Annotated in this window: 39 protein-coding genes and 3 pseudogenes (1 of these 42 running past the window's edge); 17 read left to right on the forward strand and 25 right to left on the reverse strand. The window is 59.3% G+C overall.

Features of this window, described 5'->3' with window-relative positions:
- A protein-coding gene (locus AB4Y36_RS19220) for an acyltransferase family protein (RefSeq protein ID WP_368603883.1) crosses the window boundary here: on the reverse strand, window positions 1-553 show its 5' end (the start). The gene continues 665 nt to the left of window position 1, outside the view; 553 of the gene's 1,218 nt are visible here — the first part of the coding sequence; its start codon is at window positions 551-553; its stop codon lies off the left edge, out of view.
- Window positions 554-960: 407 nt separating this feature from the next.
- Here AB4Y36_RS19220 and AB4Y36_RS19225 point away from each other — a divergent pair, with 407 nt between their 5' ends.
- Window positions 961-2,274 (forward strand): hypothetical protein, encoded by a 1,314-nt coding sequence (locus AB4Y36_RS19225; protein ID WP_368683833.1) that lies wholly within the window; start codon window positions 961-963, stop codon window positions 2,272-2,274.
- A 130-nt stretch (window positions 2,275-2,404) separates the two neighbouring features.
- Here the strand turns inward: AB4Y36_RS19225 and AB4Y36_RS19230 are convergent, their stop codons facing one another.
- The 9 genes from AB4Y36_RS19230 to AB4Y36_RS19270 all read right to left on the reverse strand — a co-directional run bounded on the left by AB4Y36_RS19230 (window position 2,405) and on the right by AB4Y36_RS19270 (window position 12,339).
- A complete protein-coding gene (locus AB4Y36_RS19230; protein ID WP_368683834.1) occupies window positions 2,405-2,830 on the reverse strand; it encodes a GtrA family protein in 426 nt (141 codons plus the stop codon).
- On the reverse strand, window positions 2,827-4,110 hold the full coding sequence (locus AB4Y36_RS19235; protein WP_368683835.1) for an NAD(P)/FAD-dependent oxidoreductase: 1,284 nt from the start codon (window positions 4,108-4,110) through the stop codon (window positions 2,827-2,829). The genes AB4Y36_RS19230 and AB4Y36_RS19235 overlap by 4 nt, the downstream gene beginning before the upstream one ends.
- Window positions 4,111-4,116: 6 nt before the next feature.
- Window positions 4,117-5,055 (reverse strand): NAD-dependent epimerase/dehydratase family protein, encoded by a 939-nt coding sequence (locus AB4Y36_RS19240; protein WP_368603879.1) that lies wholly within the window; start codon window positions 5,053-5,055, stop codon window positions 4,117-4,119.
- Window positions 5,056-5,171: 116 nt separating this feature from the next.
- Window positions 5,172-6,845 (reverse strand): hypothetical protein, encoded by a 1,674-nt coding sequence (locus tag AB4Y36_RS19245; protein WP_368603878.1) that lies wholly within the window; start codon window positions 6,843-6,845, stop codon window positions 5,172-5,174.
- A gap of 10 nt (window positions 6,846-6,855) precedes the next feature.
- Complete coding sequence (locus AB4Y36_RS19250) at window positions 6,856-7,596, reverse strand: SDR family oxidoreductase (protein WP_368683836.1); 741 nt, start codon at window positions 7,594-7,596, stop codon at window positions 6,856-6,858.
- Window positions 7,593-8,909 (reverse strand): FAD-dependent oxidoreductase, encoded by a 1,317-nt coding sequence (locus AB4Y36_RS19255; RefSeq protein ID WP_368683837.1) that lies wholly within the window; start codon window positions 8,907-8,909, stop codon window positions 7,593-7,595. Before AB4Y36_RS19255 ends, AB4Y36_RS19250 begins: the two co-directional genes overlap by 4 nt.
- Window positions 8,910-8,912: 3 nt before the next feature.
- The gene (locus AB4Y36_RS19260; protein ID WP_368603876.1) at window positions 8,913-10,337 is read right to left on the reverse strand and encodes a UbiA family prenyltransferase; all 1,425 of its coding nucleotides are present in this window, start codon (window positions 10,335-10,337) and stop codon (window positions 8,913-8,915) included.
- Between the two features lie 222 nt (window positions 10,338-10,559).
- Window positions 10,560-10,928: a hypothetical protein gene (locus AB4Y36_RS19265; protein WP_368603875.1), complete on the reverse strand. Its 369-nt coding sequence runs from the start codon at window positions 10,926-10,928 to the stop codon at window positions 10,560-10,562.
- Between the two features lie 112 nt (window positions 10,929-11,040).
- Window positions 11,041-12,339, reverse strand: coding sequence for a hypothetical protein (locus AB4Y36_RS19270; RefSeq protein WP_368683838.1), 1,299 nt, complete (start codon window positions 12,337-12,339; stop codon window positions 11,041-11,043).
- A gap of 253 nt (window positions 12,340-12,592) precedes the next feature.
- Between AB4Y36_RS19270 and AB4Y36_RS19275 the strand changes: the two genes are divergently transcribed.
- From AB4Y36_RS19275 to AB4Y36_RS19290, 4 genes are read left to right on the forward strand one after another with little or no spacing between them, the layout of a single operon-like run.
- On the forward strand, window positions 12,593-13,441 hold the full coding sequence (locus AB4Y36_RS19275; protein ID WP_368603873.1) for a glycosyltransferase: 849 nt from the start codon (window positions 12,593-12,595) through the stop codon (window positions 13,439-13,441).
- On the forward strand, window positions 13,438-14,394 hold the full coding sequence (locus AB4Y36_RS19280; protein WP_368603972.1) for a UDP-glucose 4-epimerase family protein: 957 nt from the start codon (window positions 13,438-13,440) through the stop codon (window positions 14,392-14,394). The genes AB4Y36_RS19275 and AB4Y36_RS19280 overlap by 4 nt, the downstream gene beginning before the upstream one ends.
- 26 nt (window positions 14,395-14,420) lie before the next feature.
- Complete coding sequence (locus AB4Y36_RS19285; RefSeq protein ID WP_368603971.1) at window positions 14,421-15,452, forward strand: glycosyltransferase family 4 protein; 1,032 nt, start codon at window positions 14,421-14,423, stop codon at window positions 15,450-15,452.
- Complete coding sequence (locus tag AB4Y36_RS19290; protein WP_368683855.1) at window positions 15,439-17,322, forward strand: polysaccharide biosynthesis protein; 1,884 nt, start codon at window positions 15,439-15,441, stop codon at window positions 17,320-17,322. Before AB4Y36_RS19285 ends, AB4Y36_RS19290 begins: the two co-directional genes overlap by 14 nt.
- A gap of 65 nt (window positions 17,323-17,387) precedes the next feature.
- Here AB4Y36_RS19290 and cysC read toward each other — a convergent pair whose 3' ends face one another.
- From cysC to AB4Y36_RS19310, 4 genes are all read right to left on the reverse strand, one after another.
- Entirely contained in the window at window positions 17,388-17,990 is a 603-nt protein-coding gene (gene cysC, locus AB4Y36_RS19295) for an adenylyl-sulfate kinase (RefSeq protein ID WP_368603872.1), read from the reverse strand.
- A 125-nt stretch (window positions 17,991-18,115) separates the two neighbouring features.
- The gene (galE, locus tag AB4Y36_RS19300; protein ID WP_368683856.1) at window positions 18,116-19,138 is read right to left on the reverse strand and encodes a UDP-glucose 4-epimerase GalE; all 1,023 of its coding nucleotides are present in this window, start codon (window positions 19,136-19,138) and stop codon (window positions 18,116-18,118) included.
- Window positions 19,139-19,179: 41 nt separating this feature from the next.
- The gene (locus AB4Y36_RS19305) at window positions 19,180-20,340 is read right to left on the reverse strand and encodes a glycosyltransferase family 4 protein (RefSeq protein ID WP_368683839.1); all 1,161 of its coding nucleotides are present in this window, start codon (window positions 20,338-20,340) and stop codon (window positions 19,180-19,182) included.
- Window positions 20,341-20,419: 79 nt separating this feature from the next.
- The gene (locus AB4Y36_RS19310) at window positions 20,420-21,847 is read right to left on the reverse strand and encodes a mannose-1-phosphate guanylyltransferase/mannose-6-phosphate isomerase (RefSeq protein ID WP_368603870.1); all 1,428 of its coding nucleotides are present in this window, start codon (window positions 21,845-21,847) and stop codon (window positions 20,420-20,422) included.
- A gap of 297 nt (window positions 21,848-22,144) precedes the next feature.
- Here AB4Y36_RS19310 and AB4Y36_RS19315 point away from each other — a divergent pair, with 297 nt between their 5' ends.
- Window positions 22,145-22,459 (forward strand): hypothetical protein, encoded by a 315-nt coding sequence (locus AB4Y36_RS19315; RefSeq protein WP_368603869.1) that lies wholly within the window; start codon window positions 22,145-22,147, stop codon window positions 22,457-22,459.
- Window positions 22,460-22,558: 99 nt separating this feature from the next.
- On the opposite strand, the gene AB4Y36_RS19320 is transcribed toward AB4Y36_RS19315, so the two are convergent.
- The 10 genes and pseudogenes from AB4Y36_RS19320 to AB4Y36_RS19365 all read right to left on the reverse strand — a co-directional run bounded on the left by AB4Y36_RS19320 (window position 22,559) and on the right by AB4Y36_RS19365 (window position 31,455).
- A complete protein-coding gene (locus tag AB4Y36_RS19320) occupies window positions 22,559-23,626 on the reverse strand; it encodes an FkbM family methyltransferase (protein ID WP_368603868.1) in 1,068 nt (355 codons plus the stop codon).
- A 553-nt stretch (window positions 23,627-24,179) separates the two neighbouring features.
- Window positions 24,180-24,311: pseudogene (locus AB4Y36_RS19325) on the reverse strand (IS110 family transposase); the annotation flags it as partial.
- Window positions 24,275-25,402, reverse strand: a complete 1,128-nt coding sequence (locus tag AB4Y36_RS19330; protein WP_368683840.1) for an IS110 family transposase — start codon at window positions 25,400-25,402, stop codon at window positions 24,275-24,277. The gene AB4Y36_RS19330 and the pseudogene AB4Y36_RS19325, both read right to left, overlap by 37 nt.
- 129 nt (window positions 25,403-25,531) lie before the next feature.
- Window positions 25,532-25,906 (reverse strand): annotated as a pseudogene (locus AB4Y36_RS19335) (transposase); the annotation flags it as partial.
- A gap of 30 nt (window positions 25,907-25,936) precedes the next feature.
- Window positions 25,937-27,147, reverse strand: a protein-coding gene (locus tag AB4Y36_RS19340) for an IS3 family transposase (RefSeq protein ID WP_368605357.1) whose coding sequence is annotated in 2 segments (ribosomal slippage) — window positions 25,937-26,832 and window positions 26,832-27,147 — 1,212 coding nt in all. Because the reading frame shifts where the segments join, the coding sequence is not laid out codon by codon here.
- A 95-nt stretch (window positions 27,148-27,242) separates the two neighbouring features.
- Window positions 27,243-27,524 (reverse strand): annotated as a pseudogene (locus tag AB4Y36_RS19345) (transposase); the annotation flags it as partial.
- Between the two features lie 122 nt (window positions 27,525-27,646).
- The gene (gene istB, locus AB4Y36_RS19350) at window positions 27,647-28,435 is read right to left on the reverse strand and encodes an IS21-like element helper ATPase IstB (protein ID WP_368683841.1); all 789 of its coding nucleotides are present in this window, start codon (window positions 28,433-28,435) and stop codon (window positions 27,647-27,649) included.
- Window positions 28,432-29,448 (reverse strand): IS21 family transposase, encoded by a 1,017-nt coding sequence (istA, locus tag AB4Y36_RS19355; RefSeq protein ID WP_368683857.1) that lies wholly within the window; start codon window positions 29,446-29,448, stop codon window positions 28,432-28,434. The genes istB and istA overlap by 4 nt, the downstream gene beginning before the upstream one ends.
- A gap of 519 nt (window positions 29,449-29,967) precedes the next feature.
- The gene (locus AB4Y36_RS19360; protein ID WP_368683842.1) at window positions 29,968-30,132 is read right to left on the reverse strand and encodes a hypothetical protein; all 165 of its coding nucleotides are present in this window, start codon (window positions 30,130-30,132) and stop codon (window positions 29,968-29,970) included.
- A 405-nt stretch (window positions 30,133-30,537) separates the two neighbouring features.
- Window positions 30,538-31,455, reverse strand: coding sequence for an O-antigen ligase family protein (locus AB4Y36_RS19365; protein ID WP_368603865.1), 918 nt, complete (start codon window positions 31,453-31,455; stop codon window positions 30,538-30,540).
- Window positions 31,456-32,164: 709 nt separating this feature from the next.
- Between AB4Y36_RS19365 and AB4Y36_RS19370 the strand changes: the two genes are divergently transcribed.
- The 11 genes from AB4Y36_RS19370 to AB4Y36_RS19420 all read left to right on the forward strand — a co-directional run bounded on the left by AB4Y36_RS19370 (window position 32,165) and on the right by AB4Y36_RS19420 (window position 40,079).
- Window positions 32,165-32,536 carry a CidA/LrgA family protein gene (locus tag AB4Y36_RS19370; RefSeq protein WP_254320353.1) on the forward strand — a complete coding sequence of 124 codons (372 nt, stop codon included), beginning with the start codon at window positions 32,165-32,167 and terminating at the stop codon, window positions 32,534-32,536.
- Window positions 32,533-33,276, forward strand: coding sequence for an LrgB family protein (locus AB4Y36_RS19375; RefSeq protein WP_368683843.1), 744 nt, complete (start codon window positions 32,533-32,535; stop codon window positions 33,274-33,276). Before AB4Y36_RS19370 ends, AB4Y36_RS19375 begins: the two co-directional genes overlap by 4 nt.
- Window positions 33,277-33,656: 380 nt before the next feature.
- Window positions 33,657-34,322: a hypothetical protein gene (locus AB4Y36_RS19380; protein ID WP_368683844.1), complete on the forward strand. Its 666-nt coding sequence runs from the start codon at window positions 33,657-33,659 to the stop codon at window positions 34,320-34,322.
- A 304-nt stretch (window positions 34,323-34,626) separates the two neighbouring features.
- The gene (locus AB4Y36_RS19385) at window positions 34,627-34,776 is read left to right on the forward strand and encodes a hypothetical protein (protein ID WP_342947815.1); all 150 of its coding nucleotides are present in this window, start codon (window positions 34,627-34,629) and stop codon (window positions 34,774-34,776) included.
- 662 nt (window positions 34,777-35,438) lie between these two features.
- The gene (locus AB4Y36_RS19390; RefSeq protein WP_368683845.1) at window positions 35,439-36,449 is read left to right on the forward strand and encodes a PRTRC system protein D; all 1,011 of its coding nucleotides are present in this window, start codon (window positions 35,439-35,441) and stop codon (window positions 36,447-36,449) included.
- Complete coding sequence (locus AB4Y36_RS19395) at window positions 36,446-36,781, forward strand: hypothetical protein (RefSeq protein ID WP_342947817.1); 336 nt, start codon at window positions 36,446-36,448, stop codon at window positions 36,779-36,781. The genes AB4Y36_RS19390 and AB4Y36_RS19395 overlap by 4 nt, the downstream gene beginning before the upstream one ends.
- A 107-nt stretch (window positions 36,782-36,888) precedes the next feature.
- On the forward strand, window positions 36,889-37,044 hold the full coding sequence (locus AB4Y36_RS19400) for a hypothetical protein (protein WP_342947818.1): 156 nt from the start codon (window positions 36,889-36,891) through the stop codon (window positions 37,042-37,044).
- Between the two features lie 32 nt (window positions 37,045-37,076).
- On the forward strand, window positions 37,077-37,292 hold the full coding sequence (locus AB4Y36_RS19405; RefSeq protein ID WP_368683846.1) for a hypothetical protein: 216 nt from the start codon (window positions 37,077-37,079) through the stop codon (window positions 37,290-37,292).
- Between the two features lie 122 nt (window positions 37,293-37,414).
- On the forward strand, window positions 37,415-37,543 hold the full coding sequence (locus AB4Y36_RS19410; RefSeq protein WP_342947820.1) for a hypothetical protein: 129 nt from the start codon (window positions 37,415-37,417) through the stop codon (window positions 37,541-37,543).
- Between the two features lie 1,058 nt (window positions 37,544-38,601).
- On the forward strand, window positions 38,602-38,730 hold the full coding sequence (locus tag AB4Y36_RS19415) for a hypothetical protein (RefSeq protein WP_342947821.1): 129 nt from the start codon (window positions 38,602-38,604) through the stop codon (window positions 38,728-38,730).
- A 923-nt stretch (window positions 38,731-39,653) separates the two neighbouring features.
- Window positions 39,654-40,079 (forward strand): hypothetical protein, encoded by a 426-nt coding sequence (locus tag AB4Y36_RS19420; RefSeq protein ID WP_368683847.1) that lies wholly within the window; start codon window positions 39,654-39,656, stop codon window positions 40,077-40,079.
- A 136-nt stretch (window positions 40,080-40,215) separates the two neighbouring features.
- Here the strand turns inward: AB4Y36_RS19420 and AB4Y36_RS19425 are convergent, their stop codons facing one another.
- Window positions 40,216-40,773, reverse strand: coding sequence for a hypothetical protein (locus AB4Y36_RS19425; protein WP_368683848.1), 558 nt, complete (start codon window positions 40,771-40,773; stop codon window positions 40,216-40,218).
- Between the last annotated feature and the right edge of the window lie 165 nt (window positions 40,774-40,938).

The following is a 40,938-nucleotide window of genomic DNA, read 5'->3' on the forward strand; positions in this document are numbered from 1 at the left end:
TCAGCGCGGTTTGGGGGAATCCATTGATCGGCGGTACGCCGGGGAAAGTGAAAAGTAGCCATGAGCCGATTTGCGTCGCGAGGTCATCAAGGGGCACATTGAGCCGGAAATGGGTCAAGGCCATCGCCGTCACGACTACAAGGGCGGCACTGACGAGATACATTGGGACAAGGCGGAGCACGCGGTTCTGAAAGAAGCGGATTGCCTCGAATCGCCCCTTACTCTCCATCACCCGGCCCCAAAAAAGGAACGCCGTGATCATGAAGAACATGGCAACTGAGCCACGGCCGAAAAGCGTCGAAAGCCGGGAAGGCGTCAGTTCCCATCCGCCAGTCAGGTAGAAATGGTGATTGATGTGGATGTGGTGGAGCACGACGCCGATCGCCAGAAAGCCGCGCAGGCCATCGATCGCGTGGTATCGCGATGACTTGACTTCCCGGTCGATTGCTTTCCTGTAGAAGCCAAAGGAGTGGTAGACGATCTGCGCGATGGTGAGCGCGAGGACAATGGCAAAGAGCGAGCCGAGTGCGATTTCAGGTGAAGTCAGAGGCATCTAGGCGAGGCTGTGTAGGTGATCTTTTAGAAACGTTGAAAGCGCGCGGTATCGCTGGGCGTGGCGTTGGCCTATGCAGTAGGCGCCTGCGGCTTCCGGGGTTAACGTGCGTTCTCCCGGCCGATAGCGCAATGCCTCTTCGCGCTGGGGGCGCTGGAGGCATTCTATCGTTAGCGCGCAGCCTTGGGGCGGCAGATCTAGCCGCAGCAGGTTGGAGGCTCGCCTTTCTGGCTAGCGCGGGGGTCTTGCCGATTGCGGTAAGTTCTTACTGAATATTTACGTAATGTTTAAAATGGCGGCAGAATGAGAGGTTTTCTCGCACGCCCGGTGGCTATCCGCAACACGCGCGCCGAATTATTTTTGTAAGGTTCATTGCGTCGGCAACTTGGTTGACGCGGATTCCAAAGATGCAAAATCGCCACGAAGAGATTCTCGATCCCGACTTTTATCGGGCCTTTTACCCGGACCTCGCGAACATGTCGGTCGAAGAAGCAAAGAATCACTATCGCGACCACGGATTCCGCGAGGGACGATATCCAAATGAAACGGCTTACCTAGGCAAGTCGGACGACGCTGCATCCGCTGATCTTGTTTCGCCCATTTCCGACGCATCGGAGCACCCGTCGGACGCCAGTCATGAACCCAGTCATGAACCCAGTCATGAACCCAGTGATCGTCCTGTGAGGCATCACTTGCTGCTGGGCGGAACGGGCAGGGCAGGTACGACGTTTATGGTGCAGTATTTGACGGCATGCGGGCTGGACACGCACAGCTCGCGGCATCCCAATGCGCAACCAGAGGAGCATGCGAATGCCGGGCTCGAAGACCTGCCAATCGGCGATGACGCGAATCTTCCCTATTTGATCAAGACGCCTTGGCTCTTTGAATTTGTCGATCGACTGACCGACCAAGAAGACGTCGTCATCGACGCCGTGATTATCCCGATGCGTGACATCGTCGAAGCCGCTACGAGCCGCGTGATGCTGGAGATGAGGGCTCGTCTAAGCAACGACACACTGGCCGAGGAACACACGCGTTGGGAGACGTGGGGAACGACGCCAGGTGGGCTTGTCTATTCGCTGAATCCCGTCGATCAGGCTCGCATTCTTGCGTTGGGCTTTCATCAGGTCGTTCATACGCTCGTGAAGCACGGCATTCCCATCGTATTCCTCGATTTCCCGCGTTTCATCGAGGACGGGGACTATCTGTACGAGCAATTGAAAGCGGTGCTGGGCGATGGCGTTTCTCGGGAGACCTCCTTGGCTGCGCATCGCGCACTCGCACGTGTCGATCTCGTGCGCGTCGGCGCGGAACTGGACGGGGCTGCAGAAGGCCAGAATCAGGTCGCGGTGCCGATCGGTTTTCCTAGCCATGCGACGATTGATCGGACCACGCTGTTTCGCGAACTTAAGCGTGCGAAAAGCGCGGTCGAGTCGCTAAGAAGCCATAGTCGGGCGCTGGCGGAGGCTCTGCGCCGGGATCGCGATGCGAATATTGCACTGAAGAACGAAATTCTGAATCTCCATGCGATGCTAGACGCAGAACGCAAGGCCGTGGAAACCGTGCAGCATGACCGCGCAAAGGATGCAGAAATTCAGCGCCGCATTGTCAACGATCTGAGTGACCGGCTGGACGCGTCCAACGAGCAACTGGTCATGGTCGAACGATCGTTTGCCTGGCGCGCGGCGGCGGCCGTTCGGCGTCTATTGTGTTGGAAGTGACCGCTGTGAGTAAGACTGAGGGGTGAGAATCTGATCAATCTGATCCACGATCGCGTGCCAAGGGCGGTCGTGGTCCTCAAACTGTCAACGCACAAAAGCGCGCCATTCTCAGTCGATCAGGCTGGAGCTATCAACGTCGAAACGTCCAGTGCTTGTGTCCCAGATAGCTCGTGAATACAGGTACGGCGACGCCGAAAGCATGTGCAACTTCGCGCGCATGCCATTCCAACCGCACGGCCGGGAAAGCGAAGTCAGTCAGCACGATACTGATGCCCCACGTCTGTAGGATGGCGATCAGATTCACGACGAGGAAGAACAAGATCGAACGATGCGTCGACTGTGCGCTGTCCTTGAAAACAAAGATCTTCGCTAGGACGTACGCCACGATCATGCCCGTTATATAGGCGATGACGATCGCGGCGGAGAACGGCATCCAAATGTTATAGAGGATGCGACTACTCCAGTTGACCGCCGCGGCAAATCCTCCCGTCAGCAGAAAGAGCAAAAAGCTGCGAGAGAAAAAGGCAGAGCGCACCGTTTGCGTAACTTCGGTCATACCATCCTCGCCATCTTGCGCGACAATCCGATACTCTCGGAAATGCCGCGATCCTCAGGATAATAGTACGACGTGTCAGCAACGAGCAGGCCTTCCACCGGCAACTGGATCGGCGGCAGCCGATCAAGATAGCCCGGCTCGCAAATTGGCTGCGCGAAACGGTATCGGCTCGCACGCACGTCGATGAAGTCGTCCGGCGTCAGCGCGGGATTGATCTTCATGAGGTAGCGCTTGACCTTGTCGATGAACGCGGAGTCCGGCTCCTGATACTTCGGATGCTCGCCGGGCACGTAGAACGGGACATACACGACATGGTCGTTGAGCGGCCGCAGGTTCGTGTACTCGACGATGCCGGGAATATCCATTTCCGGATCGTTCGTGTTGAGCCAGAAATTCTCGGTTACGCGCTTCTTGAGCTTGGCGATCACACAGACCACCGCAACGTTCTTCTTGCTGCGGAACGCCTCGAGAATGTCCGTTGGCAGGTCGGGCATCACGCGGGGCACGTAAGGCAGCGGGATCGTGCTAATCACCTTGTCGAACGGCTGGAACTCACCCCCTGCTTCGATGCCTTTGACCTTGCCACCTTCGATCACCACTTTCTGCACGGGTACGCCGAGCCGGAACTCACCGCCGTGCGCCTCGATGTAGCTGCGCATTTCGTTCAGGAGCGTGTCCGAACCACCTTCGATATAACCGAGCTTTTCTCGGAACAGGTCGTAGCGCGAACGGCCGATACGCCGAATGCGGCTCCAGATCCACGCAGCCGAAAGGTTGTACGCATAATCATAGAACTTGTAGTCGAACAGGCGCCGCCACAGCACTTCCCACGCCTCTTCGCCGATCCAGCGGCGAATCCAGCTCGTGGCCTCGACATGATCGAGGGGCTTCCAGTCGTTGCGCTTCGTCGAGAGGAAGGCATGGAGTCCATAGCGAAACTTCGCGCTCAGGCTCAGGCCTTTGAACTTGAGCAGCGCCATGGGATTTCCCCAAGGCTGTACGCGGCCCTGGTAGAAGTAACCCATTTTCGTTTCGCACCACTTCATCTTGTCTTCGATGCCAAGTTCGCGCAGCACCTCGAAGAACGCGTGGTCCGAGATCGCGTGGAAATGGTAGTAACGCTCGATCGACAGCCCGCCGAAGTCGAAGCAGGCCGCCATACCGCCCACGCGGTCATCCGCCTCGAAGATGATCGGTTTGCGTCCGTCCTTGACCAGTTGGTAGGCGGCGCCAAGACCCATCGGTCCCGCGCCGAGCACGGCGATGCGTTCTGTACTCATGTGTCTTCAGAATTCCAAGGCGATGTGGCTATAGGTAGGATCGTTGAACGTCTCGTCCATGGCTTTGGCGAACGGCGTGGCGCGAATGCCAAAGATGCCTTCCCAATCGATCACCTCGAACTCGTCGCCAGCGGTTAGGGCCTTGAGCTGATCGGCCGTAAACGGCGGGTTCTTGTCGAACACGGCGTAGATCTTCAGCAGCACATAAAAGAGGCCGTAGGGAATGCGAACGATCGCGCAGCGTGCGCGAGTTGCGCGCTTGATCTGCCGGATGATGTCGATGTAGTCGACGCGTTCCAGTCCGCTAATGTTGAACGCTTGCCCCTTGAGGCGCGAATCGATGCTGCTAATGATGACGTTACAGAAGTCGCCAACGTAGAGCGGCTGCCGCATGTACTTGCCGCTACCCGGGATCGGAAACACAGGTACGCGGTGCATGAAACGAGAGAGCCAGCCGAGATGCTTGCGGTCAAACCAGCCGAACATAAGCGTCGGGCGCAGCACGACGCAGTTGATGCCGGACGCCAATACGATCTCTTCCTGCTCGCGCTTGGTTTGCGTGTACCAGTCGTCGGCGGCCGAGTTCACCACCGAGGAGCTGATGTGTACGGTGTGGGGGATGCGGTATTTCTTGATGACATCGAGCACGTGACGCGTTGCCACGATGTTGTTGCGCACGAACGGGTCGCGGGTCGGTGCGCCGATCTGTGCCTGCAGCATCACCACAACGTCTGCACCTTCGAAATGCCGTGCCCAGTCACCTGGTTCAGCGAGATCGGCGTAGATCGCCGTGACGTCTGGATGCACACTTCGCAGGATCTCGAGGTTCGCCTCGAACTTGTCGAGTACGACGATGTCGGTACAGCCACGTGCCTTGAGCCGGGCGACTAAGTTCTGTCCTACGAGTCCGGCGCCGCCGGGAAGAAGAATGCGGGAGTTTTTCATACGGTTTCACTTGAAGAGCAGCGTGGCACTGAAAGTCGTGTCGGCTACCGAATTCATCTCTGGGCCCGCTGGATATGCGGATTGGCATTGAACACGTCCACTCGCAAGCAGCCGCCTTAGTGGGGGGCGATGGGGTGCGAGCCGCGCAGCGCGCAATAGGTACCACTCATAGTGGCAGCGGTGATGTTGATCAGGCCTTCTGGAGGTCGGTGAATGAAAGCGATCCAGCCGCTGAAACGCGCATTGTCACCAAGTTGGGCCACGACGTCATCACGTTCACCGCCGGTGAGGCCGATCCCAATAGATCGGCCGTCGGGTGCCGTGACGACTATATTGTGAGGCACGCGACGTGTAGATGTGTCATAGATCCAGCCACGAACAATGTACATGTCAGAGGTCTCCGAGTGCGATATCCCATCGACATAGCCCTCACATGTCGAGCCTATGGTAATACGCGGCGGCGGGGAGGCATAGTCATGCTGGTCGTCAGCGAAAATGGAAATGCGCGCCGCTCTGACTATCGGAACGATCTTCGCGAGTCTGTCTGGAAATGGGTAGACGGGGCGCGTGACCGCGAGGTCGTATACCTGCTCGCGAGTGGCAAGGCCGCCAACCATGCGCTGCCAACTAAGGTCGAAGTCACTGTGTAGTGCGAGTCTTTGCGCGACAGCGACAATTAGCATCGCACACACCGCGGCAGCGAGGATTGGTCGCTGCGCTGTCGAGATTTTTGTGTTGAGCGCCGAAAATATGAGCATCGCCAGCCATCCAGTCAGCGATGCAGTAGTGTAGCGTGAAGCGAGTGCAGTATCGAGGCCCATCCAGAGGCGCCCGGATGTCGTCGCTGCGGCATTGAGGACGATGAAGATTGCAAATGCCAGAAATGCAATAGCTATAGGAGGCGTTGCGCGACTTCGCAGGGCGCGCAGTGACCACATCAAGACAGCTGCCAGCATGACGATTCCGCATACGTACGCGCCAATGGTTCCCAGCAGCGTGCCGTTCGCAGGCGAGCCGAGATAGAGTAGAACGTAACGTGCGGCGTCAAGTGGGTGAAGCAAGAGTGACTTGACGCCACCATTGTTCGACACTGGGTTCCATCCGTTGAAGTAAGCGCACCAGACTGCTATCCCCCCGAGTGCGATCGCGAACAATTTCCGGGCGTTCAGGCGCAGATAGACCGCTTGAATGAACAAAACTGGAAAGACTAGCAAGCCAGCGGACATGCTATATGCTGCGATCGTGGCGCTGAGAATCGATATAACAAGCCAATTGATGGCGTTTGTGCGCAATTGCTCTACACGTTCGAGAGAGTGGAATGCGAGCAACGCGAACAAGTAAACGGCGTACCACTGACTCTGGAAACCCCACGTAAAATTTTCTTGCTGGAGCCACGAGAATGTCAGCGCCATCGTGACGCCCGCGAGACCGACCTTGCTCCACGTAGGCATCTTGGGCTGACTATGGAGAGCAACCTTGCAAAAGGTCAGACACAGCAATCCGGCGAGAACAAGGTTGGCTATCAGTGAAAAAACATTTCTGCCGCCGAAATATCGTACGTCGGCGAAGAAAATCAGGCGCGAGAACGTGAGGCGATGTTCATTATGCTGCTCAAAGAATGCGTGCCACGGATCCGTGATCGCGCGCACATAGAAACCGACCGTTCCGTCCCATGAATCGCCAAGCGGCACAGGTGTAAAGTGTCGCCACACGCCGAATAACGTCGTCGCAACGGTCAGGAGCCCGATTGCGAGAGCTAGCCCCGCCGCTTGCTTTTTGTATTTCACCATGCTTTTGTATTCACAACGATGCGCGTTTGAAGAAGAATCGCGGTACGGACCGGATGATCAACATGATCAGCGACCAGAACCAGGGCGTGTAGATAACGTCCCTGTTCTTTTCGATTGCGCGCGTGATGTCGGCGGCCACCTTGTCCGGGGTCGCAACGAGCGGGCCGGGCAGCGGCAGGCCCGCAGTCATGGGCGTAGCGACGAAGCCAGGCTTGATCGTGACAACATGTGCACCCGCCTTGAAAAGACGGGCGTTCAGACCCTCGCAGAATGCCGAGAGTGCGGCCTTCGCGCTACCGTAGAGATAGTTCGACGGCCGGCCGCGATCGCCCGCAACGGACGAAATGACGGCGATCGTACCATGGCGCTGGGCCTCGACCAGATTCGCGATCGGCGTAAGCAATCCGATGATCGACGTGACGTTGGTGTTGAATTCGCGCATCGCCACGGCTGGGTCAGCCTGGCACTGTGCCTGATCGGGCAGGGTCCCGGGCGCGACGAGGACGATATCAATAGTGCCGAATTCGGCCTCGCAGCGCGCAAGCATGGCCGCGTGCTGATCGACGTCGTTAATGTCGAGTTCATGGCACACCGCCCCTTTGGCACCGCGCGCGCGGAGGTCGTCGGCGACCTGCTGCAGCCGCTCTGCGCTGCGTGCGACGAGAAAAAAGCTCGCGCCTTGCGCAGCCCAGCGACGGGCGCATGCCGTCGCGATGGCCGAGGTCGCACCTACGATCAGGATATTTTTCATGTTCGTGTCGTTCGTTCCCAAAACCGTGAAAGCATCGCTGGATCTCGAAGGGCTTCCAGTTGCTGCCATTGCGGATAGGCGGCCCGGAAATCCGCGCCGGTCATGTGAGCGTCTTTCGCCGGGTAGAGCCGGCCACGCGCCTCGCGCACGATCGCGTCGAGACGCGCGAAAAGCCGCGCGTTCTGTGCATCGCGCTGTGGAAAGTCGAGTGCGAGCGAAGTGCCCTCCCGCGGAAACGACAGAAGCCCCGGCGAGGCGATATCGCCACAGCGCTTGAGCACGGCGAGAAAAGAGCCCGTGCCGCTTATCGCGATGGCCTCGAGGATTTCTCGGATGGCGTCTCGCGCTGCCTCGGGCGGCACGACGCACTGGTACTGCTGAAAGCCTTTTCGACCGTAAATCCGGTTCCACTCGAGCAGGCTGTCCAGCGGGTAAAAGTAAGCGTCGTAGCTCACTTTCGCGCGCCTCTCGCCGCTGCGCTGGCGGTGGTAGTACGCGCCGTTGAAGGCGCGTAAGGTCAGCGAGTTGAAAATCGGAACGGGCAGTGTCATCGGCACCGTTCGCTTCTTGCGGCGGTCGACTTCGAGCGGTCCGCCTCTCGCGTGGTCGCCGACCATGAAAATGCCGCGCCCAAGCGTCGAGCCGCTGCTCTGGCAGTCCACCCATGCCACGCTGTACTCATGCAGCGGGTCGAGGCGTTCGGAAAGCGCGAAGAATTCGTCGAGGTTCGAAAAGCGGATGTTCGTCACGTCGATCAGGCTGGATCGGATCGGCATGAGCTGGACTTCCGCCCAAAGGATCAGCCCGGTGAGACCGAGTCCCCCGATTGTGGCTGCGTAAAGATCGGAATGCGCGTCCGGTGCGCATTCGAGTAGCGCGCCGTCGCTGCGCGCCAGTCCAAAGCGGCGCACATGGCGCCCAAACGTCCCTCGCACGTGGTGATTCTTGCCGTGGACGTCATTGGCGATCGCGCCGCCCAGCGTCGCGTATTTGGTGCCGGGCGTGACTGGCAGCATCCAGCCACGCGGTATGGCGACCTCGAGGATCTGTTCGAGCGTGACGCCCGGCTCTGCACGCAATACGCCGGTCGCCCAGTCGGCAGCGATCAGGCGGTCGAGTGGCAGGGTCTGCAGCACGTGGTCCGAGGCGGCGAGGCAACTGTCGCCGTAGCTGCGTCCGTTGCCGAATGCGAGCGCGTTGCCGTTTGCTTCGATCACCTCGCGCCAGGTCGCGGCCGCGCGGTCACGCCACGCGATTGCATGCGCCTGTTGCGGGAGGGCGGGATAGCGGCCCCAGGACTGCACCGTATCCATCGATCAGGTCGCCGCCCAGAAGACGAGGCAGCAGAGCGCCACCACTGCAAGGCTCACACGGTCGCGCGCGGCGAATACTATCGGGTCGTCGTGCATCAGGCCACGGTGCGCGATGATCCACGTACGGCTCACCCAGTAAAGGAGCAGCGGGCACGCGAGCCAGATGATCTGTGGATGCCGGTAGAGATGCGCTGTGTTGCCATCCTGGATATACATGGCGAGAACGAGCACGGAGAGATATCCGGACGCCGTGCCCAGCGACGAGATGAGCGAAAGGTCGCTCGCGACGTAGCCGCGCCCGCGCGTTTTGGCGAGCCCGCGCGCCTGCATCGAATAGAGTTCGGCGTAGCGCTTCACGAGCGCGAGGCTCAGGAAGATGAACATCGAGAACGCGAGCAGCCAGAACGTGAGGTGACCGCCGATTGCGGCGGTTCCGGCGATGATTCGAGTGGTATAGAGCATTGCCAGCACGACGACATCCACCATCACCTGGCGCTTGAGGAACATCGAGTAGCCGAGCGTGAGAGCGTAGTATCCCAACAACACCGCGGCGAAGCGCCATGGAAGAAATAGTGCGGTCAGTGCGAAGGCGCCCGCGAGCAGGACAGGAAAGAGCGCTATCCCCCAGGTGAGCGGAAGCGCGCCGGACGCTAGCGGGCGCTTGCGCTTGGTCGGATGGTGTCGGTCGTCCTCGAGATCGAGCATGTCGTTGAGCAGATACACGCTCGATGCACAGAGACCGAAGGCGAAGAATGCGATTAGTGCTGCGAGGATGAGGTCCGGATAGGCGAGTTTGTGCGCGGCAAGAAGTGGTACGAAGATCAGCAGATTCTTCAGCCACTGATGCAGGCGCAATGACTTCGACCAGGTCTTCAGCGCCGGGGGGCGCGATTCGATCACACGCTCGACATTGCCGATCTTGCGGGCGGCGCGCTCGACGCCGCTCGCCGGATTCACGACATACGCGCGTGCAGCGGATTGCCAGACCGCGATGTCGTCGTGCGAATTGCCTGCGTAGTCAAAGTTCTTCTCGCCAAATTCGGCCACTAGCCTGTCGCGTTTGCGTTGAGACGAGAGGTTGACACCGTCTGCGGTCGCGAAGGTCTGGTCAAAGAGACCTAGGTGGTCGGCAATGGCATGGGCATAGCGCTCATGGCTGGCGGTGGCGAGCACGAGCGGGCGTCCGGCTTCGCGCTCTGCCTTCAGCCAGTCGAGCACCTGTGCGTCATAAGGCAGGACGGTAACGTCGACATTGGTGTTCTCGGCGAGTCCGGCTTTGAGGGCCGGTTTGCCGCCGCGCGCGAGCCACATTAGCGGGCGGTAAAACCGCAGCGGCGCGGATTTGAGATACGCGAATCCCGATTCGATTAGCACATCCGATCGAATCAACGTGCCATCCAGGTCAACAACGAGTGGTCTGCTGCGCATACAGTCGGCCAGTTGGCAATGGGCTTATAGAGTGTGATCTATTGGGCGCGTGTCTCGATCCATCCGAATCGTGCGCCATTTTCAAGCCAGGAATTTTACCCGGAACTTGCGCCGTCGTTACAGGTGTCCCGGCGATCTGTTGCGTGCCTGCGCACTATTGACAGCTTGGGCGGTGGATCACCGCTCCGATGATTCAGGGTCAGCCAAGGCGCGCAGGCGCATTCATGCGGGCGGTTGGGTCTTACTGGTGTCCAAGGCTTGCGCATCGGGAATCGCGCAGTAACGACCGGTATCGAGCCTGCCAAAAAGTCGAATTTCGCGGTCGCTCGGCCGCACGAAGAAGCCTGTCCAGCGCCCGTAACGATCGTTGGATCCAGTGATCGGCGCGAGATCCGCGCGTTGTGCACCGGTGATGCCCGTGCCCAGTACCTTACCCGCGCGATCGGCGATCACGATCGACGAGACGTATTGCTTGCCGGCAGGGTCGTAAAGCCACCCAGTCGCCGCGAACCGGTCAGGGGTCGCGGTCGAGCTAATGCTGTCAATCTTACCGATGCAGCCGGCGCTCGCGGAGACCGTCTGTGGCGGCACAGCAAAGTCGCGCTGGTCATGGGCAAAAATGGAGAGCCCCGCTGCCTAGGCGCGCGTGGCAACTCCCTGGAGCGCCGTTGGGTTCGGGTAAATCATGGACGTATAAGGGGCGTCATAGACCTTTGCGCGCACCGCGAGGCCCGCCACGCGTTTCGCGTACAGCTCGCGTTGCGTCGAGTGAAAGAGCATGCGCTGCGCAACCGCAATCATGACGAGCACAAAGCACAAATACGAAACCGCCGACGATCCAACGTCGCCTTTCGGGGCGAATTTCATTGAGCCAAAGAAAAGCGAGGAGCGATCCGGCCATCAGCAGCGGCCCGGTCGTATAGCGCGACAACGTAGCAGTATCGACGCCAAAGCCAATTCGCCCGACAGCAGTGACGAATGCACTCGCACTGACGAACGCTGCCATGGCCAGCAGCGCGGTGCCAATGACTACGCGACGTTGCTGCGCAATCCATAGCGCATAAATCAGGCTCAGGAGTACGGTTGCACCCCACAGGGCGATCACCGGCATGCCGAGGCACCCCCAGGTCGCCGGCGATCCGAGGTAGAGCAGTACGTACAGCAGGACGCCAAGAGGGTGGTGCACCAACGCGTCGCGCAGTCCTCCGCTCGGCGAATTCGAATGCCAACCCGTAAAGTAGGCCAGCCAGATTGCCGCCGTCGCTAGTGCGATCACAAGAAGGCGCACACGCGTTGTACGGAGGTATGCAGCCTGAATGGCGAGCACTGGGGCAACGAGGACACCTCTCACCATCGACAGCGCCGCCATGATCGCGCCTCCGATGGCAAGTGTGAACCGTCCGGCTGAGGACGCAGACGCGCCGCGTTTGCGGGCGCCCTCGCTGGGATCGAGGGCCTCGAATGCGCAGAGTCCGAACAGGTAGACGGCAAACCATCGGCTCTGAAAGCCCCACGTAAAATTCTCATCCTGCATCCACGCGAACGTAAAGGCGAGTGCGCCGCCACCCACGATCATTCGTGATGCGGGCGAATGTGCCAGATTTCGGCTGACGATCCGACAGAGCACGATGGCGATCAATGCAGCCAGGACTACGTTGGCGGCGAGGTCGAGCACGTTGCGCCCGCCGAGGTAGCGCATGTCCACGAAGAAGATGAGTCGTGAAAAGAACAGGCGATGCTGGTTGTGGTCAAAAAACGGCGCCCAGGGATGTTCGAGCGCATTCAAATAGAAACCCAGCGTGCCGTCCCACTGATCTCCGTAAGGAACCGGGGAGAAATGGGAAATCACCCCGAAGCAGGTCGTCGCGAAAATCACGGCGCCGAGTAAAAGGGCGATTGTCGGCCAGGATTGGCGATTTTTGATCAGAGTTTTCAAATTGCTTGGGAAATAATTCGCTTCGATTTGCAAAAGCTGGGGTGAGCGTGCCGACAATCGGTCCACGGTATTTTCGCCGGTCGAGCTCGACTAATCTTATTTACACGTGGCCGGGCGGCATTCGGGCGCTACTGTGCTATTCGTATCCGCAATGCGACAACAGTTGGGTTCATCCGCGATCGCGCCCTGTATTATCTTATACTGCGTAACAATTGGAAAAGTCAGTTGCCTGAAACGGGTATTTTCAGCACACTAGACGGTTTCAATCGACCCCGTTTATACGAATGGCGCATACGGTGCCGAATCGTCGCATATCCAGATGACAGTGAGTTCGGTAACTAGTGTGGATCATGCCGTGGTGGTGTCCGTATCGGTGGTTGTCTTTCATCCAGACCGGGATCTCCTCGCGCGAACCTTTGGCAGTCTTGCGCGCGCCGGCGCCGCGCTGACTCGCGCAAAGCCGGGGACGTCGATCCACATGTATCTGGTCGATAACGGCGGCATGCCTGAGATGCGCAGCAGCCTCGCACCATTGTCGCAAGCGGGCATTTCCTGTACGGAAATCGCCGGGCAAGGTAACGTCGGCTACGGGCGCGGTCACAATCTGGCGATTGAGCGGGCATCGAGCCGTTATCACCTCGTACTCAATCCCGACGTGGACATCGACTCCAGCGCGTTAGTCGAGGCGGTGACTTTTCTGGAGGCACATCCCGAAGCAGGCCTGCTTACCCCGGCTATCGTCGACGATGCCGGCCAGCTTCAATATCTTTGCCGGCAATACCCGACCCTCGTCGATTTGTTCGTGCGCGGCTTCCTTCCACGCGCCGCTCGACGGCCATTCGAAGCCCGCCTCGCCCGCTACGAGATGCGCGCGCAGATCAACGCGCGTGACACGATCTGGGATCCGCCGATCGTGAGCGGTTGTTTCATGCTGTTTCGCACGAGCGTGCTCAAAAAGCTTGCGGGCTTCGATGCGCGCTATTTCCTCTACTTCGAGGACTACGATCTCAGCCTGCGTGCGCATGATGTGGCGCGTGTCGTCTATGCGCCGTCGGTGCGGGTGCTGCACCACGGCGGCGGTGCATCGCGCAAGGGGCTGGCGCACATACGGATGTTCCTCACGTCGGCGTTCAAGTTCTATAACCGGTTTGGGTGGAAATGGCTTTGAGCCACGTATTGGTTACCGGTGCGAATGGTCTCGTAGGGAGAGCGCTGTGCGCGGCGCTCTCACGGCACGGCCACGACGTGACTGCGCTGCTGCGAAGCGGCAGCGTCGGCACGGATGCTGTGCGCGAATGGCGTCACGAGACGGCGGATTTCGTCGGGCTTCAAGAGGCGTGGCCGAGCGGCTTGTCCCCGGATTGCGTTGTGCATCTGGCTGCGCGCGTTCACGTGATGCGTGATGACGCACCCGATCCATTGGCGGCATTCCATGCGACGAACGTCGAGGGCACCCTGCGCGTTGCCCGTGCGGCACAGGCCTCCGGAGCCCGCCGCATGGTCTTCGTGAGCAGCATCAAGGCTGTGGCAGAGGTGGATGGCGGCGTTCCGCTGGCCGAATCCGTGCCGCCCATGCCGCTCGACCCGTACGGACTTTCGAAGCGGGCGGCGGAGGAGGCGCTCTGGCGTCTGAGTGTAGAAACGGGGTTGGAAGTCGTGGTCGTTCGGCCGCCGCTCGTCTATGGTCCGGGAGTTGGAGCCAATTTTTTGCAGATGATGGACGCGCTTTGGCGTGGCGTGCCACTGCCGCTCGGTTCGGTGAGTGCGCGACGCAGTCTCGTGTACACCGAAAATCTGGCCGATGCGCTCGTGCATTGCATCACGGACCCGCGAGCCGCCAACGCCTGCTTTCATGTGGCCGATGCCGACGACCTGTCTGTTGCTCAGTTGCTGCGCGGCCTCGGCCGCTACCTCTCGAAGCCCGCACGCCTGATTCCCGTTCCGACGGGGCTGTTACGTGCCGCCGGCGCACTGACCGGCCGCGCGGCCCAACTGGAGCGCCTGACGTCCAGCTTGCAAGTCGACACGTCGCTGATTCGTGAGCGACTCGGCTGGCAGCCGCCCTTTGCGGTGGAGGAGGGGTTGGAAGCGACTGCTCGTTGGTATCGTGCGACGCACTGAATTTGCGGAGACCGTACACGTTGATCATTCATTTACCGATTTCGTCACCGTTGAGCGCCGTGTGGATCGCCTTGGCTAGCGGTGTGCTGTGCGCGGCCATACTCGCGTTTCTGCTGAAGAGCGGGCTCGCGTGGCGCCTTGCCACGGATATTCCAAACGAGCGCTCACTGCATGTGCGGCCGACGCCGCGCGTCGGAGGCTGGGGCCTAGTGCCGGTCGCAGTATTGGCTATTCTTCTTCTGGCGCCCTCGTTGTGGCTGACCGCGCTTGGCACGGCATTTCTCGCTGCCGTTTCCCAGATTGACGACCGCCGCGGACTTCCGGCGCGCGTGCGCTTTGCTGCGCATTTCCTTGCGGTGCTGACGCTCATCGTTGTTTATCCGGCTCCTGTTGCGTGGTGGTGCCTCGGAGGACTGGCGTTTTTGATGCTGTGGCTGGTCAACTTATACAATTTCATGGACGGGGCAGACGGTCTTGCCGGCGGCATGGCGCTGTTCGGTTTCGGCGCCTATGCGGTCGCGGCGCTCCCCGGGCGGATGCCGGAACTCGGCTGGGTATCTGCGGCGATTGCTGGCGCAGCGGCCGGGTTTCTGCTCTTCAATTTCCATCCGGCAAAGCTATTTTTGGGCGATGCTGGTTCGATTCCGATCGGCTTTCTCGCCGGCGCGCTAGGCTATTGGGGCTGGCGTAGTGGTGGCTGGCCAGTCTGGTTTCCGGTGTTGGTGTTTTCGCCGTTCATCGGCGATGCGTCTGTCACGCTGATCCGTCGGCTTTTGCGTGGCGAAAAATTCTGGCAGGCTCATCGCGAGCATTATTATCAGCGCATGGTGCGTGTCGGGACGGGGCACGCGGTTACGGCTTTGGCATGGTATCTGGTAATGTTAGCCGGCACGGTACTTGCTGTCTGGGCCCTTGATCGTTCCACGCCGCTCCAGTGGGGGCTCGTTGCTGGTTGGACTGTTGTGCTTGCTTTGATGGGTGCGGCGATTGACGCTCGCTGGCGTGCTTTCCAGTCCCTTGACAGAAAAACAGAGGTTGACGCTGATGCTCCGCAATAAAGCCACTTGGCTCTCTTTCAGCGCCTTTCTCTTTGATATTGGCGCCGTGGCTGCCGCTTGGCTGACTGCCTATTTTCTGCGCTTTAACGCGTCAGTTCCGCCCGAGTTCTGGCGCGGCGCAATGAACACGCTAATCTGGGTGTTGCCTGTCTATGCGGTGATGTTCCGCATCTTTGGCTTGTATCGCGGTATGTGGGTCTTCGCGAGCCTGCCGGACCTTATGCGGATCTCGAAGGCGATCGTAGCGGCTGCGCTGGTTGTCATGATCGGGTCGGTCATGCTACAGCCCGTGCCGATCATCCCTCGTTCGGTGCTGATCGTTTCACCGCTCGTCGTGTTCTTCGTCATGGGCGGTACCCGGGCGCTCTATCGCGCGAGCAAGGAGTTCTACCTTTACGGCGGTCTCGTCGCGCAAGGCAAACCGGTGATCGTGATTGGCGCAGGAGGTGCTGGCGCAAGTCTCGCGCGCGAGCTCTCGCGATCCGCCGAATGGCGCCTCGTCGGCTTGCTCGACGACGATCCCGCGAAACAACGGCGCGAGATTTACGGCTACAAGGTGCTGGGTCCGATTGATGACATCGCAAAATGGGCGCAAGCGCTGCGCTGCGAATTTGCCATCATCGCCATACCGTCGGCGTCAGCCGATGTGCAACGACGGGTCGCCACACAATGTGTTCGAGCGGGCGTGAAGGCGCTTATGCTGCCTTCATTGAACGATTTGCTGCCTGGCCAGGGCTTCCTTTCTCAGGTGCGCAACATCGACCTCGAGGATCTGCTGGGACGCGATCCGGTCAACATTGATACGCCGCACGTCGAGGCGCTGCTGAGTGGCAGGGTCGTCATGGTCACGGGTGCGGGTGGTTCGATCGGCTCCGAACTATGCCGTCAGATTCTGCGTTTCGCGCCCGCGCAACTAGTTGCGCTCGATGTATCTGAATACGCGATGTATCGACTCACAGAGGAAATCCGGGAGCGGTTCCCCGAGCTTTCCGTGATGCCGATCGTCGGCGACGCGAAAGATGCCCTGCTTCTCGACCAGGTTATGGCGCGCTACACGCCTCACATCGTTTTCCATGCCGCTGCATACAAACACGTCCCGTTGATGGAGGAGCTCAACGCTTGGCAGGCGATTCGTAACAACGTGCTTGGCACTTATCGCGTGGCGCGCGCAGCGATCAAGCATCAGGTAAGGCACTTCGTGCTGATCTCGACCGACAAGGCGGTCAATCCCACCAACGTGATGGGTGCGAGCAAGCGCCTTGCGGAGATGGCGTGCCAGGCGCTGCAGCAGACCAGTGAACGCACGCAGTTCGAGACCGTGCGGTTCGGTAACGTGCTGGGTAGTGCAGGCAGTGTAATTCCGAAATTCCAGCAGCAGATTGCGAAGGGTGGGCCGGTGACGGTGACGCACCCGGAAGTAACGCGATTCTTCATGACGATTCCAGAGGCATCGCAGCTCGTGCTTCAAGCCTCGAGCATGGGGCGCGGTGGCGAAATTTTCATTCTCGACATGGGCGAGCCGGTCAAGATCGTCAATCTCGCGAGGGACTTGATTCGCCTCTACGGGTACTCGGAAGAACAGATTCGCGTGGTCTTCACGGGTCTGCGGCCCGGTGAGAAGCTCTACGAAGAACTGCTCGCCGACGACGAAACCACCACGCGCACACCACACGCGAAGCTGCGCACTGCTAAGGCGCGCGAAGTGCCGGACAATCTGTTGGACGAATTGCTGCCGTGGCTCATGCAGCACCGGGTGCCTGGCGACGACGAGGTGCGTCGCGACCTGCGCCGCTGGGTGCCCGAATATCAGCCATCGACCTCACCCAAGCTGCAGAGCGTAGCGGGGACTTCGGTGCGTGCCGCTGGCTAGGGCTAGCGCAACGGGCCGAAGCTCTTCACGCGAGCCGCGAGCCGCGAGCCGCATGTCGCTGACGCTCAACGTTGTGTCGCGTGTTGGAGTACTCCTGAGAGATGTCGCTTGCGCGTGCCCCCCAGATCAAGGCGGTGCTGTTCCACGAGATGGTCAATGATCAGGTCGACGCAATGTTCGACGCTGTCGCCGTGCGTGCGTAAGCAGAGATCAGGGTGAAGCGGCGGATGATACGGCGAGCCGATGCCGGTGAACTGCGGGATTTCTCCGCGCCGAGCACGACGGTATAGCCCTTTGGGATCACGCTGCTCACAGATGATGAGTGGAGTGTCGACAAAAATCTCGACAAAATTATCGTTGCCCACGATGCGCCGTGCATTATCCCGATGCACCGGCTCGGGGGAAATCGTTGCCGTGACGGTAACAAATCCCTCTTCACAAAAAAGCGCTGCAACGTGAGCGACGCGTCGAAGGTTTTCCGTACGCTCAGCGTCGCTGAAACCAAGGTCCGCATTGAGACCTGTGCGCAGCACGTCACCATCGAGCATGGTCGCTCGATGGTTAAACGTTTGCAGTCGATTGACCAAAGCGCGTGCAATCGTTGATTTGCCAGCTCCCGACATGCCGGTCAGCCAGACGACGACTCCCGCGGAAGTTGTTGTTTCCACTTCGCGTTACTCCCGGCTCAATGCGAATCACGAGTAATTGTAACGTCGGAGCGGCTGTTGTAACGTCTACGTAATAAAACGCAACAAATTTGCAGGGAAGTAATTTATTGTGATATAGCCGTCAGTTACTCAAAACCCCGCGGATTCTTCTCCTGCCAACGCCAGTGGTCCACGCACATGCGTTCGATACCGAACTCGGCTCTCCACCCGATGAGCTTTTGCGCCGCGACCGGATTCGCATAGCACTCCGCGATGTCGCCGGGCCGGCGCGCCACAATCTCATAGGGCACGGGGCGACCGGATGCCTGTTCGAACGCCTTCACGACTTCGAGCACGCTATAGCCTGTGCCTGTGCCGAGGTTCACAACAAAGCCTTCGCCACGCGTAGCAAGCGCATCGAGCGCCTTGAGGTGGCCCTTCGCAAGATCGACAACGTGAATATAGTCGCGCACGCCCGTGCCATCCGGCGTCGCGTAATCTCCTCCGAAGACGCGCAGCTTCTCGAGTTTGCCCACCGCCACTTGCGCGACGTAGGGCATCAGATTGTTCGGGATGCCGGCAGGATCTTCGCCGATCAGCCCGCTTTCATGCGCACCCACGGGGTTGAAGTAGCGCAGGACGGCAATGCGCCACGTAGGGTCCGAGATCTCGACATCGCGCAGCATCTGTTCCGCGATGAGCTTTGACTGACCGTAGGGGTTGGTCGCAGAAAGCGGAAACGATTCGTCGATGGGCGAGCGTTCTGGCACGCCATACACCGTTGCCGAAGAGCTGAAGACGAACTGCTTCAAGCCGTGCTGGCGCATGACGTCGAGTACGACCAGCAGGCCGTCGACATTGTTGCGGTAATACTCAATAGGCTTCGCGACCGACTCGCCCACGGCTTTGAGCGCAGCGAAATGGATCACGCCGGAGATGCTGTGCGCTTCGAAGATGCGCGAAAGGGCCGCTGCGTCGCGCACGTCGGCTTCATAGAACGCGACCGGCTTGCCGGCGATCTGCTCGACACGCTTGAGAGACTCGCTGCGGCTGTTCACGAGATTGTCGACGGCGACCACGTCATAGCCGCCATTGAGCAACTCGACGCAGGTGTGCGAGCCGATATAGCCCGCGCCACCGGTGACGAGGATGGTGCCCTTTGAATTCATCGCAGTCATGCCGTGTTCATTCCCGAGAAATCAAGTTTCGATCAAAACGTCGACCCGGTGATTTCCCGGATCAGTTCCCGGTAGCGTTGTACCACAACGCGCTCATCGAATTCTTTCTCGATTTTTTTCCGGCCGCGCTTCGCCATGGCGGAGCGAGCTGCGTTGCCAAGGTCGAGCATGCGTGCGAGCGCCTGCCCGAGCGAGTGCGCGTCGCGCACCGTGCATAGGAGGCCGTTCACGCTGTCGGCGACGACTTCGCGGCAGCCGGGCACGTCGGTGGCCACAATCGGCCGTCCCATTGCGCTCGCTTCCATGAGCGTGCGCGGCACGCCTTCGCGGTACGACGGGAGCACGACGCAATCGGCAGCGGCAATATAGGGGCGTACGTCCGCCGTTTCACCGAGATATTCGATTATCCCTTCCCGCTCCCATTTCGCGACATGTTCACGCGAGATGGCGCTCGGGTTGTCCACGCCGACCGGGCCGAGCAACTGAAAGCGCGCGTGCGGATAGCGCGCGCGCAGTGCGCGGGCGGCTTCGACATATTCGCCTACGCCCTTATCCCAGAGCAGCCGGCCAATCAAAACGAAGGCAAATTCGGCGCGCGCCGGCAGCGGCGTGAAGGGGAAGTCTTCGAGATCGACGCCTTCACCGTGCAGCAGCCTCGCGCGCTCGGGATGCGCGAGGAGATTACCGTCCTTGAAGGCGGCCTCGTCATCGCGATTGAGGAACCAGACTTCGTGGGGGAAGCGAAACGCGAAGCGGTAGAGGCGCTTGGCGACCTCGGCCGCGCGACTCTTCTGGATGAAGACGTATCCAAGGCCCGTAGTCACGGCGACGGAAGGCACGCGCGCAAGCCACGCAGCAATCGAGCCATAGATGTTGGGTTTGATCGTGTAGTGGAAGACGACGTCAGGCTTGAGCGCGCGATAGTGGCGATAGAGCGCGAGCGTGGTACGCAGGTCGTCGAGCGGGTTGGTGCCTTTCGAGGCAACCGGCAGTTCGACGCAGCGACAGCCCATTTGCTCGAGCGGTTCAAACGTGCGGTCTCGCGGGGCAATGATGGTCACGCACGCGCCGCTTTGTGTCAGCGCACTCAGCAGCCCGCGGCGGTACGTATATATCGCCCAGGCCGTGTTGCAGACGAGGGCGACGTGAAGCGTGCGGGCGCGCGAGGCGCCCTTGGTGTCGTTGAATTTCACGAAAGCTTGCGTGCCGGGTCTGACGAGGCCGGCGGGAGTCCCGGGGAAGGCGGTAGTTTAGCGGGAAAGCTCGCGCGGACTAAGACGACGCCCGTCCATACTTATCCTCGAAACGAACGATATCGTCCTCGCCGAGATAGGAGCCCGACTGGACTTCGATGAGTTCCAACGGAATTTTGCCCGGGTTCTCCAGCCGATGTTTGTTGCCGAGTGGGATGAAGGTCGACTGGTTTTCACAGAGCAGGATGGTCTTCTCGCCGTTCGTCACGCGCGCCGTGCCCTTTACGACAATCCAGTGTTCGGCGCGGTGATGGTGCATTTGCAGACTCAACTGAGCGCCCGGATTCACCACGATGCGTTTGACCTGGAAGCGATCACCCTCGTCGACGCCTTCATACGAGCCCCAGGGCCGAACTACGCGACGCTGCGTGACCGACTCGCGTCGGCCGGAAGTATTCAGACGCTCGACGATTTTTTTTACATCCTGTGCGTTGTCGCGATGCGCGACGAGCACGGCATCGGCCGTTTCGACGACGATCAGATTGTCCACGCCAATGGCGGCCACCATACGATGTTCGGCGCGTATGTATGAGTTCGACACGGACTCGGCGAGCACGTCGCCGAGCAGGGCGTTGCCCAAGTCGTCGAGATCGGTGAGCTCGAAAAGTGCTGTCCAGGAACCGATATCGTTCCAGCCAAGCTCGTGCGTCACGACCACGGCCGCACGCGAAGTCTTCTCCATGACGGCGTAGTCGATGGAGATGTTCGGGCAGGCGGCAAAGGCTTCGGGCTCGAGACGGAGGAAGTCATTGTCCAGTTGGGCTTGCCTGAAAGAGAGTTCTGCGTGCTCGGCGATGTTCGGCTCGTAGTGACGCAGTTCCTCCAAATAAGTCGAGGCCTTCAGCATGAATATGCCGCTGTTCCAGTCGTAGTGTCCGTCGGCGAGAAAACGCGCGGCCGTTTGCGCATCGGGCTTCTCGACGAAAGAACTTACCGTGTACGCGGAGGCGTTGCCGTTCAGTGCGCCCCCACGGCGTATATAGCCGTAGCCGGTATGCGGCGACTCGGGCGCAATGCCGAACGTCACGAGGTACTGGTCTGCGGCGACTTGAGCCGCCGTGCCGATCGCATCCCTAAATGCCTTCTCGTTGCGGATCACGTGATCGGAGGGCAGCACGAGCAGAAGCGCGTCGGCGCTCTGCTGCAGCGCGACGTATGCAGCCGCTGCGATTGCCGGGGCGGTATTGCGGCCAAACGGCTCAAGCACGATCGAGGAGGGGACCACGCCCGCCTGGCGTAGTTGCTCGGCCACGACGAAGCGCTGTTCGTTGTTTGTGATGATGATTGGCGGCGCGACGCCGTCGATGGCGCGCAGGCGCAACGCAGTCTGCTGGACTAGCGATTGCGTGCCGATCAGCTTGAGATATTGCTTGGGGTAGCCGCGCCGGGACATTGGCCAGAGGCGGCTTCCGCTGCCGCCGCAGAGAACGACCGGAAAAATGTTCATCGTGTAACCCTGATCTGATTGAATACTGCCTTATCGGGGTTATCGGCAGTTGGAGCGTGTCCATGAGGCCTTTTTCATTACATTACAGTTCGTTGGCGTGTGGGGAGCGTCGGGTTCCGGTAGCCTTCCGCCCCAAGGCCCGCACGGTATGTGCGCCGATCTCCGCCTTTCGGCCTCGCGCCAACCTGAGTTGTGCTTCGTTCCCTTGCCGCCATCCTGACCTTCCAGTGTCCCAGCGAAAGCGTATCCTACGTCTTCGCGCTGCTTGTGCTCGGTCCCGTGATTGCAAGCCTTGTCGTGAGCACGAAGCTCGAACATTGCCGTGTCGGCGCTCGTTATGCACGCGTTGTAGAGGCGCCAGCGGCGCAACCCGACAGCTGGCGACGCTGCCTAGTGAATAGCCACCTGCCCATCACGAAGCTCGACGCCATTGGGGGCTTACCTCGCGGCTTGACCGTGACGCTTGTTGCGGATCTTGCTGACATCAATATCTACACTCGCGCAAGTAACAATCCGCGTGCGACCCAAGTGCTGATTGCCGTGGGGCTCGTGGTCGCCGCGCTCAAGATCACCGACACACCGTATCGCACGTATTTCGAAGACGAAATTTGAGTCGGGGTTTTAGTTCCAATTCTTCGCCGTCTACTTATTCTTTCTTACCGCATTTGTATTGCATCCGCCTGAAAGGCCGTCGAAGTTAGGCGGGCTAAATCATGATGTGCTCTCTCCGAGATCTACCTCGGGTAGAGCCCCGAGCGGTCCCAAGAAAAAGTCCGGTACGTCTGTCCGGCATCGCATGTCAAATTCACTTGGGAACATGCGGTGGCAGAGCGCGAACTGGTGGTCGGCACGACGAACGTAGGTTAACTCCATTGTGTCGGGCATCATTACGCCGCCCACAATTCCGACGTAGCCGTGGTTATTCGCATGCACGTGCACTGGCTGATGCGATCGGTAAATCTTCTCGAAGACCCGAGCAATTCTTGCCTGCAGTTCGGAGCCACCCAAAACGAGAGTGTGCACCTCAAGCACGATCTGCGAGAACTGTTGCAGAGTCCCTTCGTCCATTGCCTCAAACGTTTCCCACTCGAAGCCCTCAATATCCATCTTCAGGATCAAGTCGTCGCGTTCGGCGTGGCCATTGCGGCGAATCAGATCGTCAAGGCGATCGAGCGTTCCGTCCGCGGTCGGGAGCGCTGCAATTCCCTTCTTGAACCAATGGAAGTTCGGATTCTCAACCGGGAGCGCATCGATCGTATGATCGTACTGATAGATCTGGCAGCCAAGGTTCGCCATGTCGAGGTCCCACGAGACGTCATCGTTGATGCCCAGCGAATAGGCGATGGCACCTTGGAGGCCGCTGTCGACCATGATGTAGCCGCCGTCATGCGGGCGGCCTTTGCGGATCAGCCTCTTCCCAATGACATCCATGGGGCGGATTAGGGACCAGATCCGTTTAGACGTTTCTCCCATCAGGGCGTCCGAGTTCCCGTAGAGAAGTGGATGTTCACCCGCGACGCGTTCCGCCAATGCCCTGTCAAGACGCTCGTTCCGCTGCTGCAACGTGGCAAGCTCTGCGGCCGTTGCTTCGTACCTCTCTTTCAGTTCAGAGCAGCTTTGCTCAAAAGCATCTCGTTCAATTCTCGCACTAACCAACTGCTCACACAGGCGATTCCGTTCTTCGCGGAGGGCGTCACGCTCGACAGTTGTTTGGGCAAGCAGCTCAAGAACACGGCGCACTCTTGGGATGCGCCGGTGAAGGCCGAAGGGGATACGCATACTCGCTGTTTCTCACATTTTCGAGTTACGAATGTCGAGTTACGAATGCATTGATGTTTCTTCCGGATCGAGATCAGTGTAACCGATCTATCTATCGCAGATCCTTACGCTTCGTTGCGTCGGGTAGGATGACGCCTGTCGATCACCATCCCATAACGCTCTCTTCCTTTGTCCGGCGTTTCGGCCTGTCCCCCTCACGCGAGTTCGGGACTCAAATTAGGGCCCCACCCTATTGCCGCCGCCTGCGATGGCGACCTCTCCGCAGAGGACGCTTGATTCATGCATGGACGCCCCCAGTTTGCCAAGCGCTCAGTTCGTGACAGGTTATAGGTCAAGATTGCGGCCATGCATTCGGACTTCGCACGGCACTCGCCGGCGGTCCCTTATGGAATTTGCTGGTCAAGGTCTCATCAGTTTGGCGTGCTCTCGCGCACACTGGATCAATCAGATTTTCCTGACCACGGTCTTACCTATTTCGCCATCACATCTTGATTGCCTGTGCAATCGGCTGAAGTCCCCTGCTGTTCGTTACAATTTATAGGTGCATCGAAGTTTATGCCGCACTCGCGCTCGCCATGTAGTCACTTCGGAACTCGCGTGCATGAGTCAATAGTGCCCACACGACGCGCACGTTCTTGTTTGCGAGTGCTACCGCGGTAACATTCGCGTTGCGCCGCTGCAGCAAGTTATTCGACCGACGTCCCAGATGAAGGCAGCCAGCTCGCGCGCGACAGCGATGATGGCAACATGTGCGGATTTGCCTTTGGCTACGAGTCTCCGATACCGGCGGCATAGCCTTAGTTGAGCGTCCCAGGCACGATCGATTATCGGTTTGGGTAGACCTTCATGCCGGCGCTGGATGTCGATACTCACCCGTGCAGGATGCCGATAGCTCCAGGCGGATTCGACCAACAGCTTGCGCGCGTAGCTGTTGCCAGTCTTGGTAATGCTGCCTTGGCGTCGCTTTCCACCGGATGAATGCTCTGATGGTGTCACGCCAATCCATGCCATCAGCTGTCGCGGATGTTCGAAGCGCCCGAGGTCGCCCAATTCGGACGCCAGGCCGATCGCCGACGTGAAGTTGATTCCCCGCATGGCCTGTAACGCGAGTACCTCCGGATAGAAACGCCAGTCGGGAACGGCCTCACGTAATGCCACTTCCAGTCGCTGGCATTGCGCGAGCCGGTCCTCAATCGTGCGCCGATGCTCGTTAAACGCAAGTTGCTGCCACGCACTATCGAATGAGAACGTACTTAACCAGCGCCTGTGTGTCGGTCCCCAGTTCGGACGGCCGAGATAGTGAACACCGTGGGCAAGCAGGAACGATTTGAGCCGGCAGCGCGCTGCCTTCAGGTCTTCCCTGGCGGCCGACCAGGCGCGTGCCAGGTCGCGAAACGCTTCGTCTTCAACCGTGGGCACATGCACTGCCGAAAGGTCGCCGGCGCGTAGCGAGCGTACCAGCTTGATCGCGTCACGGCGGTCCGTCTTGACACGCTCACCTGGCTTGCGGGGAATTAGTGATGGTGCGCAAACCATGCAATCGAAACCTTTATCGATCAGCCGTCGGTAGAGGCCGTAACCGCAAGGGCCGGCCTCATAGACAAAGAAGATATGTGGCACTTTCGATTGCAGACGTTTGCACAGCCGATCCACGTCAATCTGCATGGTGCCGACTTTGCCGAACAGTTCGACGTCGCCCATCCCAACTGCATAGGCGACCGTAATCGAATCCTTGTGGACATCCAGGCCCACGTACAGGGTGCTATCGTGTTCCATGCTGGCCTCCGCGTCGGAATGAACCGTTGAGCCGTGGTTTCGTCCCCGCTCAATGCGGCTCTGGCAGCAATGCTAACCCGCGTCTACAACCGCACGGCGGCCAGCCTTGCCGAACGGGAGTCATACTGACTTGCTTATGCCCAGCAGCACATTCTTGCCGCCACTGGAGTTCTGTCTGGGCACCAGACCCAGCCATGCAGCAAGCTGGCGCCCCTTTGCGAAGCTCTTGGCATCACCGATAGAGGCCACTAGCGCGCTCGCAGTAATCGGACCAATGCCCGGCACGCGCGCGAGCCTGCAGCTGACTTCGTTTTCGCGGTGCATCACCCGGATTTGCGCTTCCAGCTCACGGACCTGGCGGTCGAGTTCCTTCACGTGTTCCAGGAGACGCTCAATCAGCTGCCGAAAGGATCCTGTCAATTCGTTGGTCGCGTCTTCGAGCAAGCCGGGTACTCGCCCGGCGAGGTGTGTGATTCCTTGTGGGATAACAAGCCCAGACTCACTGGAGTTGACCCTGTAATCCCGGACACAGCCTCACACTGAGGTTGCTGAATCTATCGAGCGCCGAAACTCGCGGGGCGAGCGGTATTTCAGCGCGCTATGGGGATGCTTCTCGTTGTAATGCTCGAACGCGATGGCCAGGTTGCGAGCAGCAGTCTCTGCATCCGGCTTCGGCATGAAGGCGACGTAGTCGCGCTTCATGGTTTTTACGAAGCTCTCGGCCATCCCGTTACTTTGCGGGCTGCACACCGGCGTGGTCAATGGCTTCAGGCCTATGCCCACTGCAAATCTCCGCGTGTCGTCGGCAGTGTAGCCCGAGCCGTTGTCGCTCAACCACTCGATTTCGGATGGCGTATGCAGCGCATTGCCGAAGCGATTTTCCACCGCAGCCAGCATCACGTCGCGCACGATGTCGCCGCTATGGCCCGCCGTCGTGGCCGCCCAGCTCATCGCTTCACGGTCGCAGCAGTCCAGCGCGAACGTCACGCGCAGCGGCTCGCCGTTGTCGCAGCGAAACTCGAAGCCGTCCGAGCACCAACGCTGATTGCTGCGCGCTACAGCCACCTTTCCGTCGTGCCGGCGTTGCGGCCGGGGTGGAATCGGTCGACGCTCCATCAGCAGCCCGTGTGCGCGCATGACGCGATAGACTCGCTTGGCATTGAACGGCACCAGCCCAGCCGCAACGCGTTCGTTGCGCAACGTGCCCCAAACCCGTCGATACCCATAGCTGGGCAAATCGCCGACGACACGGCGGATTTCCTCGAGCACGGTCGCATCGTCGGTCTGCTTCGATTGACGGCCATCGCGCCATGTCGCCGGACGCGACATTCTTGCCGATACGTTCGAGCGCGACACGCCGAGAACTTCACAAACCAGCTTCACTGGTCGTCCTCCGGCAGCAAGGGCGAGTGCGCTATCCATTTTTTTGCACGGCCATACTCGACTGCTTCGCGGAGAATCTCGTTCTCCATGGTCTTCTTGCCGAGCATCCGTTGCAGCTCACGAATCTGCTTGAGTGCATCGGCCAGCTCCGACGCCGGAACCACCTCCTCGCCAGCCTTGACCGCTGACAGGCTCCCGTCCTGGTACAGCTTGCGCCAGTGGAACAACTGGTTCGGATTCACGCCGTGCTGGCGCGCAACCATCGAAACCGACTTCCCCGGCTCGAGGCTCTCCCGCACCATCGCCAGCTTCTGCTCCGCCGTCCAGCGCCGCCGACGCTCGGGGCCCGTCAACACTTCCATCACTTCCTGCCCGGTGTTAGTCAAAAACACAGTCTTATGCCTACCCGTTAGTTTAAGCGGGAGACTGTGTCCGGCGATTCAGGGGGCCGCTCCACCTCGGCATCCGCGGCATCATTTTTGTTTGCCTTCGCATACGGCTTCACGAACTGCGGCGCCATCAGGCGCACAGTATGTCCCATGCCCTGCAGCTTTCTAGCCCAGTAATGGGCGCTACCACATGCCTCCATTCCTATAAGACACGCCGGCAGGTTGGCAAAGAACGCCGCCATCTGATCACGCTTTAGCACTTTCTTCAGCACGGTTCGACCGTGCTCATTCACGCCATGAATTGCAAAAACGGTTTTTGCCAAATCAATGCCAATCGTCGCAATATTCATGTTGGGCGCCCTCCTCGATTAAGTGGTAGCTTCGACACTTCCACTTTGTGTCAACGCCGATTGAATTCTGACCCGCCTTTCGGTGATTCGCCGAAGTAAATCTGACCCACCCAGGGCCTGTGTCACGCGGCTGCTTTCGCGCTTGCCCGCGTTCCCGTTTGTCCCGCTTTTCGTTTGTCCTTCAGTCGATAGCTCTCGCCACTGATTTGCACGATGTGGGCGTGATGCAAGAGCCGGTCGAGCATGGCGGCCGTGAGCGTCTGGTCATCAGCAAACGCCGTGGCCCATTGCGTGAACGGCAGGTTGCTCGTCAGCACAATGGAGCCGCGTTCGTATCGTTTGGCAACGACATTAAAGAACAGGTTCGCCTCCTCGCGCCCGAACGGCAAATAACCGATTTCGTCGATGACGAGCAGCCTCGGCCCGATAACCGCCCGGTTGATGAACTCCCGAAGACGATTCTGTTGGCGCGCCGTCGCCAGTTGCATCATCAGGTCGGCGGCTGTGATGAACCGCGTCTTGATACCAGCCTGTGTTGCCCGATATGCCAGTGCGCTGGCGACGTGCGTCTTGCCAACCCCAGATGGGCCGAGCAACACGACGTTCTCGGCCCGCTCGATGAACACCAGACTTCCCAGTTCCTGTATCTGCGCCCGTGGCGCACCGCTGGCGAAGCCGAAGTCGTATTGCTCCAGCGTCTTGATGGCGGGCAACGACGCGAGCTTCGTGAGCGTCTGGCGCTTGCGCTCCTCACGCGCACCGAGTTCCGCCGTTAGCAACTGCTCGAGGAAGTCCGCATGGCTGGCGTCGGTCGTTGCCGTGTGCTGTGCGAGCGCTCCCCAGTCACTGGAGATGCGTTCGAGCTTCAGCTGTTTGCAAAGGCTGGCAATCCGTTCGTGCTGGAGATTCATGCAGCCACCTCCAGCAGCGCGTCATACACCGAAAGCGGATGCTGCAGGCTCTCTCGTGGCAGCACCCGCCGCAGCTTCGCGGGCGCAGGCGCTGGTGCTGATGTCGGCGTGGGCAACGGCAGCAGCGCTGCCTGCTCAAGTGCCAGCCTCGCAACCGGACGCTCGCGCGTGGTGGCGTGCACGCGCACGTTGGCGACTTCCGCGAGCCAACGTCCGATACGCGCATTGGCGGCTTCGACGTCCAGCTTCAGTCCTGACTGCTTGAGTGTGGCTGCGAGCGGCACCACGAAGCTCTCCTTCAGATAGCGGTTGAAGCGTTCGACCTTACCCTTGGTCTTGGCACGATAGGGTTGGCAGACCTTCGGCGTGAAGCCATAGGTTTCGGCAACAGCAAGCAATTGGGTGTTCCATCGATGCTCGCCATCGCCGAACGCATCGCGCTCGACAACCACGGACTTCGCGTTATCGAACAGCACGTGCTCGGGTGTGCCGCCGAAGTAGACGAACGCTTCGCGCAGGCACTCGCACAGCGTGGCAGCGTCCTCACCGGCGGTGAAGCGCACGAAGCTCGCGCGGCTGTATCCGAGCGTCGCGACCAGCGCCAGCAGCGGCGCGCGGCCACGACGGATGACCGTGAAGTCGGCTTGCATCTGCTTGCCCGGCGGTGTCTCGAACCGCACCACCGGCTCGGGCTCTGCACGCTTGTAGGGTGCCAGGAATGCCTTGAGCTGGCTGATACCGCCTTCGTAGCCGGCCTCCTGCAGTTCGCGAAGCAGCACCGTCGCCGGAATCCACTTCGGTCGTGCTGCGGCAACGCGCTCGAGCAGATAGTCCTTGAACGGGTCGAGCTTCATTGGACGTGGCTCACGTTGCCTGTAACGGCCCGCCTGCTCATCGCGCAGATAGCGACGCACCGTGTTGCGCGACAAACCCGTCTGCCGCGCTATCTCGCGCACCGCCGTTCCCCGTCTTGCCAATACCTTGATTTCCACTGCTTGCTCCTGAGTCAGCATCGGCGGCAAAAAGCCGCCATCCTCTCCCAGGTGGGTCAAGTTTACTTCGGCGGGTGGGTCAGTTTTACATCGGCGCTAACAACTTTGGCACACCGATGCCGGTTCGGGTGGGGGCGTCCATTCCATTAGTTTGGGTCGAAAGGGTTGCGTGCGACGTTGAACTGCTGCGATCCGGAAGCGCAAAAAGTTGGACAAAAGGCGGTTCAGGGTTCAGCTGAGAGTCTCCGGTTAGCAGCGGTGGAATAGTCTGCGTGCAAGAAAGTGAGGCGCGAAGCGGAACGCCGTGTCTTGGTGCATTCGACGTTCAACCGCATGCGAGTGCATACAGCACGTGCGCGATGACGGTCACACTGAAATCGCGCTTGCGGGCTGTAAAAGAATTGATGTGAGCCAGAACGGCGCGTGGCAGACCGAAACGACTTGTGGGCTCGAGCATTTCAAGACGCAAAGGAACCCTACTATCGTCCGCACGAGGACGATCGAGTCATGCTGACGATCCCAGCTACACGGAGAATTAAGTCATGCCTTTGTATAGCCCACTTTGATTTGGGCAATTAACATGCGCTGCCTTAGCGCGCGAGATTTAAATTCCGCGAGCAACGCCATACCATGCTTAACGGAGCGCAAGGCTTCAGCAAGGATCGGAAACGGTTGAACGATCAGTGAGTCGCCGGTGAACATCATTGCGCTGGCCAACAGTGCCGCTTTGGATATCTTGTGAGCATTGCGACGTGAGACGTCTCAAAGGTGCCGCAGGGCAGTCAGAGGATAGACCGTCGGTGCCGGTGGCGCGGTGTAAAAAGGGGGGCACACAGCGCGCTCCGTATGCGAGTGAATAGTGTGCGGAGTTCGTATTAACAGTATGAGAAAAATCAAGTGCTTTCTTCGCGCGCCATGTGATCGTGCGCGCTCGTGCTGCAGCGGCGCCACCCCTGGTTAGCAGACTCGTTGTGAGTTCGCTCATAGTAATCGCCTCGGGGGGCGTCGCCAAGTCCTCTGGAGCCTAGCATAAAAGAATAGCCCCACGCCGAGGTCGGTTACCAAACCGATGCGAAGCGGCGGTTCGTTGCTCACCGCCGTTCGTGACGATCAGCCTTCGAAAGAGTTGATTTTATCATCTGTGCGTTGCACGATCGCCGCGAGAACGGCCATCATGGTTGCGTAGAAAGACACCGTGCTCTTCAGATCGAATGTCTCAACCGTCAGCCCGAAGACGAAGAACATAAGGACGAAGGACAGGCCCATGAGCGCCGTGCGTCGCGTTGTCCTCGATGCGGACTTGAGCTTCGCCGCGAAAAAGACCGCCGGCACGACGTAGATCGCAAGCAGGGCAAGGCCGCCCACAATGCCGTAGTTGGCCATGTAAGCGAGAAACTGGTTGTGCACTTCGCCTTCTCCGAACGTTGCCGCGGTAGGGGTCAGCGCACCTTGCTTTGCCATCAAAGTCATCTTGTCGCGAAACCCGTCGCCACCGAGTCCAAGCACCGGATTTTCGGCAATCAGCGTCGCAGCCGCTTCATAGAGCTGCAGACGGATGCCGACTGATGTGTCGCGGTGACCTTGCGTGTACTGGGTCAGGTCGGACGACACCCCGTTCACGCGATCGCGCACTGTCCCCGAGAGGCCGTACACGAGCCCGAGTAGCACCGCAACCGTCACAGGCATGAGGACCTTCCAGTGAAACGACTTGTTGCGCCCGAGTTCCCAGACGATCAGCAAGGCAACAAGCGGGATCGCCGCCCAGCCTCCGCGCGCGCCAGACAACATCGAAACAGCAAGGCCCGCAAACAGGCCCGCGACCTTGAGCGCTCGCCAGAGCGCCGAGTCCTTGCGCCACCAGTTCATTGCGATCGCCGACAGCACGCCGAGCGCGAGTGCGAGATCGCCAAAATGGATCGGGTTCAGGAAAGAACTGCCGATGCGACCTTCGCCCCAATCGCGCGGCATAAAAAGGGCGAGCGCGAGCGCGGACAGGGCTCCCAGCGTAAAGGAGAGGTCCGCCCACACGAAGATTCGCGGCGGCGCGCGCCGCAGGGCGAGAAAGATCGGGATCGCGAGCAGGAACCGCGACGGCGAGTCCCAGGTTTTGAACATGGGATGCCCGTGCGAGAGCGTGCTGAGCGCGACGGCCGCAACGGGGGCGCAAAGGGCGATGCATAACGCGAGTTCGTAACGCTCAAGCCGCGCATAGCCATAGGGCGCGCCTGCGGGCCGCGAGCAGAGTGCCACCAGCGAAATGACACCCGCACCGATCGATACGGCGCTCGAAGCGCCTTGCACGAGCATGGCAATCGAGGGAAAGGCGAGCAGGAAAGCCGCGGTCAGCCAGTCGCTTGGCGCGGTGCGTCGGGAATCAATCGTAACTGCTGTCGGCATCACTACACTGCTGTTATCTGTATGGGAGGGCGGTTGTTTGGACTACGTCCCCGTGTTACGTCCTCACTACGCAGCTTTGTGGGTGCGAAGCTTGACGAGAATCGCACTATTGTACGCGGACATTTTCCACATTCGAGTCCACCCCTGGAAAACTGTGCACTACTTTGGTGAACGCGACCGTCCGGATAAAAATCGGGAGCAAACGGAACGCGTACGTTTTATAGCCGCGAACGAGGAGCGCGCACATCGCCCACAGGTATGAAGATTCACTACACCTCCCCGCCATTGGGCTACACTGCGCGCGCCGCGCATGTTTCCAGCCCCCGCCATAGTCTCAGCCATGCTTCGTTCCCTTGCCGCCCTCCTGATCTTCCAGTGTCTCGGCGAGAGCGTGTCCTACGTGTTCTCGCTGCCCGTGCCCGGTCCCGTGATCGGCATGCTGCTCCTGTTCGCCTTCGCGTTGATGCGGCCCGCCGCCGCCGAGGCCATCGAGCCGACCGCGCTCGAATTGCTGCGCCATCTCTCACTACTCTTCATTCCGGCGGGCGTCGGCATCATGGTGTCCGCGCAGGCCGTACGCGGCGAGGCGTTCGCCGTGATCGCGAGCCTCGTCGTGAGCACGACGCTCGGCATCGCGGTGACGGCGCTCGTCACGCGCGCGCTGCTGCGTCGCCAACGACGCAACCCAACGGCCGGGGAGGGCGCATCGTGAATAGTCGCCTGCCCATCACGAAACTCGACGCCATCTGGGTCTATCTCGCCGCCACGCCGCTGCTCGGCTTGACGGTCACGCTCGTCGCCTATCTCATCGCCATCAATATTTACGCGCGTGCGAAGCACAATCCGCTCGCGAACCCGGTCTTGATTGCCGTGGCGCTCGTCGTAACCGCGCTCAAGATTACGGATACGCCGTATCGCACGTATTTCGAGGGCGCCCAGTTCGTGCACTTCCTGCTCGGTCCCGCCACGGTTGCGCTCGCGCTGCCGCTCTATCGTCAGTGGGGCAAGCTAAAGCGCGGCGCGTTGCCGTTGCTTGGCGGGCTCGTTGCGGGCTCGCTCACGGCGATCGTGTCGGCGGTCGGCGTCGCGAAGCTCTTCGGCGCCTCGCATCAGACCATTGCCTCGCTCGCGCCGAAGTCCGTTACCACTCCTATCGCGATGGCCGTCGCCGACAAGATCGGCGGCATCCCATCGCTCACCGCCGTGCTCGTGATCTCGACGGGCGTGTTCGGCGCGGTGACCGCGCGCTGGATTCTCAACGTGATTCGCGTGCGAGAGACCGAGGTGCGCGGCTTCGCGATCGGCGTCGCGTCGCACGGCATCGGCACCGCGCGTGCGTTTCAGGTGAGCGAGGAAATGGGGGCGTTTTCCGGGCTCGGCATGGGTCTCAACGGTGTGTTCACCGCGTTTGTCGTGCCTGTGTTGCTGCCGGTCCTGCTGCGGTGGATGTAGAAAATTTTCGGCGCTGGTGGGCGTACTGCTCCAGTAGGAGCCTCGGCACACCGGTGGTTTAGGCGCCTAAACGGCTAAACCCGGAATGGCGCTGTTTCGGTGTAGCTTTTGCCCGAATTTCGGCTCGCGAGCGGTGCTATCCTTCGTTTCAAGCGTTTCACACCTTGATGCGTGAGACTATCCCATTAAGAACAAGGACTTACCAGCACTCGGGGGGCGCTTTCGTTTAGGCGCCTAAACGAGATAGTTGCTTAAAATGGGTCAATTTGACGTGATTCTGGTAAAATTCGATAGAATTATTAACCTATTTATCGATAATACGTCCAAATAACGATTCCCAGCGTGCTGCGGCTGACACTAATTCGAGGCAACTAAGTTTCATGAGCACGGAACCGAAAACCACCTCCAAGGCAATACCCAACAAGGTAACTGCCAGAGCCGTCCACAAAAGAATGCGCGCTGAAGGCGCTTCGCACTACGCGCTAGGCTGCTTCTATAGAGACATGCTCACAAGGCGCCTGTGGTCGTCGCAAAGTGATTTGGCGAGATCGCTCGAGATTTCCAAGTCGAACATTTCAAAAGCGATCGCTCTTACGCGCATCCCGATGGAAGTCGTCGAGGCTGTCGGCGGGGCGAAGCACGTTAGCTTCCGGATCGGTGAACTGCTGCTGAGCGCGATCGATAAGTTTGGTGCAGCAATGTTTATCTCGCGCGTACGCGAAGCGGTGCGCGCGGGCTTCGTCGCACTAGATGACATCCTTGAGTTCGCAGTTTTCGACCGACTCCCAAGACCCACGCCGAGAGCGGTACGCGTCCGCCTGGCACGCGACAAAAAGTCCTTGCGCCTAGATATCCCTGACCTCGATCAATTGTTGCCGCATCTTTCCGATCTGGAAGAATTTATTGTAAGAAACTTCATCTTCTTCAAAATTGGCCTGTCGGACCGTCAAAATGCGGCCGCTGAGAGTGCGCAACGCCGGCTCAGAATGGCCGCGTCCCGAGCTAAAGTCGGACCGCCAAACATTAAGCCGCGTCGCGAAGTTTAGGGCGGCTCTGCGGATACCGAAATTTAAACGGGGACGACATACTCTCGGCCCTCGGTTGATTTTCTCGAGGAGACTCACGATTGCTCTCGCTTTCATGTCTGACTTGCAACGCTCACCGGTCTTGATCGCGCCCGGTGAAAGCAAACGACATGTGATCCGTTGCGCGCATTCCTGAAGCAGACTTCGACCTCAGTCGAATAACAATACGGGGCGATATTCGTTCCATCTCCGCCATGATAGCCCGCAACGTCTGCGGACCATGACTTCTCTTTCCGTGCTACGTCGCAAGTACACGACAATGCACATGCTGACCGACAACATCACTCGCCGCATCCACGGATTGGGGCGCGCGGCCGCTAGCCCACGAACGCGTTTTCTGAGCAAGCTCTCCGGGATTCGTGATGGCACGCGCGCTGAACGTAAGCTGCGGGCGGCGATTCGTCTATTCGTCTAGCAAATCGGCGCGGTACATGTTCGCGAATCGCCCTCTATCGCTTCTGTCGGCGCCCGGCAGAGACGCACTCCAACTTCGTGTGCTGCGGCACACGTGTGCGTTTCGCGAGATGACACCGGCGCTTCTCTTCTTCGCCTTTCGCTTGGTCTGACTACTGAGCGCTACGGATGCGCTGGGTGTATTTAGATGCCTCTAGTGGGCTTGCATCGTTCGCACGCCCGACAACCTGTCTGGCATTTTCCTTTCTGAGTCTCTGAATACGGCTCAGCGGGCGGTAATCGCTTCCATGCAGCCTGAAGCGTCTGGGGCTTCGCATGCTGGATCGGTGCGTACTTGGTTCGAGCTAACGGCTCGACGTCCGCGCTAGTGCGGATCGGTTGTCATTTTGCAAGCTGAGACGCGGATTGCTGCGACGGAAGTTCGGGGGCAGGGCGTGAGGCGCTACAGGCGAACGAAAGCCCCTCCTTTCTTGTGAGCATTCGCCGACTTCCCCTGGCGTCTTGCTCGATAGACTGAATCCAGCAAAGTCGGAGTTTTCCGTGGAATGCATTGCGAAGCAGTCGGCGCGTGCAGGTCCGAGTTTTTAGGAAAACGAAGCGAAGGAAAAAATCATCTCCGACTTTCGCACAATCCTGTCACCACCACGCTCAAGGACACCGAACTTGAAAACCCCCGTCTTCGCCGTTGATGTCGGCTATGGCAACACGAAGTACGCATACCGCGATGCGAATGGCGCGGTCACCACCGGCATATTCCCGTCACTCGCGCCGCTGGCCGCGAGCCGCGCGCTTTCAGCTTACGGTGAGAGCGTGTTTCCCACCCGCAAGGTCGCAAAGATCTCGATCGGCGGCATCGAATACGAAGTCGGCCCCGATGTGCCGATAACTGCGGCTTACGGCAGGACAGGCCGCGCGCTCGCAGACGCCTATGTGTCGACCGACAACTATGCGGCGTTGCTTTTTGGCGCGTTTCATTTCGCCGGTGTCACCCACATCGAGCGCCTTGTCTTGGGTCTGTCCGTTCACAACCTGGAAACATATTCGACGGAGCTAAAACTGCAGTTCGCCGGAGAACATGACTTTGGCCACGGCCGCGTCGTGGTCGAGAAGGTGGTGGTCATCCCTCAGCCTCTGGGTTCGCTTGCGTTTGCGGCCAGCGGACGCCGCGGTGGCTTTGGACGTGACGATGCGCACCTTCTCGTCGATGTAGGCTATTTCACGACGGACTGGATCTGTGCGAGAGGCTTCACGATGGACGACAACCGCAGTGGCGGCATTCCCGGTGGCGCGTCACACGTTTGTCAACGCATCGCAAAACTCATTTCACGCGACGAAGGCGAGCAGGTCGACGACATCGAACGTATCGACAAGGCGTTGCGAGAGAGGGCTCCCTTCTATTTCTATGGCAAGAAGATCGATCTCGCACGGTATGTCGCATTGGCCGACCCGATCATGGCCAGCCTTGCGACCGAAATGCAGAACGAAGTCGGTCGCTTGCACGACATCCGCTCGATCATTCTTTCGGGCGGAGGTGCAGCGCTCTACAGCATTGCAATACGGCACACGTTCCCGCGTGCTGTCATCGAACTGATCGACTCGCCATGCCTCGCAAACGCGCGCGGATTCCTGCTCGTCGGGGAGGCTGGACTCGCGCGTGAACGGGGGGCGACATGAACAACAAAATTGAGATGACGATTACGATCAATCCTCTTGTTTCGCCGCTGCTGTACGAACGATTGAGCCGCTGCACTACGCCTCGCGAACGCGCAACCGTATTCAGGTCGCTTGCCGAGGCGGAGCTTCGTGAACAGTTGATGCAGCGTACGCGAGCATCACAGCTCGGATCCGTATTGTCCACGTCGGCGCACCCCAAAACGTCGAGGTTATCAGCGAAGGACGCGAGCGCGACCGAAGGCTTCCAGACTTTGACCACAGATGATGCGGCGCACCTTGCGCCGAAGTTCAGCGTAGAACTGCTCAATCAACTGGCCGGGTACCTCGACTAGCTACGCGAACTTGACTTTCCCAACAGCGTGCAAGGATGAGTTCAGACCCGGGTGACGCAGCGCGTCGCGCTGTGCACCCGGGTGTCTACGTCAAGGAAAAAATCGACATGGAATATGAACGCCTCTTTGCCATCCTGCATGGACAACGCCTCGACGAACCCCTTTCCTGGGTCTATCTCGCAGCCCTGGCCGCAGTTGCGATCGCCGGCTGGAAAGTCGGCGGCGTTCTTTTCGACGCGTGCCACAGGTCGGGGAAAGAATGATGGAGAGATTCGGGAGAGCAGCGAGAGATTTCATGAACTGGCACTGGCTCTTGCGCCGCGCAGTGATCGCGGTGACCTGTCATCTGCTCGCATTCCTCGGGGTGCGGTTCTACGCGGAAGGAATGCAACAAAGCGGCAAGTTTCTCTTTACCATTGGCAGTGTGGGATTTAGCTGGGCCATCGGATTCCTGTATCTGATACGAATGGCATTTTCCCTGCTTCTCCGGTGTCGACGCATGTTCATGTGAGTCCTGATAGTGCAGATGGGCCACGAAGATGTGGCTCGAACAGAAGGAAAGACCACCGCCCGCTTTCGCCCCGCCGCGGTGATATCTTTTAACTAGGTGTCATCTGCGGACGGAGAATGACGATGGGTTGGAGTTTCTTCGCACTGGCTGTCGGGCTCGTGCTGTGCGCATTCGGCCTGGTCATGAACCGCAACGGTCGCAAGGTCGACCGCGAACGCGCAAGCCGAGGGCGGCGATACAACGGAGACTGAATGCGGGTTTTCCAAGCTAGTAGCAAGAGTTAGCGTGTGCGCGAATCTTGTCACGCATAGCGTGTGCGGCGCGCTTGTTGGCAACAGGCGACTCCGCAAGCACAGGCGCGCATGTCGGATAGTGAAATGATCGGTGCTATCCCAGCGTCGCTGTGAAGGGACTGAAACGTGGTTTGATACATCTTCTTTTCGAAACAATTATGAAGAATCACGACTGAAATAGATTAAATTGTTGCAAAAAAACAATTAAAGTTGCAGGCGCCTGCAACTTTTTCACCGGAAAGGTCGATGTCATATCATTGATTTGAAAGGAAATTCGCAATTCTGAGGGGTTTTTGAGGGTGTGGGATATTTGGGAGAAAGCCAACGCCCCTCGGCGACGAACGGCGAATCAAAAGCTGCAAGAAAAGCGTCATCATTTCGCCAAAAGCCCTGCAGGCGCCTGCAAATCCTGGTCGCGCCTCTCGATCGCACGATGGTTCAAAATAGCTCGGCTTGGTTTTCTAGCGATGTTTGTTGCGTTGGGTCTGTGCTGTCTTGGCATCATCTTGGATCGCGGCGGTCAGCAAAGCTGAGTGCACGTGCAAACAGAGCGTGTCCACTCCGTGTCGAATACCTGTGGGTTTCGCCGTTTTTGCTTTGATTGTCCGATTGGCCATCTGCAGGTACGGCGGCTATGTGACGAGGAAGGGCCGGGAGGCGGATCGCGAACGGCCATCGCATTCGGACTGAACGGACGACGGCCGCGTGAGCCGCAACTGTCTATTCATTGCCGCGCGCTTGGTGCGGCTTTAGAATTTTTTCTGAGAGGCTATCGTGGGATGGACGCTTGCCCGCGGGAGGCGGGGGCGGCTCACAATGGCCGTGGAGGTGAGCCGCCGCCGTGCTACCCTATAACTCGATACCGTCCACGGCTGGAGAACGACGATGGGCTGGAGTTTTGGTGCGCTGGGAGTCGCTGTCTTACTTGCCGCGTTGGGCCTGGTGATGAACCGCAACGGTCGCAGGGCCAACCGCGAACGTGTAACCCGTGGACGATGATTCAACGGAGACTGAATATGGGTTTCGGCATTGTCGCGATGATCGTCGCGTTGGGACTGTGCGGTATTGCCATGATCATGGAGCGCAACGGTCGCAAGGCTGACAGCAAACGTGCCAAAAGAGAACGTCTAGTCCGCGGAGAATAATCATGAATTTTGGACTCTTCGCTCTGGCTATCGCGTTGTCCTTCTCCTTTTACGGTGGCTATATGGTGAAGAAGGGCCGTGAGGCGGATCGTGCGCGCCGCTCGCGGTTGCAGTAAATGGGCACGGGCAGCCTTACTCTAAACACTGCTATAGTCTACTGACAGGGACGATACTGGGCTGGGGTTTCGCGGCCTGGCAGTCGCCATCAAACTCAGCGCGTTTGCCTTGGTTTTGGACCGTGGCGGTCGCAAGGCAGACCACGAATGTGCAAACAGAGGGCATTCACTCCACGGGGAATGAGCATGGGTTTTTCACTTTTTACTCTTTGTGTCGGGTTGGTTATCTACTTTTACGGTGGCTATATGGTGAAAAAGAGCCGTGAGGCAGATCGTGAGCGCCGCGTGCGTTGGCACTGAGCGAACGACTGCTGTTTCAGCTTTCACTATCGATTTCAATCAAGGCCGCGTTTTCGTACGCGGCCTTCTGTATTTCTGGCCGGTTTCGTGGATTCGATGCTTGGACTCCTGCGCCCTGCACCCCGTGCGTTACACCTGTCGGCGTAACCGACAAACCTCGCAGCCTGTCTTGCGTAGAAGGTGCGAAGGAGCGTTGCCTGCGTCGGTGCCTTACCCGGAGCCGCTCGCTGGTTGTGACATCACGGCGAATTAACGGAACGTGAAGAACGCTGCGTTCCAACGCGGTGCCGGTTCTTGGCATGTGCCGACGCCATTCCATTTGAAAACCGTAGCCACTCCCTAACGTCGGTGCTGCCGGTGTCTTGGCTGGTATCGTTCTGTTGTCATTTAGACATCCTGATGACATTCTCCGCCGCAAGCTTGACTTTGCGACGGTAGCGGAATACTAGGCTGGCGAACGTCCTCCGGAACGAGGCGATCGCTAACCTCGCTAACAGGAGAGTTGAGATGATGTTCGATGAAACGCCTCGATGCCAGCGTGTCCGGGATCTCGGGTTTGCTGAACACAGATGCGGTGTTGAGATGACGCACGGACTGCACGACGAACCATGCGTCTTCAATGGGGCAGAGGATGGTTTGCGTTGTCGCCGTTGCTTGATCGGATGCGTTGACAAACGGGACAGCTGGATAGCTTCCTATGTCCGTATGAGGCTAAGAATGATGGCGGGCGATATCTTTTCGGTATCCCGCCACACCACCGACGTCGCTGCGCGTGCGTTGCAGGATCGTTTCTTCTCGGATACAGATGTCGCGCTGAAACGAATCCTTGATCTTGCCGCTCTACGGTATCTGCGCGATGGTTCGATTACTGTCACGCAGGAGGACGTGACGGACGCGTTGCGCTTGTTAGTCATGGAGGCCAGCCGCCCGTGAAGAGTCGGGCAGGCGAGAGTCTGGATCCGAATCGGCAGACGTTAGGCCGTGCATAAACCGATCGACGGACACTGAGTGGAAGTGTGCCGTCGATCCCCCTTGTTGCGGCGTCGACGCCATGTTGCGTTGAAAGCCCTTAATCGAGCGCTGCTGCCTTCGTCCGCTTACGGTTCGTCGCCGGGGCGAATTCGGCACGCCACTCATCCTGCGAAATGTACGGTAGTCCGAGTGCCTCAGCGACGCGTTTGAACGCACCCGCTGTGTCGAGAAGATCGCGCTGGGCGATCACCTTGTGGGCGAGTCCATGCATGATTTTCTCGGGTGCGCCATTGAGTCGCGCCGCGGTCAATTCGGTTTCGAAATCGACAGCGCGGTTCAAGACAGCCGCGATCGGCATCTTGAATTGCTGAGCTTTCGCAAAAGACGTCGATTCCGGAAGCGTCGCCTCGGGCGACAGCGCGATCTCTGCTTCACGCGCATATTCGGCCACGATGGGGTAGACCTCCTCGAGGGTGGCGTTCGCTGGGGCGTCGGTACACAGTATCCGGATGCAGGACGCAGCCACACCCGCTGCACTTAGTTCCACAAGCGTTTCTACGGCAGCCTGCTGTGATGCGGTGTCCGGAGACGTCGACACGATGATCGTTTTCAGTTCGGTAAGAACAGGGCGCCTTGCCTGGATGAATGCGATCATGGCTTTCCGGTCTTCAGGCGTCACGTCGATAATCCCCCTAGATAGCGTCAAGCAGGATGGCCGGTTTACCGACAATCATTTTGGCCGGTCGACCGGGGTGATTGTCGGTGGTTATTCGGTCATGGTTGTCGCTCCTTCCTGATGATTGTCGCTGGATGATTGTCG

Source organism: Paraburkholderia sp. BR10936 (assembly GCF_040965735.1).
GTDB classification, from domain to species: Bacteria; Pseudomonadota; Gammaproteobacteria; order Burkholderiales; family Burkholderiaceae; genus Paraburkholderia; species Paraburkholderia nodosa_A.

Bases quoted from the DNA above. Each gene is read 5' to 3' on its own strand.
- AB4Y36_RS19255 (WP_368683837.1), bottom strand. From the start codon at position 8,909: ATGGATACGGTGCAGTCCTGGGGCCGCTATCCCGCCCTCCCGCAACAG.
- AB4Y36_RS19400 (WP_342947818.1), top strand. From the start codon at position 36,889: ATGGAATATGAACGCCTCTTTGCCATCCTGCATGGACAACGCCTCGAC.
- AB4Y36_RS19260 (WP_368603876.1), bottom strand. From the start codon at position 10,337: ATGCGCAGCAGACCACTCGTTGTTGACCTGGATGGCACGTTGATTCGA.
- AB4Y36_RS19290 (WP_368683855.1), top strand. From the start codon at position 15,439: ATGCTCCGCAATAAAGCCACTTGGCTCTCTTTCAGCGCCTTTCTCTTT.
- AB4Y36_RS19330 (WP_368683840.1), bottom strand. From the start codon at position 25,402: ATGGAACACGATAGCACCCTGTACGTGGGCCTGGATGTCCACAAGGAT.
- AB4Y36_RS19245 (WP_368603878.1), bottom strand. From the start codon at position 6,845: ATGGTGAAATACAAAAAGCAAGCGGCGGGGCTAGCTCTCGCAATCGGG.
- AB4Y36_RS19235 (WP_368683835.1), bottom strand. From the start codon at position 4,110: ATGAGTACAGAACGCATCGCCGTGCTCGGCGCGGGACCGATGGGTCTT.
- AB4Y36_RS19275 (WP_368603873.1), top strand. From the start codon at position 12,593: ATGACAGTGAGTTCGGTAACTAGTGTGGATCATGCCGTGGTGGTGTCC.
- AB4Y36_RS19310 (WP_368603870.1), bottom strand. From the start codon at position 21,847: ATGAACATTTTTCCGGTCGTTCTCTGCGGCGGCAGCGGAAGCCGCCTC.
- AB4Y36_RS19225 (WP_368683833.1), top strand. From the start codon at position 961: ATGCAAAATCGCCACGAAGAGATTCTCGATCCCGACTTTTATCGGGCC.
- galE (WP_368683856.1), bottom strand. From the start codon at position 19,138: ATGAATTCAAAGGGCACCATCCTCGTCACCGGTGGCGCGGGCTATATC.
- AB4Y36_RS19415 (WP_342947821.1), top strand. From the start codon at position 38,602: ATGGGTTTCGGCATTGTCGCGATGATCGTCGCGTTGGGACTGTGCGGT.
- AB4Y36_RS19395 (WP_342947817.1), top strand. From the start codon at position 36,446: ATGAACAACAAAATTGAGATGACGATTACGATCAATCCTCTTGTTTCG.
- AB4Y36_RS19405 (WP_368683846.1), top strand. From the start codon at position 37,077: ATGAACTGGCACTGGCTCTTGCGCCGCGCAGTGATCGCGGTGACCTGT.
- AB4Y36_RS19385 (WP_342947815.1), top strand. From the start codon at position 34,627: ATGCTGACCGACAACATCACTCGCCGCATCCACGGATTGGGGCGCGCG.
- AB4Y36_RS19250 (WP_368683836.1), bottom strand. From the start codon at position 7,596: ATGAAAAATATCCTGATCGTAGGTGCGACCTCGGCCATCGCGACGGCA.
- AB4Y36_RS19230 (WP_368683834.1), bottom strand. From the start codon at position 2,830: ATGACCGAAGTTACGCAAACGGTGCGCTCTGCCTTTTTCTCTCGCAGC.
- AB4Y36_RS19360 (WP_368683842.1), bottom strand. From the start codon at position 30,132: ATGATGTTCACCGGCGACTCACTGATCGTTCAACCGTTTCCGATCCTT.
- AB4Y36_RS19320 (WP_368603868.1), bottom strand. From the start codon at position 23,626: ATGCGTATCCCCTTCGGCCTTCACCGGCGCATCCCAAGAGTGCGCCGT.
- AB4Y36_RS19240 (WP_368603879.1), bottom strand. From the start codon at position 5,055: ATGAAAAACTCCCGCATTCTTCTTCCCGGCGGCGCCGGACTCGTAGGA.
- AB4Y36_RS19370 (WP_254320353.1), top strand. From the start codon at position 32,165: ATGCTTCGTTCCCTTGCCGCCCTCCTGATCTTCCAGTGTCTCGGCGAG.
- AB4Y36_RS19380 (WP_368683844.1), top strand. From the start codon at position 33,657: ATGAGCACGGAACCGAAAACCACCTCCAAGGCAATACCCAACAAGGTA.
- AB4Y36_RS19420 (WP_368683847.1), top strand. From the start codon at position 39,654: ATGATGTTCGATGAAACGCCTCGATGCCAGCGTGTCCGGGATCTCGGG.
- istA (WP_368683857.1), bottom strand. From the start codon at position 29,448: ATGCTGACTCAGGAGCAAGCAGTGGAAATCAAGGTATTGGCAAGACGG.
- istB (WP_368683841.1), bottom strand. From the start codon at position 28,435: ATGAATCTCCAGCACGAACGGATTGCCAGCCTTTGCAAACAGCTGAAG.
- AB4Y36_RS19410 (WP_342947820.1), top strand. From the start codon at position 37,415: ATGGGTTGGAGTTTCTTCGCACTGGCTGTCGGGCTCGTGCTGTGCGCA.
- AB4Y36_RS19425 (WP_368683848.1), bottom strand. From the start codon at position 40,773: ATGATCGCATTCATCCAGGCAAGGCGCCCTGTTCTTACCGAACTGAAA.